This window comes from Asticcacaulis sp. AC402 (assembly GCF_000495835.1).
Classification (GTDB): Bacteria; Pseudomonadota; Alphaproteobacteria; order Caulobacterales; family Caulobacteraceae; genus Asticcacaulis.
On the sequence record NZ_AWGC01000020.1, the window covers coordinates 1 to 57671 of the forward strand.

At 59.9% G+C, this 57671-nt stretch carries 47 protein-coding genes (1 of these 47 running past the window's edge); 31 read left to right on the top strand and 16 right to left on the bottom strand.

Going from position 1 to position 57671, the window contains the following annotated elements:
- Nucleotides 1-92 precede the first annotated feature (92 nt).
- A complete protein-coding gene (locus ABAC402_RS40265; RefSeq protein WP_155847400.1) occupies nt 93-269 on the top strand; it encodes a hypothetical protein in 177 nt (58 codons plus the stop codon).
- On the opposite strand, the gene ABAC402_RS32640 is transcribed toward ABAC402_RS40265, so the two are convergent.
- Nucleotides 270-1394, bottom strand: coding sequence for an SGNH/GDSL hydrolase family protein (locus ABAC402_RS32640; protein WP_023450023.1), 1125 nt, complete (start codon nt 1392-1394; stop codon nt 270-272).
- A gap of 130 nt (nt 1395-1524) precedes the next feature.
- Between ABAC402_RS32640 and ABAC402_RS32645 the strand changes: the two genes are divergently transcribed.
- From ABAC402_RS32645 to ABAC402_RS32670, 7 genes are all read left to right on the top strand, one after another.
- A complete protein-coding gene (locus ABAC402_RS32645) occupies nt 1525-1767 on the top strand; it encodes a hypothetical protein (RefSeq protein WP_155847401.1) in 243 nt (80 codons plus the stop codon).
- Entirely contained in the window at nt 1764-2210 is a 447-nt protein-coding gene (locus ABAC402_RS32650; protein ID WP_023450025.1) for a lysozyme, read from the top strand. Before ABAC402_RS32645 ends, ABAC402_RS32650 begins: the two co-directional genes overlap by 4 nt.
- 331 nt (nt 2211-2541) lie before the next feature.
- Nucleotides 2542-3315 carry a trans-aconitate 2-methyltransferase gene (locus ABAC402_RS0120385; protein ID WP_162148525.1) on the top strand — a complete coding sequence of 258 codons (774 nt, stop codon included), beginning with the start codon at nt 2542-2544 and terminating at the stop codon, nt 3313-3315.
- On the top strand, nt 3315-4880 hold the full coding sequence (locus tag ABAC402_RS32655) for a class I SAM-dependent methyltransferase (RefSeq protein ID WP_023450028.1): 1566 nt from the start codon (nt 3315-3317) through the stop codon (nt 4878-4880). The genes ABAC402_RS0120385 and ABAC402_RS32655 overlap by 1 nt, the downstream gene beginning before the upstream one ends.
- Before the next feature lie 19 nt (nt 4881-4899).
- Nucleotides 4900-5628 carry a trans-aconitate 2-methyltransferase gene (locus ABAC402_RS32660; protein ID WP_082179979.1) on the top strand — a complete coding sequence of 243 codons (729 nt, stop codon included), beginning with the start codon at nt 4900-4902 and terminating at the stop codon, nt 5626-5628.
- 314 nt (nt 5629-5942) lie between these two features.
- Nucleotides 5943-6185: a hypothetical protein gene (locus ABAC402_RS32665; RefSeq protein ID WP_023450030.1), complete on the top strand. Its 243-nt coding sequence runs from the start codon at nt 5943-5945 to the stop codon at nt 6183-6185.
- Complete coding sequence (locus ABAC402_RS32670; protein WP_023450031.1) at nt 6178-6402, top strand: hypothetical protein; 225 nt, start codon at nt 6178-6180, stop codon at nt 6400-6402. The genes ABAC402_RS32665 and ABAC402_RS32670 overlap by 8 nt, the downstream gene beginning before the upstream one ends.
- Nucleotides 6403-6522: 120 nt before the next feature.
- Here the strand turns inward: ABAC402_RS32670 and ABAC402_RS32675 are convergent, their stop codons facing one another.
- Both ABAC402_RS32675 and ABAC402_RS32680 read right to left on the bottom strand, forming a co-directional pair.
- Nucleotides 6523-10773 carry a hypothetical protein gene (locus ABAC402_RS32675; RefSeq protein WP_023450032.1) on the bottom strand — a complete coding sequence of 1417 codons (4251 nt, stop codon included), beginning with the start codon at nt 10771-10773 and terminating at the stop codon, nt 6523-6525.
- Between the two features lie 17 nt (nt 10774-10790).
- Complete coding sequence (locus ABAC402_RS32680; protein ID WP_023450033.1) at nt 10791-14486, bottom strand: hypothetical protein; 3696 nt, start codon at nt 14484-14486, stop codon at nt 10791-10793.
- 224 nt (nt 14487-14710) lie between these two features.
- Here ABAC402_RS32680 and ABAC402_RS32685 point away from each other — a divergent pair, with 224 nt between their 5' ends.
- From ABAC402_RS32685 to ABAC402_RS32700, 4 genes are read left to right on the top strand one after another with little or no spacing between them, the layout of a single operon-like run.
- Nucleotides 14711-16639, top strand: coding sequence for a prolyl oligopeptidase family serine peptidase (locus ABAC402_RS32685; RefSeq protein ID WP_023450034.1), 1929 nt, complete (start codon nt 14711-14713; stop codon nt 16637-16639).
- 4 nt (nt 16640-16643) lie between these two features.
- The gene (locus ABAC402_RS32690; protein WP_023450035.1) at nt 16644-16991 is read left to right on the top strand and encodes a DUF1304 domain-containing protein; all 348 of its coding nucleotides are present in this window, start codon (nt 16644-16646) and stop codon (nt 16989-16991) included.
- Nucleotides 16988-17587, top strand: a complete 600-nt coding sequence (locus ABAC402_RS32695) for a class I SAM-dependent methyltransferase (protein ID WP_023450036.1) — start codon at nt 16988-16990, stop codon at nt 17585-17587. The genes ABAC402_RS32690 and ABAC402_RS32695 overlap by 4 nt, the downstream gene beginning before the upstream one ends.
- Nucleotides 17566-18186, top strand: a complete 621-nt coding sequence (locus ABAC402_RS32700) for a pseudouridine synthase (protein ID WP_023450037.1) — start codon at nt 17566-17568, stop codon at nt 18184-18186. The genes ABAC402_RS32695 and ABAC402_RS32700 overlap by 22 nt, the downstream gene beginning before the upstream one ends.
- Before the next feature lie 177 nt (nt 18187-18363).
- Here ABAC402_RS32700 and ABAC402_RS32705 read toward each other — a convergent pair whose 3' ends face one another.
- The 3 genes from ABAC402_RS32705 to rhmD all read right to left on the bottom strand — a co-directional run bounded on the left by ABAC402_RS32705 (nt 18364) and on the right by rhmD (nt 21338).
- Nucleotides 18364-19110 carry an SDR family NAD(P)-dependent oxidoreductase gene (locus tag ABAC402_RS32705; RefSeq protein ID WP_023450038.1) on the bottom strand — a complete coding sequence of 249 codons (747 nt, stop codon included), beginning with the start codon at nt 19108-19110 and terminating at the stop codon, nt 18364-18366.
- The gene (locus ABAC402_RS32710) at nt 19107-19979 is read right to left on the bottom strand and encodes a fumarylacetoacetate hydrolase family protein (RefSeq protein ID WP_023450039.1); all 873 of its coding nucleotides are present in this window, start codon (nt 19977-19979) and stop codon (nt 19107-19109) included. Before ABAC402_RS32710 ends, ABAC402_RS32705 begins: the two co-directional genes overlap by 4 nt.
- Before the next feature lie 159 nt (nt 19980-20138).
- On the bottom strand, nt 20139-21338 hold the full coding sequence (rhmD, locus tag ABAC402_RS32715) for an L-rhamnonate dehydratase (protein ID WP_031235706.1): 1200 nt from the start codon (nt 21336-21338) through the stop codon (nt 20139-20141).
- Nucleotides 21339-21413: 75 nt separating this feature from the next.
- Between rhmD and ABAC402_RS32720 the strand changes: the two genes are divergently transcribed.
- From ABAC402_RS32720 to lldD, 5 genes are all read left to right on the top strand, one after another.
- Nucleotides 21414-22235 (top strand): IclR family transcriptional regulator, encoded by an 822-nt coding sequence (locus ABAC402_RS32720; RefSeq protein WP_031235707.1) that lies wholly within the window; start codon nt 21414-21416, stop codon nt 22233-22235.
- A gap of 14 nt (nt 22236-22249) precedes the next feature.
- Nucleotides 22250-23011, top strand: a complete 762-nt coding sequence (locus ABAC402_RS32725; RefSeq protein ID WP_023450042.1) for an SDR family NAD(P)-dependent oxidoreductase — start codon at nt 22250-22252, stop codon at nt 23009-23011.
- A gap of 113 nt (nt 23012-23124) precedes the next feature.
- Nucleotides 23125-24093 (top strand): D-glycerate dehydrogenase, encoded by a 969-nt coding sequence (locus tag ABAC402_RS32730; RefSeq protein WP_023450043.1) that lies wholly within the window; start codon nt 23125-23127, stop codon nt 24091-24093.
- Complete coding sequence (locus tag ABAC402_RS32735; protein ID WP_023450044.1) at nt 24077-24865, top strand: kinase; 789 nt, start codon at nt 24077-24079, stop codon at nt 24863-24865. Before ABAC402_RS32730 ends, ABAC402_RS32735 begins: the two co-directional genes overlap by 17 nt.
- Complete coding sequence (lldD, locus tag ABAC402_RS32740; RefSeq protein ID WP_023450045.1) at nt 24862-26013, top strand: FMN-dependent L-lactate dehydrogenase LldD; 1152 nt, start codon at nt 24862-24864, stop codon at nt 26011-26013. Before ABAC402_RS32735 ends, lldD begins: the two co-directional genes overlap by 4 nt.
- A gap of 193 nt (nt 26014-26206) precedes the next feature.
- Here the strand turns inward: lldD and ABAC402_RS32745 are convergent, their stop codons facing one another.
- A complete protein-coding gene (locus tag ABAC402_RS32745; RefSeq protein ID WP_023450046.1) occupies nt 26207-27028 on the bottom strand; it encodes an NIPSNAP family protein in 822 nt (273 codons plus the stop codon).
- Between the two features lie 224 nt (nt 27029-27252).
- Entirely contained in the window at nt 27253-27435 is a 183-nt protein-coding gene (locus ABAC402_RS32750; RefSeq protein WP_023450047.1) for a LacI family DNA-binding transcriptional regulator, read from the bottom strand.
- A gap of 915 nt (nt 27436-28350) precedes the next feature.
- On the opposite strand from ABAC402_RS32750, the gene ABAC402_RS32760 reads away from it, so the two are divergent.
- The 6 genes from ABAC402_RS32760 (at nt 28351) to ABAC402_RS32780 (ending at nt 39263) form a co-directional block, all read left to right on the top strand.
- Nucleotides 28351-31719 carry a TonB-dependent receptor gene (locus ABAC402_RS32760; protein ID WP_023450049.1) on the top strand — a complete coding sequence of 1123 codons (3369 nt, stop codon included), beginning with the start codon at nt 28351-28353 and terminating at the stop codon, nt 31717-31719.
- Between the two features lie 224 nt (nt 31720-31943).
- Nucleotides 31944-32579: a hypothetical protein gene (locus ABAC402_RS0120390; RefSeq protein WP_031235709.1), complete on the top strand. Its 636-nt coding sequence runs from the start codon at nt 31944-31946 to the stop codon at nt 32577-32579.
- A gap of 558 nt (nt 32580-33137) precedes the next feature.
- Entirely contained in the window at nt 33138-34679 is a 1542-nt protein-coding gene (locus ABAC402_RS32765; protein ID WP_031235710.1) for a tryptophan halogenase family protein, read from the top strand.
- A 3-nt stretch (nt 34680-34682) separates the two neighbouring features.
- Complete coding sequence (locus ABAC402_RS32770; RefSeq protein ID WP_235079973.1) at nt 34683-36182, top strand: tryptophan 7-halogenase; 1500 nt, start codon at nt 34683-34685, stop codon at nt 36180-36182.
- A gap of 3 nt (nt 36183-36185) precedes the next feature.
- Nucleotides 36186-37691: a tryptophan halogenase family protein gene (locus ABAC402_RS32775; protein ID WP_023450053.1), complete on the top strand. Its 1506-nt coding sequence runs from the start codon at nt 36186-36188 to the stop codon at nt 37689-37691.
- A gap of 27 nt (nt 37692-37718) precedes the next feature.
- Nucleotides 37719-39263, top strand: a complete 1545-nt coding sequence (locus ABAC402_RS32780) for a tryptophan halogenase family protein (RefSeq protein ID WP_023450054.1) — start codon at nt 37719-37721, stop codon at nt 39261-39263.
- Nucleotides 39264-39777: 514 nt separating this feature from the next.
- Here ABAC402_RS32780 and ABAC402_RS32785 read toward each other — a convergent pair.
- Nucleotides 39778-41034 (bottom strand): hypothetical protein, encoded by a 1257-nt coding sequence (locus tag ABAC402_RS32785; RefSeq protein ID WP_023450055.1) that lies wholly within the window; start codon nt 41032-41034, stop codon nt 39778-39780.
- 517 nt (nt 41035-41551) lie between these two features.
- Between ABAC402_RS32785 and ABAC402_RS32790 the strand changes: the two genes are divergently transcribed.
- The 3 genes from ABAC402_RS32790 to ABAC402_RS32795 all read left to right on the top strand — a co-directional run bounded on the left by ABAC402_RS32790 (nt 41552) and on the right by ABAC402_RS32795 (nt 44150).
- The gene (locus tag ABAC402_RS32790) at nt 41552-41941 is read left to right on the top strand and encodes a thioredoxin family protein (protein ID WP_023450056.1); all 390 of its coding nucleotides are present in this window, start codon (nt 41552-41554) and stop codon (nt 41939-41941) included.
- Between the two features lie 3 nt (nt 41942-41944).
- Nucleotides 41945-42673 (top strand): cytochrome c biogenesis CcdA family protein, encoded by a 729-nt coding sequence (locus tag ABAC402_RS0120395; RefSeq protein WP_031235712.1) that lies wholly within the window; start codon nt 41945-41947, stop codon nt 42671-42673.
- Nucleotides 42674-43262: 589 nt separating this feature from the next.
- Nucleotides 43263-44150 (top strand): LysR family transcriptional regulator, encoded by an 888-nt coding sequence (locus ABAC402_RS32795; protein ID WP_023450058.1) that lies wholly within the window; start codon nt 43263-43265, stop codon nt 44148-44150.
- 200 nt (nt 44151-44350) lie between these two features.
- Here ABAC402_RS32795 and ABAC402_RS32800 read toward each other — a convergent pair whose 3' ends face one another.
- The 4 genes from ABAC402_RS32800 to ABAC402_RS32815 all read right to left on the bottom strand — a co-directional run bounded on the left by ABAC402_RS32800 (nt 44351) and on the right by ABAC402_RS32815 (nt 48185).
- The gene (locus tag ABAC402_RS32800; RefSeq protein WP_023450059.1) at nt 44351-45052 is read right to left on the bottom strand and encodes a peroxiredoxin-like family protein; all 702 of its coding nucleotides are present in this window, start codon (nt 45050-45052) and stop codon (nt 44351-44353) included.
- 3 nt (nt 45053-45055) lie between these two features.
- Nucleotides 45056-46438 (bottom strand): FAD-containing oxidoreductase, encoded by a 1383-nt coding sequence (locus tag ABAC402_RS32805; RefSeq protein ID WP_023450060.1) that lies wholly within the window; start codon nt 46436-46438, stop codon nt 45056-45058.
- Between the two features lie 6 nt (nt 46439-46444).
- Nucleotides 46445-47635, bottom strand: a complete 1191-nt coding sequence (locus ABAC402_RS32810; protein ID WP_023450061.1) for an MFS transporter — start codon at nt 47633-47635, stop codon at nt 46445-46447.
- A gap of 79 nt (nt 47636-47714) precedes the next feature.
- Entirely contained in the window at nt 47715-48185 is a 471-nt protein-coding gene (locus ABAC402_RS32815; RefSeq protein ID WP_023450062.1) for a cupin domain-containing protein, read from the bottom strand.
- A gap of 227 nt (nt 48186-48412) precedes the next feature.
- On the opposite strand from ABAC402_RS32815, the gene ABAC402_RS32820 reads away from it, so the two are divergent.
- From ABAC402_RS32820 to egtB, 5 genes are all read left to right on the top strand, one after another.
- Complete coding sequence (locus ABAC402_RS32820; RefSeq protein ID WP_023450063.1) at nt 48413-49261, top strand: 3-hydroxybutyrate dehydrogenase; 849 nt, start codon at nt 48413-48415, stop codon at nt 49259-49261.
- A 115-nt stretch (nt 49262-49376) separates the two neighbouring features.
- Nucleotides 49377-50543: a patatin-like phospholipase family protein gene (locus ABAC402_RS32825; protein WP_023450064.1), complete on the top strand. Its 1167-nt coding sequence runs from the start codon at nt 49377-49379 to the stop codon at nt 50541-50543.
- Between the two features lie 44 nt (nt 50544-50587).
- Complete coding sequence (locus ABAC402_RS32830) at nt 50588-51076, top strand: DUF302 domain-containing protein (RefSeq protein ID WP_031235716.1); 489 nt, start codon at nt 50588-50590, stop codon at nt 51074-51076.
- Between the two features lie 32 nt (nt 51077-51108).
- On the top strand, nt 51109-51519 hold the full coding sequence (locus ABAC402_RS32835) for a hypothetical protein (protein ID WP_023450066.1): 411 nt from the start codon (nt 51109-51111) through the stop codon (nt 51517-51519).
- A gap of 337 nt (nt 51520-51856) precedes the next feature.
- Nucleotides 51857-54028 (top strand): ergothioneine biosynthesis protein EgtB, encoded by a 2172-nt coding sequence (egtB, locus tag ABAC402_RS32840; RefSeq protein WP_023450067.1) that lies wholly within the window; start codon nt 51857-51859, stop codon nt 54026-54028.
- Between the two features lie 509 nt (nt 54029-54537).
- Here egtB and ABAC402_RS32845 read toward each other — a convergent pair.
- From ABAC402_RS32845 to ABAC402_RS32855, 3 genes are all read right to left on the bottom strand, one after another.
- Nucleotides 54538-55134 carry a 50S ribosomal protein L25/general stress protein Ctc gene (locus ABAC402_RS32845; protein WP_023450068.1) on the bottom strand — a complete coding sequence of 199 codons (597 nt, stop codon included), beginning with the start codon at nt 55132-55134 and terminating at the stop codon, nt 54538-54540.
- Between the two features lie 159 nt (nt 55135-55293).
- Entirely contained in the window at nt 55294-56610 is a 1317-nt protein-coding gene (locus tag ABAC402_RS32850; protein WP_023450069.1) for a hypothetical protein, read from the bottom strand.
- Nucleotides 56611-56928: 318 nt separating this feature from the next.
- A protein-coding gene (locus tag ABAC402_RS32855; RefSeq protein ID WP_023450070.1) for a ribose-phosphate pyrophosphokinase crosses the window boundary here: on the bottom strand, nt 56929-57671 show its 3' portion. 193 nt of this gene lie beyond the right edge of the window; only the last 743 of its 936 coding nucleotides appear in the window; its start codon lies off the right edge, out of view; the stop codon is at nt 56929-56931.

Here is a 57671-nt window from a genome sequence, read left to right on the forward strand (position 1 = left end):
AAAAAATCCGGATATGTTTCAACTTAAAGTCATAACGCTCTAACATGAAGCTAACCCTGAGAAAACTGGCCTCCGTCTTTCGGGGGTTCTCCGTGCAGGCTGCTACGGTCGGCGAAACTCTGGCCGCGGTGGCGCGTTACGAGTTTGGCGGCGGCGATGCCCAGCCTCTCGTCCTGCGCGGGGCAACCGACATGATTGCCATCAGTTTCAACGGCGTGACGCCTTTGTCGCCGCTGGTTTACATTAACGTCGAGTGGATTGAGGCGTAGTCACTCGGCGGCATGGGCCATCTGTCGCGGCACAAGGTCCAGGTGCGTCATTTTGCCGGTGTGCAGCAGACCGTAGAACGCCAAAGTCGGGGCATCCGTCGGCTGGTTGGCCACGTTGGCGGCAGGCCTGAACGGCTTCACGCCAATGCCTTGGGGTTCGACCGACAGGGTGTAGGCGCGGTCTTCTTCCTCGGCCATCAGGTTCTTGGGGTGCAGGAACTCGGTTGAGATCATGCCCATGAGCCAGGGGTAGGTTCCCGACCTGACACCGGGCTTGCGCATGTAGGCGGCGAAAGCTTCGCCATTGACGCTGAAGTGGCCAACGCCACTGGACATCTGGTCGACATAGAACAGGGCCAGGAGCTTGCCGCGTTCCAGCGTAAAGCGCAGGTCCTGGTTCGCCAGTTCAATCGTGTCGATGGTGAAGCGGCTGTTTGAAAACGGTGTCAGTTCTGTCTCGAAAACCTCGGTCCCGATGGCCTGCGCGGCTGAGAGGTTCATCGGATCCAGCGGGTCGGGCAGGGGCCGCGGCGCCGGGTAGTCACCGGTTAACTGTCGGGCAAGCTTTTTGGCAATGTCAAACACTACGGGCGGCTTGTAGTGGTTGGCGTCCTTGTAGAATTCCTTGGTCGCCGCGCGTTCCTGCCCCACCCTGCGCAGGAAGTCGGATGCAATGTCAATGATTTCAAGATTGTAGTAGTTCGTCAGATAGTGGATGCCGGCGTTGATCATGTTGAACCGGCGGGCCTCCGGCTTTGTCATCGACTCCAGCACAATCGAGATGATGCGGATGTTCGGATTGACCTCGCGGGCGTAGCGGATGACGCCTTCGTAAGCTCGAGCCCAATGGTTCGCCATGCCCTTGATGCGGGTGTCGTCGGAAAATGTCGGTGTGTCGTTCAAGGCGTATTCGATGATCAGGACATCTGCATCGGCCAACTTGTCGGAACGCTTCAGGCCATAGAGGCCGTTGAAGGTGGTGGTTCCGCCGACCGCGAGGTTTTCAATGATATCCAGTTCGAAGCGCAAGGCCTTCAAAGCCTTGAACGTTTGGAACAGATAGTTGTCTTTGATGATCGTGTTCGATCCGCCAATGACGATAGCCTTAATGGTGGGCTTTTGCATAGCAGCATATTAACCAGCAACTTCACGCTGAATCAATCATTTTTAGTGAAATCGCGTTTCGCAACCTCTTGAATATGCCCGCAACCGGGTTTGAATCTATCCATGACCATCCACTGTGGAGCATTGCACCATGAAAATCGCCTTGAGAATGCTGATTTCCGTTTTTCGACGTCTGTCTGTTCAAGCGGGCGTCGTTGGCCGCACGCTGACCACCACGGCGGCGGGTCTGGCTGCGGCCGGGGTTCCTGGCGCGGCCCAGGTCGCGGTGCCCGGTGCAATCCTGACGGCAGTCGGGACTGTCATTGGCGCGGCGATTCCGCAGCGCACCGTGGCAACCTATAACCCGATGACCGAGGACGTGATGCAGACATGAAGACCTCTGCCAACGGCCTCGATCTGATCGCGACGTTCGAAGGTTTTCGGGTTAACCCCTACATGCCGACGCCGCGTGACGTGCCGACGGTGGGCTATGGGACGACGGTCTATCCCAACGGCAAGGCGGTTAAGCTGTCGGATGGCCCCGTCACAAAAGCCCGGGCCATGGAGTACCTGGCTTCGGACGTGGCGCGGGTCGAAGATACGATTCACGAGCTGGTCGACGTCCCGCTTACCCAGGGCCAGTTCGATGCCCTGGTCAGTTTTGTGTACAATGTCGGCGAGCATGCGTTTGAGGAGTCGACCCTGCTGCGGCGTATCCTGGCCGGCAACTATGCGGCGGCCGCTGAGCAATTCGCGCGCTGGAATAAGCAAAAGGGCGTTGTCCTTAAAGGCCTGGTCCGGCGCCGCGAGGCCGAACGCACGCTCTTTTTGTCCTGAACACTCTGGGGATGCCCGTGACAGATCAAGATCTTATACGCCGCGTTGTCGCTGAGGCTGCTTAAAGGCCGTTAACGAAATCTTTCTGTGGCTGGGGCTGGATACCCACGACCCGCTTGCCGCGCAGAAAGACATGTCTTTGCTTCCGAACCTGCATGGCTGCGCTGGCCATGGCCGTAGTGCTCGGCATCGGCAAAGCGGTCCTCAATATCTGGCATTTTGTCGAGATGATGGCTGTTAAGGCCAGGTCAATGCCCGCCGCCAGTTGATTCTGGTTCGCTTTTCACGCATGGCTGTGGCCGCGTGTAACGAGATGGAATGGCTGGTTAGGGTGAGCAGCAAAGAGGAGAGGATCGGCCAGGTTCCTGGCACCGAGGCGCCGGGATTGACCGTTCCGCAGCATCAGCGTAACGCCCATACCGCGCGGGGTCGAAACCTCGCCTATATGGTTCAGGCGGGGAAGCGACTAGGGGTGGAAAGCGAGCTGCGCATTCTGTCGTTTGGATGCTCCAGTGGTGAGGAGTGCCTTGATTTCGCAGACGTTTTTCCTCGTGCGCGGATCGTCGGCGTCGACCTGAATGCAAAGGCCCTGCAAAAGGCCCAGGCTTTGGACCACCCCAGGGTTCACGTTATGAACTCGACCGAGGACAATATCGCCGCATCAGGACCCTATGACATCATCTTTGCCATGAACGTCCTTTGCCTTCACCCCCTTCCGCCCGGTACAGAGACCCTGGCCAGTGCTTATCCGTTTGCTCTGTTCGAAAGCGCCATACAGTTGCTTGACGCTCAACTGAAGCCGGGCGGCGTTCTGGGCATCTACAACAGCCACTATTTCCTTGACGACGCTGAGGTCTTTGCGCACTACGCCCCCATCGCGGACGACCACCTGAACAATGGCTGGCTGCCGAAGTATCGACCGGACGGCGAGTTGGCGACCCGGATCGTGTTTCAATTCGACGGCCAGTTGCGGTCGCGAGACGAATGGCTGGCGCTGATTGCCACCGATTATGCCCGACGCAAGGATGAAGCCTGGCATGAATGGATCGATCCAGATGTTTACAGTGGACGGTTCACCGATGTTACCCTGTGGGAGAAGTCTTGATGAACCTGCGTACACTGATCGGCGCAGCGTGGCGCGCGGGCGACAAGATCGATCTCAGCCACTGCCACTATGGTCCGGTACCCGTCAACAGCGGCTACTATGGAACCATGCCGTATTACCGGCTGTTGGCCGGCCTGGTGCGCGTGATATCGCCTGGAGTTGTTGTCGAAATTGGCACCTATTATGGCGGTTCGACCCTGGCCATGGCGGTCGGCGCGGAACTGGTTGATGAACCCGTTGCCATTGTCACCATGGACCCGGTACGTCACGACAATGAAAAGCTGGACGCGACCGATGTCGTGCGTATCACGGGCAATTTTCCGGATCCCGCGGCCGTGGACGCTCTCGCCCAGGTTCTGGGGGATCGCCGGATCGACATTGCGTATGTCGATGCCTTGAAAGATCGCGTTTTCATTGAGCAGACTCTGGCCAGCTTAGCGAGATGGCGGCCGCGCGTCATCGTGTTCGATGATATTGCCGCCAATGACAATATTGGCAAGGCATGGAGCAACATAGTCAGCACAAGCGGATGGGAATGCATCCGTCTCAACGATGTGCTGGAGGGCGTGCGCAACGTCACTTATGATTTCGGGTTCTGTATTGCAGACCCAACAGTCTATGAGGACTGCGCCTCGGCCATAAAGGACTGGACCGGTGATGATGCCTTCTCGGGCCTCCAGATGGGGCCGCCCTACAGTTTTGGCATACGCGACGTCTTTGAAACTGTACCCAGCATGATGAACAACCAGGAACTGGGCCTGCTCTATCAGTTGGCGCGGCGCCACGTGACAGGCATTGGCCAGGTGGTCGATGCGGGCGCCCTGTTGGGTTCCAGTTCGCTGGCTCTGGGGCTGGGTTTGAAAAATGCCCGAGTCGTCGAAACTGTCCGTGTCCATGCTTATGACCGGTTTATCAATTCCGACACCAATTACGACAGGTTGCTCAATCCACCGGTCGAACGCACCGGCAGCTTCCTGCCGCATTATCTTGGAAACATCGCGCCGGTTATCGACCGGGTCAATGTCAATGCCGGTGACTTTGCCGCTCAAAGGTGGTGCGGAAAGCCGATCGAACTGTTCTTCGCTGACATCGGCAAATCGCCGGCGCTCAATGCCCACCTCTATTCCGAATTCGCACCGCACTGGATACCCGGCAACACCCTCTATGTTCAGCAGGACTTCGTGCATCTGGAGGCGCCGTGGATTCAGTATGTCCTTGGCTATCTTCAGGACCATTTTGCCGTACTGAAGATCGAAGCACCGTCGCTGGTTCTGGGGGTCAAGAGCCTGATTCCCGACGACAAGGTGCGTCGCATCGTGGCGGACGATTTTACCTGGGATGAGAAGGTGACGTTTGTCCAATCCCTGGCGCGCCGCTTTACCGATCCGGAAACCGTGGCTGCGCTGCGGCTGATTGCTGCGCGACTGATGGGCGAGGGCGGCGACCTTACAGGTGCCGAGGCATTGCTGGAGGATATCCGTTCCGGTGCCGGGAAAACTGCCGACAAGAACACCCTGCGCCGTATCAAACGCACTCAGGTGTTGTTGACCGAGATGTGCCCGTGAAGGGCGGCGGAAATTGGGCATGACTTCACTGGTACCGCGTCACCAGATAAACACGCATACAAGCAGGGGGCAAAACACCGTCTATATGGCGGACGCTGCCGCTGTTCTGGGCCGGGATCGTCCGTTGCGAATCCTGTCGTTCGGCTGCTCGTCGGGCGAGGAGTGCCTGGATTTGGCTGACATCTTTCCCAATGCCGTCATCAAGGGCGTTGACCTGGACGACAAGGCGCTGGAGAGGGCGGCAGCCATATCCCATGACCGCATTTCCATTGAAAAGTCGACCTATGAAGCGATCTCGTCTGGCGGTCCTTATGACCTGATACTGGCGATGAGCGTGCTCTGCCGGTACCCGCTTCCGAAGGGAGTCGTGAACATCAAGGATGTCTACAAGTTCGGTGTGTTCATCGACACGATCAACCTGCTGCACGACTCATTGAAGCCGGGCGGGCTGATGTGCATCTACAATTCGATGTATTTCTTTGACGATTGTCCGGTGTCGCTGGACTACGTACCGTTGGTGTCTCGCAATGTGAACCTGGGATGGATGCCGAAGTACTATTCGGACGGTGATGCCGCCACCACAGTGGAGCATTACTGGGAAGGCCAGGTTTACGCTTTCCAAGACTGGGTTCGTACAGCGTCGGCTGACTTTGTCAGCAAGACGGAGGCCATAGGTCATGTCTGGATCAATCCAAGGTCCAGAGGGTCGCGGCGTGTCGATACGCCGTTCTGGCTTAAGCGCCGGTGACAGGTTCTATATCAACCCTCGATGACCTTGACACATCGACGTAAGGAGGCCCCCTCCGTCTCGACGCGTTTCGGCCGCCAGGGCCTCACTTGCTCGCCATGGCACGGGCCACCCCGCTCCCCATCGAAGGGATGGGGAGGAGAAGGAAGTCCTATCGATGAGTCAGAGCCGTCACTGGTTGGTATTGGTAAACCTTCGCCTTCCAAAATCCGTTAACCGGGACGCCCAAGCGGTGCTCACCACGTTTCAGGATGCACGCCAAAAGAAGTTTTGCAAACGCCGCCGTTGGGCGGCGTTTTTCACCGGGGAATTGCATGAAACTCGAAGTCCAGCATGTGCTGATCTTTGCCCTGATCGGCTTTGTCGCCTTTATCCTCGTGGTCCTGGCCTTTGTGCCAATTCCCGCCGGAAATCGCGATATGTTCATCCAGGCCGGCGCCGCCATCATCGGCATCCTCACCCTGGTGGCCGGATATTACTGGGGCAAGAGTCGCACGAGTGAACCCCCCAATCCCTTGCAACGCGACAGGTCGCAAAAAGAGCAGAGCCATGACTGAACACATCGCTGCCGAACGCGCCATGGAGGCTGCTATGAAAGCCCAGGCCGATATCTCAACCCATGAGCAGGTTTGCGCCGAACGCTATGCCCGGATCGACGACGGACTGATCACCGTGAAGTCGGAGGTGTCGAAGATAAGCGACCGGGTCAACCTGATGTTGCTCGCGACTATGGGCGGGCTGTTTGCGGTCGTGATGGCCCTGGTTTTCAAGTAGGGCGCGGCATGGTCGCAGATACGAGGGTATCACCAGCCCACTGGGACTTTGACATGCTTGTTGAAACAGGCCCATCCGTCCCGATCCTCGCCGACAGGCAGCGCTAACCCAGGGCTCAGCCTAAAACTCCAGGCCCTCGGCATAGACAATCCGGGGCGCCAGGGCGGGGGGTTCCTCGTGGTTCACGACCTTGTTCGGATAGAGTTCGGTCTCGGTGACCAGGATGCGGCGATAGCCCCCGGCCGGTGCGGCCGGGGCATCGATGAAGGTCTGCCAGATCAGGTTCTGCGGTATGCGCACACCCGCAATGCCACCCGGTGTTACCGCCGCGACATTTTGCGTAGCCAGGATGGCCTCGCGCTTGCCGCTGTTGCTGGTACCTGACAGGCTGGCGGTGCTGAGGCGGGCGGCTGCCAATTCGGCGGCGTCGCTGAGTTCCAGGCTTTCGCGGTTCGCGCTGAGCTTCGAGAAGGCGGCCGAACGGGACAGCCGGTCAGGCTGACCGATGTCGCGCCAGCCCAGGACCGGGTCGCTGTCGCCGTCACGGACCTGAATGCGCAGTTCGACATCGCCGATCCGCGCCATCTCGTCGCCCTTCACATCCTTGGGCTGGTCGCCGAACAGGAAGACGGCGTAGCCGCCGGCCTTGCCGACCGGCAGCATGACCAGGATGCGATCCGCCGACAGTTGCATGAAGTCGCACGTCACCGACGACGATACGTGGCAGTCGGGCTCCGAGGTCGGCTGATAGCGTGCCACCGACAGGCGTACAAAGGGGAAGTAGCTGCCCCTGGGGATGCGGATGGCGATGTCGGCGTACCACAGCTGGCGATCGCTGTCGAAACCGCAGGCATGGGGCATGAGGGTGTGCAGACCGTCCTGGCCGGGCACCTTGACATTGGTGCGGCTGGTCGGGGCGAAGGCGTCCGGGCTCAGGTCCTCGCCCTCGATCTTGGCAAAGCCGGTCCCGGGCGCCGGTACGGGGCCGCTGGTGCGGGCCAGCACGAAGCTGGACGACGGTGGGCTGGCGGCGTTGATGTCAGCGCTGATGCGGATCGGGTCGCGGCCCCATTGGGTGACCTGGGGCGTGTTGCCGGCATTGACACCCTCATTGGTCGCCGGCAGGATAACGGCCAGCATTTCGTTATAGCCCGTCGTCATCCACGGGCGGTCAAGATAGACGCGCAAACCTGCCGTGCGGCGTGTCGCCTTGACCAGCTTGTCCTCCAGCCAGCCAAACGTCGGGATCACATAGACGACCTGTGGTGGTGGTGGCGGGGCGGTGTTGTTGATCCACTGGACCTTGGCCGGCGAGGTTTCCGACATGGCCTTTTCATTGTCGCGCAGGGATTTCTCGAAGAATTCCTTGAAGCGCGACACGGCCGTCAGGGTGTAGCTGAGGCGGCGATAGCGCGTATCTGGCAGGGTATGGACCAGGCCCTCGCGGCTGTAGTCGCCGAAGAAGCCGTCGGCACGCGAGGTCGGCATCTGCAGCACATGCTGCTTGTGCAGGCGCTCGACCGGTTTCGACTTGGCGTCGATCTCCCCGGCATTGTCGTCCGGCTCGCTCCAGCTGGCGTCCAGGTCGAGGCGCACGGTCGACGGACCCGACAGCGGCGTGGCCAGGATGTCGATAGCGGCGTCGCGCTGGCCCCTGTCACGATGGATCTCGAGGGCGGTGAAAGCCGGCACCTTGAGCGGCTTCTGGGTGGCATGGACCAGTTCGATCTCGCGCCAGGGCGTGAACATCCAATGCTTGCCCTCGAGGATCAGCTTTTTGACCCGGTCGATGGATTTTCCGCTGGCTTCCTTGAGGATGAGCGGCCACACGGCCATCTTGTCGAGATTGTCGGGCGCCAGGACGCAGGAGAGCCGAACGCGCTGGCGACAGGCTTTGGGCATGGGGACTTGCAGCGTACGGGTGACGGCATTGTAGGTGAAGGCGGAAAAATCCTCGCGGCCTTCGATGGTGATCGGGTGCGACTTGTCCGGCCAGCCCTGGGGGAAGCCATTGTTGATGCCGTCATAGAGCGGAATAAAGACGTCCTGCCAGGTCTTGTTGCCCAGGCTGCGCAGGCGGGCGCGGATACCGATGGCATAGGGATCGGGCAGGTAGGGCAGGGCGAAGTTGGGCGGGCTGACGGCGTATTTGGTGGTTTGGCCGGCAAAGGGGGTGACGGTCTCCGGATCGGCGTTCAGCCAGTCGGCCGACGGCATGGCGGTTTCCGGGAAGCTGTGGTCCTGTTTACCCAACTGGTCGTAAAGACCGGGGTCGGGGCGCCAGTCCTTGTCGCAAACGCCGTGGGTTTCGGCGAACCTTTGCGTGACGCGGGGCGGCGCCAGGTTGCGCACCACCGACTTGGTGTTCCGGTCGGGCTTATCCCAATAGGTGCGCAGGGCCAGGCGGCCCATGCTCTCGCCCTGGATCGGCTTGGACTCGATATCGGTAAAGGGGACCGCGTCCGGGCCCAGGGTGATGCCTGGGGCCACCAGGGTCACCACCGGTGCCTCGATCGGCTCGAAACGGCGGTAGGTCACTTCCGGCGAGATGGCCACAGCCGGAGCCGCGGCCGATACCGGCTTCGACTGACCGGTGAGGTCAACGACGCGCAGGCGGGCGCGATAGGTGCGGCCAAAGCGCAGGGCGGGCAGGGAGGCCGGTGCCGGCGTAAAACGGGCGTCAAGCGGCAGGCCGGCCGGCACCTCGGCGCCTTCCATGGCCCCCATTTTTTCGTGCTGCTGCGCTTCGCTCAGGCCTGACAGGTCGCCTGGATCATTCACCAGCATCTTGAAGGGCTCGGGCGCGCTCAGCGACCAGCCACGCCAGATGAACAGGCCCTCGTGCAGCTTATAGACGTCGGGAACGCTGCTGTCGGGGCTGGAGATCAGGGAGGTGCCGGAAAACCCTTCGTGGGTGTCGTCCGACGTACCGACGACCTTGGTGGTGTCGCGCTGCCAGTGGAGTTGTGCCAGGGCCTGGTCCTTGAAGGCTGCGCCATTGCGAAAGACATAGTGCGACCGGCGGGCATGGAGCGAGCGCCAGGTCTGGCCCGGGCGGGTGACGTCGAGGATATCAACGCGGAAGCCGCGGGCCAGATCCGATGCGTCGAGGTCCGCCGGGGGCTGATTGCTGCGGACGGCGGCGTCCAGCGCGAAGGACTTGGTGGCCTTTTCGCTGATGTCGGCGTGCCGGCGCGACTTGGCCAGCATCAGACCCGCCGTCCGCAGCGAGGGCGCAGCGGCCTCGGGCTGCGGCGGCTGTTCGGCAAAGACGTCGTCATTGACCTGCGATGCGCGCATCGACGGCAGGGTGGCGCCCAGCGAAATCGCCTTGTGACCGGCGCCATCAACGTCGAGCTGGATCAGGTCCAGTCCGGCATTGGCCAGGGTGGCAAAGCCCGCCGTCATCTTTGCGGGATTGGCCTCGGCCAGGAAATCCTGCCCGGCCAGGACGCAACGCGTGACCGGGAAGACGTCGCGCGGATCCGCCTGGCCGTCATTGGCGCGCGAGACGAAGGCCGACAGCCGCACGACGCCGGCGGTCGGGATCTGGCCGGCCGGAATTTCGAAATCGACGATCAGCCCGCACCAGCGCGCCAGGTCGGGATAGTTGGTGACGGCGGCGGCGATGCGATGCAGGTCGGTATCGGCGGTCAGCCGGGTGGCGTTGGGTAGTTTCGGTGGCTTCTTGTGGCCGATCCAGCTGGCGTTCTCGAGTGGATCGTCCGGACCCTTCTTGGTGTAGCTGTGGACCTCTTCCTTCAGCAAAGGACGGTGATACAGCGAAAACACGTCCAGCAGACCTTCGGGTGTCTTGGACAGCTCTTCCGGGCCACGGACGCGGTAACGGCCCAGGGCCTGTTCGGTGGTCGGCCGCGGCTTACGGCCCAGGGCCGGGTCGGTATTGGGCCAGCGCGCGGCGATGAGGTCACCGGCCCCGGGCAGATCATCGCCGGCGGCGAAGCCCAGCTTGCCGTACAGGCGCTCGATGTGCTGCGCCAACCTGGCCGTCGGGTAACTGAGGATGGTCTTGCCTTTCAAATTCTTGAATTCGTAAGGCCGGACCGGCGTCGTTTCGGGGAACAGGGCGTTGAAAACGTCCGGGCGCGGTTGGGAGGTCACCTTGACCCCGGCGGTGAGGATCGGCCCGGTTTGACCGTTGCCGGTCTTGAGCTGGATACCAAAGCCGGCTTTCGCGACGATCTTGGCCCAGATGGCCCAGGAACTGGCGAGGTCGGACAGGCGCGGCTGCTGCCCCGCCGCGACCTCGATGCGCGGCGCCACGTGCAGGCTGACCTTCAGGTCGCCGGTTGGGGTGCGGCCCTGGGGGCAGAGGGTCCACAGGACCTGTTCTCTTATGATCATCGCCATGTCTTCGTTCCCCGACCTTATGCGAATGCCGAACAGTAGTCCGACCACATCTGCTTCTTCGGCACGAAGTCGAGGAAGAGCGGGTCGGCGCTGGAACCGGCGAACTGGCGTTCGACCGAAATGTCCTGGGATATGCTGAAAAACAGGATATCGATCTCGACGGTCAGGGTTGCCGTGCCGTAGAGCCGCGTATTGCCCGGGGTTTTTTCGTAGGTCAGGCCCAGATGGAAGGTCAGTGAGACGGTGATCAGCCCCAGGACCGAAAGGTGACCGCCCAACTCGATAAAGCCCTCAAAGGAGATCATCTGCTTGTCGACGGGCTCGCCGATCCAGTGGAAGTAGAAGCCTGCCTTGACATAGACGCCGCCCGAGGCGACGCCCAGATTGATCGCCACCTGGGCGCCAAACTCCAGGGAGGCTTCGAGTTCGCGCACGCCGCCCGAGCCAATGCAGATGGCGAAGAAACCGCCGCCCCCCAGCATCGAGACGGTGAGGTTGAACGGATTGTGCCGCTCGGCAAAGTTGAAGCGCGCCGTCGGTCCGTCGCCGTTGAATGGCAGATCGAAACCGGCGCCGAGATTGACATTCTGCAAGGTCAGGGCGCCAACAGCGATATCGGGCAGGCCCAGCGAATAGCTGGCCGAAATGCCACCCGGCCCAACATCCAGTCCGGGTGGATCGGAGAAGCCATCCATCGGGATCAGGCTGCGGAAACCGTTGAGGAATTCGAGCGGGCCGCCGAACATGACGCCGGTGCCGGGCTCAAAGATCGGATCGACCTCGGGCTTGCTGCCGGGCTTGACCGTCAGGCTCAACGACTTGAAGTTCAGGATGATAAAGCCGAAGAGGTTGATCTTGAACGCCTTCAGCGCGGCCTCGACGGTGGCCTGGGGCGCCTGGCCGGCCTTGGCAACGACCAGGGTCGAGCGGACGAGCAGCTGCGGCCCGCCACCCGTGTAGGCCTTGGCGACGAAGACGCCGCCGGCATCGGGCGTTTTGACCTTGGCCTGGGACAGCTCGTAGGTGGTGATGATGCTGGTGCCGCTGGTCACCGTCTTCATCTGCGGTACGCCGGTAGCGGCACCGCTCAGGCTCAAGGCATCCAGCAATATATCCTTGACATCGACCACGCCCAGCAGTTTCAGCCCGTCCAGGGCCCCCAGGGGCAGGGTGTCGCCCTGGGTGTAACTGGCGACATCGGTAAGCACGCCCAGCTTGCGCGACAGGCCGTCGGGCTTCAGGCCGGGTGACAGCAGCCCGCCGAACTTGTCGGTCGGTTCGTCCTTGACGGACGGCACGCTCAATTTCGGGAAGTCGAAGACGACATCGGCGGGATTGGCACCACCAAGGCCATTTTCGAGGAAGCTCTGGTGGTAGGAGATGGTCGGATTGGCGGCGTGGCCCAGCAGGTTTTTGAGCGCCGGGACTTCGATATTGGCGCTTTTGATGCCGGGATAGAAGAAGGCGCCGTCGGGTTTGGTCTCGGCGGGCTTTACATCGGCTGTCGAGGCCCGGAAGACCAGTTTCGACGTATGATAGTCGCTTTCGCCGGGCGCCAGGGGCGTTCCGTCGGCATCGATGGCCGGCGTCAGGCGGATCAATTGCCGGCCCAGGGCCAGTTCGCGGCGCGTACCGATCGAGGGGGCATCGTCGTTGTAATAGGCGACGACCGTGTTGACATCCACGGGTTTGGCGTTGCGCGTGCCGGACATGAAGATCAGCGGCATGTCGGCGACGGTCTGGCGGCCGGCGGCATCGCTGAAGATCATGTGGAACAGGATATCGCCGCCATTGTCCATGCGCTCTGGCCAGAAGGTCTGGAACGCCTTGTCCGGGGCGTAATAGCCTGCCCCGAGTTCGACGATCGCCACCGGCGCCTTCATGTCCACGGTCTGCTTGGTGGTGATCTCGACGCGCGTAAAGGGGAAGTCGCGGCCCATGTGCCTCTGGCGGTCGCCCGGGAAGGTGCGCAGGCGCTGGCGTACGATGATGTAGTATTTTTGCAGCAGGGCCGCGACGCGGCCGCCGTCCTTCTGGCCGGCGAACTTGCGCTCGGAGACCTTGATCAGGGAGGCGGCGTGGCCGAACGGAAAGAGGTAGCCGTCATAGACGACGCGGACGAACTGGTCGCGGCCGATCGAAGTGACGTGCTTCCAGGCGACCAGGTCGGAGTCGAGCTTGAGGCTGTCACTCCACAGGCCCTCGGCGTCCATTGAGCCGCCCAGCGCCGTAAGGCGCAGGTGGCGGGCGGTGGCCGGGAGCGGCGTGCGCTTGGTGCCGTCCAGCGCCTTGGGCGCCGACATCAAGGCGACAAGATCGCGCCGGTCACTGGAGGTGAGCGGCCATTCGGGGCAGGGCGATGTATCGGCGAGGCAGAAAGCGCCGGCGCCGGACTTGTCATCGGCATGGACGGCGCGCAAGGGCTGCGGCGTGTCGCTCAAAACCCAGTCACCGACCCGGGTACCCATGCGGGTATGCCACAGTTCGGTGAACGGCGAGCCGTGATTGACCTCAGCGCGGGCGTGGCTAAAGCCTGCCGTTGCCAGAGGTGTCATGTGCAGGCGGAAGGGAATTTCGATGTCGGTGGCGTTGGGATTGATGGCGCCGTTGTCGAGCGGTTTGCGGTCTTCGGTCTGGTCGACCAGGGCTATGGTGCCGGTCAGGACGTCCGTGTCGGTTCTCTGCCGCGTGGCGAGTTTACGCGTGGCCAGGGTGGCGACATAGAGCTTCATCGGTTTGCCGCTGCGCGACTTTGTCGGCTGCAGTTGTGCCGCTTCCAGGGGTGTCAGTTGCTTGGGATCCAGGGTCGCCTTGATTTCGAAATCGATCAGGGCGTCGATGACATCGTCAGGCAGGGCAACGCCAGAATCGGCGGACGTGGCGATGGCTTCGGCGACCTTATTGGCGGCGCGCTTCAACAGGGCTTCGACGCCGGGGCCATATTTCTGCAGGGCCAGTTTCTGCTGATCGGCGATGACGCTCAGGCGGTCGCGGATGGGATCGAAGGCGTGAAGCTCGGTCAGGGCGGCCGGCACACTGCCGGCGCGCAGGTCGAGATTGAGTGGCCAGGTGGCGCAGGCGTCAAGGACGGCCTTAGCCGTGAAGTCGATCGCATTGACGCCCGTCGGCATGATGTAGGCCAGGCGTGACGGACCGGCAATATAGGCGCGCGCGGTGTCGGCCTTGCTGACCGCGATGGTGGTTTCCGGGGCGGGGGTGGGGTCGACATTTTCGAACGTGTCGACCGCGGGCATGTTCTGGCCCAGGGTATCGGGCCAGGTGCTTTCCATGATCGCCTGGGGCTGGTGCTCGACCACCATGATGGCCGGGGTGCCGTTGCGGTGGATCTTGCGGTTCTTGCCCGAGCCCTTGATGTGGGCATTGACCAGGCGAATGTTCAGGACCACCAGGTCGCGCGGACGGATCAGGGTGAATTCGGTGATGTTGTCCGCGAGCTTAAAGGCTTCGGGCGAGATCACCTGCAGCCGCGACGTGTCCGGGACCTTGATGTTTTTTGCATTGACCGCTGTTCGCACGTCCTGGGCCAGGGCCGGGGCAGAGCCGGCGGCCAGGAGGAAGCTGACCAGCAGGCGCCGTGTCAGGCGCACCTCTTCAGCGGCTTTGCTGATGAGCGATCCAGGTTTTGCAGGCTTGCGTGCGGCCTTTGCCGACGCGGTTGAAGGCGTTGCCCCCGCGTCCTTTTTCCTGGACATGTCTGCACCTCGACCCTGAATTTTGACTGGACCATAACAGGGTTTTGAAGGCTGGCAACAGAATTTCCAATCGAGACCCTGTATCCTTTTGCGGCTAAAGGAATTGCCTTTTCGCGGCCGGCATGAGCGGTAACGGGATGAAGACAACGTAACAATGGCAACGAAACTGTTGCGCCTTCGGTAGCGGCGTGTAGAGTGTCGTAACAGCATTGGTGGAGTGTTTCATGCGCAAACTGGCAAGCCTTATCTCTCTGGCCGTGGCAGCAGCCTGGGTGCCGGTGACTCCGGTTTTGGCCGATGCCGAAAAGCCTGCAGCCCTGGTCGCCGACGGTATTCCCGCCGTACCGGACGCCATGGTCGCAATGACGCGGCCCTACATGGAATTTCGCACCGCATCGTTCACGTCGTGGAACCCGAACGACAAGTCGATGCTGATCACCACGCGCTTCGGCAATACGGCGCAACTGCATCAGGTGGCCGGCCCGATGATGGACCGCCGCCAGATCAGTTTCGAGGCTGAACCCGTGAGCGGTTCGTGGTCGCCCAAGGGCGATGTCATGCTCGCCCAGAAGGACACCGGCGGCAACGAATTCTTCCAGCTCTTTACGCTGAAAGACGGCAAGCTGACCTTGCTGACCGATGGCAAGAGCCGCAATAGCGGTAACGCCTGGAGCAAGGACGGGCAGTATTTCGCCTATACGTCGACGCGTCGCAACGGCGCAGACAACGACATCTACATCATCGATCCGCGCGATCCGGCCTCCAATCGACTCGTTGCCCAGGTCAAGGGCGGCGGCTGGCGGGTCAGCGACTTCGCGCCGGACGGCAAGTCGGCTGTCGTGGCCGAGTATCTCTCGGTCGCCAAGTCGAACCTCTATGTGCTCGACATCGCCTCGGGCGTCCTGACGCCCATCGGTGATCCGAAGATGAACATCGCCTACGGCGGCGCAGCCTTCGCACCGGACGGCCAGCTATGGGTGACCTCGGACGAGGGCTCGGACTTCAAGCGGCTGGGCATTCTCGATACAAAAACCGGCAAGTTCACGCAGAAGTCGCCCGATCCGAAGTGGGATGTTCAGAGCTTCGACATCGCCGACGACGGTAGCTTCCTCGTCTATAGCCTCAGCGAAGCCGGCGCCGAACGGGTCAAGGTCATGGACCTCAGGACCGGTGCGGTGCGCGTGGTCGAAGGGCTGCCAGCCGGCAATATCGGCGGCATCGACATCGCGCCGTGGGGTACGATCGGCCTGACCTTCACCTCGGCCCGCAGCGCCGCCGACGCTTACAGCATCGACCCGAAGACCCTGGCGGTTACCCGCTGGACCCAATCTGAAACCGGCGGACTGGATGTCACCCAAAACGTCGAGCCGGAATTTGTCGAGGTCAAGTCCTTCGACGGAGAATCCGTGTCGGGCTTCCTGTACCGGCCCGATCCGGCCAGGTTCCCGGGCAAGCGGCCGTTGATCGTCAATGTCCACGGCGGGCCGGAAGCGCAATACACGCCGGGGTTCCTCGGGCGCACCAACTATCTGCTCAATGCGTTGGGCATCGCCGTCTTCTATCCTAATATCCGCGGTTCGACCGGCTTTGGCAAACGCTTCGTCAGCCTCGATAACGGGCCTTTCCTGCGCGAGGATTCGGTCAAGGACATTGGCGCCTTCCTCGATGTGTTCGACAAGGATGCGCGCCTGGACAAAAACCGTTTTGCCGTCACCGGCGGATCCTATGGCGGCTATGTCTGCTATGCCGCGGCCATTCGCTACGGCACGCGCCTGAAAGGCGCAAACTGTGTCGTCGCCATCTCCAACTTCGTCACCTTCCTGGAAAACACCCAAAGCTACCGCCGCGACCTGCGCCGCGTCGAGTACGGCGATGAGCGCGATCCCAAGCAGCGCGCTAAATTGCTGGAAATCTCGCCCCTGACCTCGATCGACCGGTTCAATATCCCGCTTCTGGTCGTAACCGGCGCCAACGACCCGCGCGTACCGGCGTCGGAAGCCGACCAGATCATCGCCGCCGTCCGCGCCAGGGGCGGTATGGCCTGGCACCTCCTGGGCCAGGACGAGGGGCACGGTTTTGCCAAGAAGGTGAATCAGGACTATCAGTTCTGGGTGGGTCTCATGTTTTGGGAGCAGACCCTGCTGAAGGAGTAGGGCTATGACTATCGCCGATATCGCCGTCCTGATCGTGGCGGCGTTGCACGCCGTCTTCCTGGTGCTGGAGATGTTCCTGTGGAACACACCGTTCGGCCGCAAGACCTTCGGCCTGACGCCGGAGTTTGCGACCCAGTCGGCCAAGCTGGCCGCCAACCAGGGGCTCTATAATGGCTTCCTGGCGGTCGGCCTGGTGCTGGCCGTGGTAACGCATGACTTTCATGCCAAGATCTTCCTGCTGGGCTGTGTCATCGTCGCCGGCCTCTACGGCGGGTTTACGGTCAAGAAGTCGATCCTGGTCATCCAGGCCCTGCCGGCGCTGATCGCCCTGGTGCTGCTTCACTTTCCGTGAGCGCCGCCGATGCCATCATAGACCTGTACGACCGGCGCGCCTGTGACTGGGACGCCGACCGTGGTCGCGACCTGTTTGAGCGGCCGTGGCTGGAGCGATTTGCCGCCTTGTTGCCACCGGGCGGTACCGTGCTCGATATCGGCTGCGGGGCAGGGGATCCGATCGCGCGACATTTCCTGAACGCGGGATATGAGATTACGGGTGTGGATTCGGGCGCCGGTATGATCGCCATTTGCCGTGAGAAGTTTCCCACCGCTGCATGGATCGTAAGCGACATGCGTGAACTCGATCTCGGCAAGGCTTTTGATGGTATCCTGGCGTGGCACAGTCTTTTCCACCTGACGCCGGAAGACCAGGTGCGCATGTTTCCCATATTTCGGAAGCACGCCCGGCCGGGCACCGCGCTGATGTTCACCTCTGGTATTTTGCACGGCGATCATGTCGGCGAATGGCGTGGTGAACCGCTGTATCACGGCAGCCTGGACGAGGACGTGTACCGTCGTCTGCTGGATGAAAACGGCTTTGATCTGGTCCACCATATTGCTGGTGATGCCGACTGCGGCAATGCCAATATATGGCTTTGTCGCGCCAGATGATCGTTTATGCCGACGAAGCCGTGGTGGTCGCCGACAAGCCGGCGGGCCTCCTCAGTGTGCCGGGCCGGGGTCCGGATAAACAGGATTGCCTGGTCTCTCGGGTGCGGGAGATCTACCCGGATGCGCTGACGGTCCACCGCCTCGATATGGCCACATCTGGCCTGATCGTGCTGGGCCGTGGGCCCGATGCCCAGCGCGCCCTGTCAAAGGCCTTCGAAAACCGCCGGACAGAAAAACTCTATGTTGCTGTCGTTCATGGCAGCGCGCCCGATGAAGGCGAAGTCGACTTGCCGCTGATCACCGACTGGCCCAACCGCCCGCGCCAGAAGGTCGACTACGACATCGGCAAGCCGTCGCTTACCCGCTATCGTACCTTAAGCCGCGACGACACGACCTCCCGCGTTGAACTGGAACCGGTGACGGGCCGTTCGCATCAGTTGCGCGTGCATATGCTGGCCATCGGCCATCCGATTGTCGGCGATGAATTCTATTGCCAGGATATCCCCGCGCCACGCCTGCTGCTGCATGCCGAACATCTGGCCGTGCCGCATCCGCTGACCGGCGAGATGACCTACTGCCATAGCCCGGCACCGTTTTAAATTACCTCTCCCCGTTGTCTTCTACGGGGAGAGGACGAAAGCCGAGCGAAGCGTGGGCGATCGGGTGAGGGGCCTTCGGAAGACGTCAAAGCACCAGCCGGTACAACAGACCCTCATCAAAAACAACCCGGCGACTCGCCCCGCCGGGTCAGTTTTCAAGGACCTGGGAGCCGATCCTCAGAAGGTCGTGCGGCCGCCCGAGGTGTCGAACGTCGACGCCGTCGTGAACGAGCACTCTTCGGAGGCCATGAAACACACGGTCGCAGCGCTCTCATCGACGATACCCAGACGGCCCATCGGAATTTTCGAGCGCATGTAGTCTACCTGGCTCGGCGGCAGTTGCGCCAGGATCGGCGATTCAAACGTCGCCGGGGTCAGGGCATTGACGATGACGCCCTTGGTCGCCAGTTCCTTGCCCAGCGACTTGGTAAGGCCGATCACGCCGGCCTTTGATGCTGAATAGGCCGAAGCGTTCGGATTGCCTTCCTTGCCGGCCACCGAGGCGACATTGACGATACGGCCGTAGCCGTTATCGAGCAGGAACGGAATGACTTCGCGGCAGCAATAGAACAGGCCGTTCAGATTGATGTCCATGACTTTTTGCCACGAGTCGAGCGGGAACTCCCACAGCGGCACGGTGGCGCCAGTGATGCCGGCCGAATTGATCAGGATGTCGATCTTGCCCAGGATCTCGTGACTGGCCTTGGCAGCGGCCGCCACCGAAGCATGGTCCGATACGTCCACGGCAACGACACCGACGGCCCCGGTCTCGACCCTCGCGGTTTCCAGCGCGTCAGGATTCAGGTCCCACAACACGACCTTGCCGCCTTCGGCCGTGATACGCGCGGCCGCGGCCTTGCCCAGGCCCGAACCGCCGCCGGTGATGATAGCGCCGCGGCCCGCAAAACGTCCGGCGTAAATCATGCCAGGATCTCCAGGCCTGCCAGCGAAAACGGCACCACAGTCTGGCGCTGCTCTCCCAGTTTCGAGATCCCCAGATGCATGGTGTCGCCGGCGTTGAGATAGATGGGCGTGGGCTTCTTGCCTTCGCCGACGCCAGGTGGTGTGCCGGTGATGACCAGGTCGCCCGGTTGAAGGGTGATAAAGCGCGAGATGTACGAGATGCAGTGGGCGACATTGAAGATCAGAGTCTTCGTGTTGCCCGTTTGCATGCGGCTACCGTTGACGTTCAGGAACATGTCGAGGTTATGGACGTCGCCGACTTCATCGGGTGTTACCAGCCACGGGCCTGTTGGCGCAAAGGTGTCGCAGCCCTTGCCTTTGACCCACTGGGTGCCACGTTCCTTCTGGAAGGCACGTTCCGACACGTCGTTGACCAGGACGTAGCCGGCGACGTGCGACAGGGCCTCGGACTCTTCGACATAGCGGCAGGTCTTGCCGATGATCAGGCCCAGTTCGACTTCCCAGTCCAGCTTGGTGGCGTCGCGCGGCTTCATGACGTCGTCATTGGGGCCAGTCAGCGAGGTGATCGCCTTGGTGAAGAAGATCGGTTCGGGCGGGACGGGCAGGTTGGATTCGGCAGCGTGGTCGGCATAGTTCAGCCCGACGGCGATGATCTTGCCGATATTGTTGACCGGCACGCCGTAGCGCGGCGCACCCGAAACGACGGGCAGGGCGGCGATATCGAGCGCTGTGAGTTTCGCCAGTTGTGACAGGCGCACGGTGTCCGGGGTCAGGTCGGAGATCACGCCCGACAGGTCGCGGATGTGGCCGTCGGAATCGACGAGGCCGGGTTTTTCGGAGCCCTTGGGGCCATAGCGGCAGAGTTTCATGGAAGTCGTCCTTAGGAAAGATGTTTGAACCACGAACCGCACGAACGGACACGAACAAGAAGGAAAGTTCGCGCGAAGCGCCTTCATGTGTCGAATTCCCTGCGGGCGGTAGGCGCGTGCCTTCGTTCGTGTCTGTTCGTGTGGTTCGTGGTTGAATCCTTAATGCATATACGGGCGGTACAGCTTGACGTCCGGATTGAGCTCAACGCCGAAGCCGGGCTTGTCCAGTGCCGAAACATTGAGGCGGCCATTGACCGGTACAGGTTCACCAAGCAACTGCGGATGGAACATCGGCGCGACGTGGTCGGCCTTGGGCGCCATCATCAGGAACTCGGCGAACGGCGAGTTGTGGCGCGTAATGACGAAGTGATACGAGTAAACCGACGAACCATGCGGTACGACCATGATGCCGCGCGCATCGGCCATCGCCGAAATCTTGAGCAATTCGGTCACGCCGCCGCACCAGCCGACATCGGGCTGGATCAGGTCGCAGCAGTCCATCTCCATCAGCATGCGGAAGCCCCAGCGGGTGGCCTCGTGCTCGCCGGTGGTGACCAGCATGCCGGCTGGGACATTCTTCTTGAGCTGGGCATAGCCCCAGTAATCATCCGGTGAAATGGCTTCTTCGATCCACTTCAGGCCATGCGGCGCGCAGGCGTGGGCCAGCCGGGTGGCGTAGTTCACGTCCAGCGCCATCCAGCAGTCGTACATCAGCCAGAAGTCGTCGCCGCATTTCGCCCGCATGTCGGCAAGAAGCTCGACATTCTTCTTCAGGCCTTCATCGCCTTCCACAGGTCCGTGTAACAGCGGGAGTTTGCCGCCGATAAAGCCCATCTGCCTGGCGAGATCCGGCCGGGCGCCCGTTGCGTAAAACTGAAGTTCGTCGCGTACGGCGCCGCCCAGCATGTGATAGACGGGTTCGCCGCGCAGGCGCCCCATCAGGTCCCATAGCGCCAGGTCAACGCCGGAGATGGCGTTGACCACAATCCCTTTGCGGCCGTAATATTGCGACGCGAAATACATCTGGTCCCAGATGGTCTCATAGTCGAACGGGCATCTTCCTTCCAGGAAACGGGCAAAGTGCTTTTCGACCATATAGGCGGCCGGCTCACCGCCGGTTGTCACGGCAAAACCGGTGGTGCCGTCTTCGCATTCGATCTCGACCACCAGCGTGCCGAGGACGTTGATGCCAAAGGACTTGCGGCTCTGGCGGTATTGCGGATAACGGCCCATGGAGGTGGCGATGTGGTTGTCTATCCAGTGCCCTTCGCCCTGGTCGTGATAGTCGGCTCCGCCACCGCCTTCACCACCTTTGATCACAGATGCGCGAATTTGCTTGATTTTAGAATATTTTGACATAGTCTCACCATTTGGGACATTTTTTGGGGATTCGGCCTTCTTTTCGTCCCACAATTTACATTTGAGTTCTAAAGAATGAAACCAGCAGCGTCAACGGCGATTTTGCCCGAAGGAGGCGACGAGGGCAGCGGTCCGAAGACCCTGGCCGGTGCGCAAACGCTTGTCCGCGGCCTGGACGTACTGATGGCGGTTGCCGACAGCGGCAAGACCTTGCCGGAGCTCTCCGAAGCCCTGGGCCTGACCCGCTCGACCACGCACCGCCTGGCCACCACCTTGGTCGAGCAGCGCTTTTTGAACTTCACACCGCGCGTGGGTTATAGTCTCGGGCCGCGTCTGCTGGAACTGGGTTATCTGGCTTCGCGCCAGATGAACCTGGCCCGTGTCGCCCATGACGACCTGGTCAACCTGGCCAAGCAGACCGGCGATACGGTGCACCTCGGCATTCTCGATAACGGCCGGGCGCTCTATCTCGACAAGGTGCTGGGCACGCGACGGATCGAGATCAGTTCGCGCATCGGCGAACGCCAGCCCTTGCGTTCGACGGGTATCGGCAAGGCGCTTTTGCTCGACGAGCCGGAAAGTGCCTTACGCGCTCTCTACGCCCGCGAAGCCCGCGACTATCCCGGTTATGGTGTGGCGGAAGGCGAATGGCTGGACCGCATGCGCAGCTACTCCCAGGGCGGTTATGCTCTCGATCTGGAAGAAAACGAAGACCGGATCCGCTGCGTCGCAGCCCCTATCCGCGACGCCGCCAACCGCATCATCGGGTCGATAAGCGTGTCTTCGGCGGCGCAATATATGAACGACGTCCGCATGAAGGCCCTGACACAGGATGTCCTGACCGCCGTGCGCGCCATCTCCGCCGAGTTCGGCTGGAACGAGAAACATTTAAAGTAAGCGGGGAAGCAAAAATGCTTTTGGAAGGACAAAAAGTTCTGATCACGGGAGCGTCGCGCGGTATCGGGCGGGCGACAGCGGTCATGTGCGCGCGCCATGGTGCCGATATCGGTCTCAACGTCTATCGGGACCCGGACGCCACCGCCGAAGTGGTAGCCGAGATCGAGGCCCTGGGGCGCAAGGCGTTCGTCTATGACGGCGATGTTGCCGATGCCGATTCGGCGCCGGCGTTTGTTAAGGGCGCGGCCAAGGCGCTGGGTGGGGTTACGGCTTTCGTGTCCAATGCCGGCATCTGCCCGTTCCACAGCTTCCTCGACATGCCGCAGGACGTCTTTCTGCGCACGCTGAACGTCAACTACAGCGGCGCCTATTACATGTGCCAGGCAGCGGCCAACCAGATGGTCGCACAGGGGCAGGGTGGCTCCATCATCGCCGTCTCATCGATCTCGGCCCTGGTCGGCGGCGAGATGCAAACGCACTACACCCCGACCAAGGCCGGGGTGCATTCGCTGATGCAGTCCACTGCGATCGCCCTGGGCCGCTATGGCATTCGCTGCAACTCGGTCATGCCGGGCACTGTGGCCACCGACATCAACAAGGACGACCTGGCCGACCCCGCCAAGCGCGAATACATGGAAAAGCGCATCCCGCTCGGGCGCCTGGGCCATCCGGATGACATCGCCAAGGTGGTGGTGTTTCTGGCATCCGACCTCAGCGGCTATGTCACCGGCGCCTCGGTGCTGACCGACGGCGGGCTGTTCGTGAACCTGCAATAGGCTTGGCTGTTACGCTCAAAGCCTTCGGGCGAAACCCTTCGTAGGTCTATAGCCAGACCGCTGACGGATCACTACAGAGGAAAGGCGTGCCCCCCTCTTCAAGAGACGCCTTAATGCCCAAGCCGAAGATCCTGATCACCCGTCCCTGGCCTTCCGGCGCACAAGCCTATTTGCAGGCGCGCTACGACGTCACCGTCAATGATGCCGCCCCCTTGACGCCGGCCCAGCTCGGCGAAGCGATGACGCAGTATGATGCTCTGTGTCCGACCGTCACCGACAAGCTGACGGCCGAAGTCTTCGCCACGCCTGATGCCCGGGTGAAGATGATCGGCAATTTCGGTGCTGGCTATGAACATATCGACATCGCTGCCGCCACGTCCGCCGGCATCACCGTCTCCAACACACCGGACGTCCTGACCGAGGCCACGGCCGACATCGCTTTGATGCTGATGCTGATGGCGTCGCGCCGCGCCTCCGAGGCCGAACGGCAGCTGCGCGGCGGCGGCTGGAAGGGCTGGGGTGCCACTGCCCTGATGGGCCAGTCGCTGCAGGGCAAGACCCTGGGCCTGGTCGGGTTCGGCCGCATCGCCCAGGCGACGGCCTGCAAGGCGCACACGGCGCTCAATATGAAGATCGCCTATTTCAGTCGCCGCCGGGCCGCGCCGGAAACAGAAGCCACCTACAACGCCCGCTATGTCGCGTCCCTGGACGAACTGGCGGCGCAGGCGGACGTGCTGTCGCTGCACACGCCAGGCGGGCCGGACACCCACCATATGGTGAACCACCGCCTGCTCAATCTGATGAAGCCTTCGGCCATACTGATCAATACGGCGCGCGGGTCAGTGGTCAAGGAAGACGACCTGGCCCAGGCCCTGGCTGCCGGCACCATCTGGGCGGCCGGCCTCGACGTCTACGAACGCGAGCCGGTGGTCAACGCGGCACTGCTGCCGCTGAATAATGCCGTCCTGCTGCCGCACCTGGGCTCGGCGACAGTGGAAACGCGTGAGGCCATGGGCATGCGCGCGGCGCGCAATGTCGATCAGTTTTTTGCCGGAGAGACGGTCGGTGACCGGGTCGCTTGAGCGTGTCCATGCCTCAGTCGTCCTGTGGAGCACGCCGGGACGGCCGTTCGTCCTGGGACTTTGCGGCGCCCAGGGTTCGGGGAAATCGACCCTGTCCGTCGCCCTCAAGCAAAGATTGGAAGGCGAGGGGGCCAAGGTTGCTCTGATCTCGCTTGATGATCTGTACCTGGCACCGCAAGATCGGCCGGTCGCTATCCATCCCCTGTTTGCCACCCGCGGCGTGCCGGGCACGCATGATGTGGCCCTGGGAGTGCAGGTGTTCGACGATCTGATCGCCGGGCGTGAAACCGCTCTGCCGCGCTTCGACAAGGCCAGTGACAGTCCGTTTGCGCGCGAAGTCTGGCCTGTGGTGACGGCGCCGGACGTGATCATCTTTGAGGGCTGGTGTGTCGGAGCACAATCCCAGTTCGACGGCGAACTGAGCGCTGCGGTCAATGCGCTGGAACGCGATGAAGACCCCGACGGAGTGTGGCGGCGCCACGTCAAGGCTCAGTTGGACGGGCCTTACCGCGACCTGTTCCGTCGAATCGACCGCCTGGTGCTGCTGGCGGCCCCCGGTTTCGAGGTCGTCCAGTCGTGGCGGACGCAGCAGGAACACGACCTGTCCCGCATGTTGGAAAACGAAGGCCGAAGCGGCAGAAAAGTCATGGCCGACGCTGAGATTGCGCGTTTTATCCAACACTATGAACGGCTTACACGCTATATCCTGCGCGAGATGCCGGGACGGGCCGATCTGACCCTGCATCTGGATGCCGACAGGGGTTTGCTATGATTATTTCCGCCGCCACCGATTACCGCGAAGCCGCTCGTCGCAAGTTACCGCGCTTCCTGTTCGATTATCTCGATGGTGGCTCCTATGCAGAAATGACCCTGCTCGCGAACGTCGACGACCTTTCGCGCCTGGCCCTGCGCCAGCGCATCCTGAAAAACGTCGCCGACGTGTCGCTGGAAACCGAATTGTTCGGCGAGAAACTGGCCATGCCGGTGGCGCTTGCGCCGGTGGGCTTAGGGGGCATGTATGCCCGCCGCGGCGAGGTCCAGGTCGCCAGGGCTGCCAAAAACGCCAACATCCCCTATATCATCTCGACGGTCTCGCTGTGCCCGCTGAAGGAGATCGTCGAAAAATCCGGCCACAATGTCTGGTTCCAGCTCTATGTCCTGAAGGACCGTGGTTTCATGAAGCACGCCCTGGAGCGCGCCCAGAGCCTGGGCGTGTCCAAACTGGTTTTTACGGTCGACATGCCGGTGCCGGGCGCGCGCTATCGTGACAAACATTCGGGGATGAGCGGCGACTTCGGCCCGATCCGCCGCATGGTCCAGGCGATGTTCAAGCCGCAATGGGCGTGGGATGTCGGTGTGCGTGGCACGCCGCATGATCTCGGCAATGTTTCGGACTATCTCGGCAAGGCGACAGGCCTGGAAGACTATATAGGCTGGCTGGGGGCCAATTTCGATCCGTCGATCTCATGGCAGGACCTGGAATGGATTCGCGATATCTGGAAGGGTCCGATGATCATCAAGGGTATACTCGATCCGGAAGATGCGCGCGATGCCGTGCGGTTTGGGGCCGACGGCATTGTGGTGTCGAACCACGGCGGCCGTCAGTTGGACGGCGCTTTGTCGACGACGCGCGCCCTGCCGGCGATTGCTGATGCGGTGGGTGACGACCTGACCATCCTGGCCGATTCCGGCGTGCGGACAGGGCTGGACGTGGTGCGGATGCTGGCCCTGGGCGCCAGGGGCGTGCTTTTGGGCCGGGCCTATATTTATGCTTTGGCGACGGGCGGCGAGGCGGCGGTGAGCAACCTTTTGGGTCTGATCGACAAGGAAATGCGCACAGCCATGGCCCTGACCGGCGTGACGCGTGTGGATCAGATCAATGAGGGCCTGCTGGCCGAGCGGGTGAACCGGAATTTGTAGGATGCGGCGGCCGTCTGTTCGTCCGTCACGCCGATGACGCCCTTAACCCTGAGGCCCTTACTTTCTGCCAGAGCGTGATGGCTTTAGGCAGAATCGCCATCCCGCTATAAATTTCTGTTTTATAAAGCAATTTTTCCGAAAACGGGAGCGCCCGTGCGGGTGCGTCACACTTTATCGGATTGCGCTCTCGTATTTATTTCAGCGGCGAGTAGTCTGTGGGTTTCATCTGAACCGAGACAACACCGCCGGTGGCGGCGAGGATCGGGCCGTCCTTCTCGCTGTCGGCGGCGACCTTCTTCCAGGCCTCGTCAGCACCGAAGGCGGCCCAGGCGGCGTTGCGCGCGTCCTTGTCGGGGTAGGCCATCAGGTAGACCATCTTGTTATCCATCCCCGGCTGGTCGCCGGTGGGGCGCCAGTAGAGCATGTTGGTCATTTCGTGCTTCCTGAATATGCCCAGCGTATGGTCGCGGAAGCGGGTGTGGAGATTTTCCAGCTTGCCTGGAAGGGTGGTGTAGGTACGGAGCTCGAAGTAGCGCGGCGGCGTTGCCGGCGTGAGGTCCAGCGCCGGGGCGTAATCGGTCGGCACCAGAAACAGGCTCTCGACCTTGGCGGTGAGAGCGCCATTGGCCTGGCTGGCGCTGTAGACCCTGGTCCATTCCGGGTCGCTGTCGAAAGCAGTCCACGCGGTGTCGCGTGCGGCGCGGTCCTTGTAGCCCATGATATACATAAGGCGGTGATCGTCGGGATTTTCCGGATGGAAGAAGGCGATCGGCATCATGCCGTGCTTGCGGAAAAGGCCGATCGTGTGATCGCGGAAGCGGGCATCGAGTTCGGGCATCTTGCCGTCGGCTGCCGTGTAGACGCGCAACTCGTAGAGGCCGACAGGCGGCGGCGGGAGACTTTCGCTGCGGGTTGCCCAGGCGCAGAGAAGGGCCATTGCGGCGACGGCGATGGCGACGATCGCGGCGGCGCGGCGGGAAACTGAAACGTAACCTGTTTTGGCAAGGGTCGTCATGTTTCCCACCTGTCTTCGCGCCGGTAGATCGACCTGTAGTGGCCTGGACCGTAAAGTAGCTGATCTAACCGATAATCTATGCGCCGCATACTGTCTTTAGATCTCTACCATTTCTCCATTGTGTCGCGTGGTAGGGACTCTACGGAAGAACGATACGCATTTGCCTCGTCGCGGCAAAGTCCTGACGTGAACACGATGGCGCGCATCAAAAGTTAACTCTTCATTTAAATTTGACGTTCCCAAAACCAGTTTCCTGCCTGGACGTTGGGGCGATATTCGAGCTTCAGGGCGGCCCCCAATACACCCTCGCGCGTGATGGGCTTGACGGCCTTGTCGTCATTCAGCACGCGCGACACGGTCTTCGCCGAAATGCCGGCCAGGTTGGCTATGTCGTCTATAGTCGCCATATCTTGAGAGCTGGAAGTGTTTTGACGGAATCAAAGATACGCTCTAACTTTTTGTTTCGTCGCGCAACTTTTTCCAAAAACGGGAGCGCCCGTGCGGGTGCGTCACACTTTATAGAATTGCGCTCCAACGCATCGATCCCAAAATTCAAAGAGCTTTGAAGGCGTCTATCCACTGGGGCATGCAGGATTGTCACACGCGGACACAAAACAGGACACAACATCGGGCCAATTTTTGACATCGATGCCAAATTTCTTGACATAGGTGCGGCAATTTGTAACACCCAATGTCGGAACGTATCGACTCGTTACCGTTCAATATGAAGTTGTGTGGCGGCATCGTCAAGTTAGTTAGTTAGATATAACAAAGGGTTGACCCATTTGTTGCATTCGTTGGTTTTTGTCTTTTTGGGCGAACATTCAGCGATCAGTCAATGGCGGACCCAGGACCCACAAGACATCCGGAAATCGACAGTCCCGGATTCAGACGGCAAAAATCATCACGGGCACGAACCACATGGCTTCGGGCTTAGGCAGTAAGGAGTTCCTAAAGCTGGCATTGCGTGGAGTGCTGTCGGGCGTGCCGTTGACAGCGCTGTCAATGGCGGCCTTCGCTCAGGATGCAGCGCCTGAGGCGGCAGTCGCACCGGCCGAGAAAATGGCCAATGTGAACTACGTGTGTCACAATCGCGCCACGGTTGGAACACAATCCAAAATGTCCGACTTTTATGCTTGAAAGTATGTGACCGCTATCATAACCTCGTTTCGTCACATCGCGTGGGCGTCACAAAAAGTGCTGATGTTGGGAAGACAGGGCGCCGGTGCGTGATCGATAAAAAAAATCTACAGGGCGTCTCCCGCTTGCGGGAGGCTTAATGATCCTCAGGCCAAAGAAGCCGAGGCAGGGAGACTTAAAATATGAAAAACACAAGGGACAAATCCGTTCAAAATTGGGGCGGAACGTCGTCGCGATCTCGCCTGGGCAGAATTCTGCTGGGAACCACGGCCATCGCGGCTGCACTGCTTTCGAGTGCCGCTTATGCGCAAGATGCGGCGCCCGCTCCCGCCGGTGAAGCCGCCGCGCCACAAGATGAAACGACCGTTATTGTCGTCACCGGCATTCGTGGCTCTCTCCAAACCGCTGCGTCGATCAAGCGTAAAGCGTCGACCTTTGTCGATTCCATTACCGCGTCGGACGTTTCGTCTCTGCCGGATCTGTCGGTCGCCGAAGCCCTGCAGCGTGTTCCCGGCGTGACCGTCACGCGCTTCACAACGGGCGGCAGCCCTGACTTCCCGTCGCCCGAAGGTCGCGGTAACCTGGTCCGCGGTCTGGGTTTCGTGCGTTCGGAATTCAACGGCCGTGACGCTTTCACGGCCAATGCGGGTCGTGCTCTGGACTGGTCCAGCATCCCACCCCAACTCGTCGGCGCCGTTGACGTTTTCAAGAACTCGTCGGCCGACCTGATCGAAGGCGGTATCGGTGGCACGATTAACCTGCGTACGCTGGAACCCTTCGACCGCAGGGGTTACTTCGCCTCGGTCTCGGCGGATTTCAACTATGGTGACCTGGCCAAGAAGTGGTCGCCCTCCTACAACGCCATGATCGGCAATCGCTGGCAGACGGATATCGGTGAATTCGGCCTGATGGGCTCCTATTCGACCTCGAAGCTGCTGTCGCGGATCGAAGGCTGGCAGCAGCCTGCGCCGATTCCGCGCGTTGTTGGCGCCAATGGCAACAGCACGGGTGAGCGTCTCACCTCCCTGCCTCGGACGACCACTGACCCGATCGCCGGCGCCATGCTGGGCTTCCAAATGCGGACCAACGACGTCGATCGTAATCGTGACAGCTTCTACATCGCCGGGCAATGGAAGAATGACAATTCCCGCCTGACCGCTAAGTACGTCCGGGTCGACAACGAGACCCAGGGCATCGAGCGTACGCTCGAATCCTTCCCAGGCGGTGGTAACAATCAGAATTACGCTATTACCGGTGCCAAGTACAATACCGGTTGGTCTACCCCGGCCCTGAACCTCTGTAATGACCCGAACGCTGACGGCGGCGCAAATCCACCACGCGGTCAGGACTACTGCGAAAACACCTTTGCAACGACAGCCGGCCTGATGGAGTCGGGAATTATCTCCCATATGGACGACTCATGGTTTGGTGCCTATGGCCTCCATGTTGACGTCCTGTCGATTGGTAAGACCGAGAAGTCAACGACAGAGGACCTGAGCCTGAACTACAAGTGGCGTCCGACAGACCGTCTGTTTGTCGAACTCGACGCCCAGCAGACCAAGGCGACAGCCTCTGTTGACGAACTGTGGGGTGGTACCACCACTGCTGCTATCGCATATCTGGAACCTGGTCTGGACGACCCGCGCGTTCGTTTGACCGTTGATCCGCGGACACAGTTCAGCACTGCCTTCAACGGCAACGGCGGTTACGTCTCTGCGCCGATTACCGGCACGGACGATCCCGGCAATACATACTGGAAGTTCAACTCGCAGGGCCATCAGCGCGGTACGGGGGAATTGACGGCCTTCCGCGCCGATGTCCAATACGACTTCGAGGATAATGACTGGTTCAAGTCGGTGAAGTTTGGTGTCCGTACGTCCGAACGTAGTCAGGTCAACAAGCAGGCAGACCTGAACTGGGGTGGCATCGGACCGCGTTGGGGCAATGTCGGTCTCGGCACACTGGCGGCGATGGATTCCAAGCTGTATGAGACCATTGACTTCGCTGACTTTTATCGTGACTCCGGCGTACTCATGACGGATCAGGGCGGCCAGACCAAGTTTTCGGTCATCAGTTCTGACCTGTTGCTCAGTCCAGAGGCCATGCTGCGCTTCATGCAGTCCGATAGCCGTCTGTCAAACCCCGATGGTACGCTGAAGACCAACTGGGCCACGCAACTGGATGCGAATTATCAGCCCATCTTTAACGATGCCAACGTCTCGAGCATCACCGAGACGACCAATAACGTCTATCTGATGGCCAACTTCGGTCATGAGTTCGATAATGGCATGTCGATTGATGGTAACTTTGGCGTACGCTACAGCAAAACCAATCTGGATTCGGCTGGCTTCCTCAGCTACCGCTCGTTCGATGCCGATCCGCAAACGGCTTCGACGGTGCAAAATCCCCGTACGCCGGATGCCGAAAGCCGCGACTCCGTGCAGGACTTCTTGCCCGAAACGACAAGGTTTCTGTGCCCTGGCCTGGGTACTGACATTCGCGTGGCATGCCCGCAAGGCCAGATCGGAAAGTATGAAGCGCAAACCGTCGCCGTCGAAGACGAACACTGGCTGCCTTCTTTTAACCTGAAGTGGAACCTGAACGAGGAGATGCTGATTCGTTTCGGCGCCAGCAAAAACATCAGCCGTCCGAATATCCAGGACATGCGTGCCGGCCAGCAACTGCGTGCTGTCGTCAGCCGTGCAGCTTTCCCGGTCATCCCGAGATGTACCCCGGAGCCCTGCGTTCAGGATCCGTTGTTCGGTGTTGACCGCGGTGCATCGTCCTTCTCGCTGGAACAGATCCGCATCACGGGTGGTAACCCCAACCTGTTGCCGACGACCTCAGTCAACTACGACCTGTCATGGGAGTGGTACTTCCAGGGTGGTACGGTTTCGACAGCCTTCTTCAAGAAGGAACTGAAGAACATCATCCAAAGCGGCGACGAGACTGTGGGTTCCATGACCCTCGATGGCAAGACGGTCAGCGTGGTGTATGGTGGCCTGGTCAACCAGGACACGGCCGACATTCAAGGTTTCGAACTGTCCTATCAGCAGTTCTATGACTTCTTGCCTGGCTGGTTGTCACACCTGGGTATGCAGGCCAACTTCAGCTACATCGACGCAAGTGCCGCGCCACCGCCGCCCTTCGTCGACGCTGATGGTGATGGCGCGGCCGACGCTTTCGGCACCATCTATCGCTTCGGTGTCAACAACCTGCTGGGTCAATCCAAGTACATTGTGAACCTTGTCGGTATCTATCAGGACGACAAATGGGAAGGTCGCCTGGCTTACAACTGGCGTGATGAGAACCTGACCACCTACCGTGACTACATCACCGGTGGTCCGATCTTTAACTCGGCAGTTGGTTTCCTTGACGGCTCGATCAAGTATGACGTGAACGATAAGCTTCAGGTTGCCTTGAACGCGTCGAACCTGCTCGACACCAAGAACAAGGCCGAAGCGCAAATCAGCGCTGATGGTCAACGCGTTGATCGCTTCAGCTTCCTGAACGACCGCCGCTTCGTGTTCAGCGTTCGCTACCAGTACTAAGGTGCACAACGCATGATGTCCGGCAAGGGGTGGGAAATACACCCACCCCTTGTTTGGTCATAGTCCGTACATATTTACGTTGAGTAGACGCGGGTAAGCGCCGCTCCAGAGGGCCTTTTTCCTGGGGGCCTTTTGGATCAGGCCGTCTGATCGGGCGCTTTATTCGGTGATCTGTTGCGTCGTGGTCAAAGCCGCGTTGTCAACCGGCAAGAAGGAGTTCCACAATGAAGAAATTTCTGACCATCGTGGCTTCGGCCATAGCCATAAGCGCAGTTGGTAACCTTCCATCTGGTGTTATGGCGCAAACGTCTATCTACCAGCCTGCCGACGCAACGGGTGGTGCGGGTTACACCTCAGCCCCTATGGGCGATAATCGTTATGTTGTCGTCTTCACCGGCGAAGCACGTACAAAAAAGGCACTTGCTGCGAACTATGCCTTGCTGCGCGCGGCGGAATTGACGGCAGAATCCGGCTTTGAGTGGTTCGCCGTTCTCAGTTCCACGGTCAAAAGCATCGAGCGAGGCGGCGAAGATGATATTGCGTCGCGTACAGGCTCCTTTATTGGTAACACCATGTCTGCGACGGGCAGCGTCGGCGGTTCGGGCTCAGGTCCGGCGGGTGGCAACAGTGCCGGGGGCGGTGACGGCAATGTGCAAATGGGCCCTTCCACAGGCGGGTTCGGCGGCGGTGATGTTCCCCCTTCGGTTCTCGAACGTTGGAAGCCCAAGAAGGTTGTTCAGGCAGCTCTGATTATCCAGATGGGCAATGGTGATGAAGCCAAGTTCGAAGGCGTCAAGAAACAGCCGGATATCTTCGATGCCAAATCTACAATCGAAGAACTCCGCGCGTCGGTACAATAAAGCGGCAAAAAGGTTTGTTGCGCCAGGTCATTTCAATGGCTTGGCGCACAGCAGCTCACAAATAGTGTGGCGGATATTGTGAGTATTACGTGTAATTGGGATTCGATTGGGTGCAGTCCGCACATCTTTCGATTGGCGCTTTATGCGTTTGAATACTTTAAATACGCGCTTCTCAATGTCGCAATGCAGTAGTTAACGATTTCAGATATACATTATACTTGTTGACTTTGAGTTTATATGAGTTATAATGACTGAGGCTTCAATTCTTCTCCCGAAAAATTGTGCCAGAACGACCTGGGGCGTCGCGCCCGAGAAACGCGGCGCCCTTATCACGTTTTCACCGGTCACATCCAAGCTACGAACCGGTCGCCGTGAGCTATATCCGGCGCACTATGTTTATGAGTCTGCTCCAGCGCCGACGGCAAGGCGACGCGTCGGTACACTGCACGGCCCCCGGCAGGTGGGTTCAATCCCTCATGAGTTTGGTCGTTATGGCGCAAATCATTGTATAGCTATATTCCAGGCCAGGCCGACACTGTGGCAGAGAGGACCCCGAGCATGAGCGATAATCCCCAGGCAATTAAAAGCATATGCATTGTGGGCGGTGGTACGGCGGGCTGGATGGCGGCATCCGCCCTGGCGCACGAATTCAAGAGGCTGCCGATTGCCATTACTCTGGTGGAATCCGAAGAAATCGGCACGGTTGGTGTTGGTGAAGCTACCCTGCCTCACATCCGTAATTTCAATACGGCCCTTAACATAGACGAAGTCACCTTCATGAAGGCGACCGAAGCGACCTTCAAACTCGGCATCGAGTTCTGCAACTGGGGCCGCATCGGCGACCGTTATATTCATCCGTTTGGCGACTACGGCGAGAAGATCGACGGCATTCCCTTCTATCAGCATTGGCTGCGCCTGCAGAAAAGCGGCCTGGCGTCTCGTCTTGACGACTATGCCTTTCCGACTTCTATCGCTGAAGCCAACCGTTTTCGCCACCCCTCGACCGACGCGACCCGGATCGAATCGACCTATGGCTATGCGTATCAATTCGACGCGACACGCTACGCCGCCTTTCTGCGTCAGTTCGCCGAGGCACGGGGCGTCGTCAGACGACAGGGCAAGGTCGTTGATACGCGACTGGACGCCGAAACCGGCCATGTCGCTTCGCTGACCCTGGACAGTGGCGAGGTTGTTGCGGCCGACCTATACGTAGATTGTTCCGGTTTTCGCGGCCTTCTCATCGAGCAGGCGCTGAAAACGGGCTATGAGGATTGGAGCCAGTGGCTGCCGTGCAATCGGGCCTTGGCCGTGCCGTGCGAATCGCGGGGCACATTGACACCGTACACGCGCGCGACAGCCCTCGAAGCCGGCTGGCAATGGCGGATCCCCTTGCAGCATCGAACGGGCAATGGCTACGTCTATTGCAGCAGCTTCATCAGCGATGAGGACGCCAGTCGCCGCTTGCTCGGCAATCTGGATGCGCCGGCCCTGGCCGACCCGCGTCAGCTTTATTTTACGACTGGCCGACGCAAGAAGCTCTGGAATCACAATGTCGTGGCCATCGGACTTGCGGCAGGCTTCCTGGAGCCGCTCGAATCGACCTCGATCCATCTGATTCAGGAAGGCATCAGTGAATTGCTGCATATCTTCCCTGACAAGAGATTTCTCCAATCCGACATCGACGAATACAACCGGCGTATGGGGGTGAATTTCGAACGGGTGCGTGACTTCCTCTTATTGCACTATGCGGCGACCCAGCGTGACGACACTGAGATGTGGCGGCATTTTCGCAACCTGAAACTTCCCGACAGTCTGGACGAAAAAATCCAGATATGGCTTACACGGGGGCAACTCATCCGCTACGAGTTCGGCGTTTTCTTGCCACCAAGCTGGGTTGCCGTCATGTTGGGGCAGAACCTGCTACCGCGTCATTATGATCCGCGTGTCGACCGGATGCCGCACGACAGATTGGTCCAGAGTGCCGAAGGCTTAAGGCGGAGGGTGAACGCCGCAGCTTCGGCGACACCCGACCATAAGGACTATATCCGCCAAATGGGGGCGGCGTCCGACACTGGCCCGCTGGTCGCGCAGGCAGGTTAACCCATGGCAACATCTGATACATCGCCTGCGCATTCTGCAGGCCGTCACATTGTGGTCTGCGGCAGTGGTTTGGCGGCTCAGCAGGTTTGCGCCGCCCTGGCGCCTTATCTTTGCGACTCGCTCGGCGTGACCTGGATTGCGGGTATATCGAGCGCGGATAGCGACTTTCTTTATGGCAACCTGGCACCGCCCACGGCCTACGATTTCAATCTGTCGCTGGGGGTCTCCGAGCCGGAGCTGATCCTGAACAGCGATACGACCTTTTCATACGGAACGCATGTCACGAACTGGGGCGCGCTTAAGCTGAACTGGGTTCAGGCTTTTCATCAGCCTTTGCCGGTACTGGAAGGCGCGACGTTCCAACACTACCTGACGCAACAAGGTCAGGCGGCACTGGAGCCATTTCTGGTATCGGCTGTGGCGGCACGACGCGGCGTCTTTGCCCACCCGCCTGAAGACCCTGCCCACCCGTTGTCGCGGGCGGAATACGGCTATCACTTTGACGCCACGGCTTACGGAGCCTTGTTCGAACTTGCTGCCGCAAATGGCGGCGTGCGAAAGGTCGCGGCAGATGTTTCCGCGATTGATGCCGTCGATGGCGCCATTAAAGCCATTCATCTGAGCAATGGCCAGACCCTGACGGCCGATTTGTGGATCGACGCTACGGGGCCTCAGGCAACACTTCTGTCGCAGATCGGCGGGGTGCGTCACAGCGCCGATCTGCGACAGAAGCGTCGCCTTTGCGTCTCTCTGACACGCATGGAAGCGGAAACGCCTGGCCCGGCTGTTACGACTGTCAACGGTACGTCTTATGGCTGGCAGGCAAAGACCGCCTTACGCACCTCCACCCTCATGCTGACGACCAGCGATCCGGACTCGGACCTGGAGGCACAGGCTGTGCCTGAGACGGCTCCGGTACGGTCGGCGACCGTCGACATCGGCTTTCGCGACATCGCCTGGGTCGGTAACTGCGTCGGCATAGGGCACGCGGCCTGTGTGGCGGAACCCCTGACCATCGCGCCCATACTCCTGCTTCAGCGTGATATCGAACGCCTGCTACCCCTGTTGCCGGTTTCTGACGACCTGTCGGTTGAGCGCCGTGAGTACAATCGCCAGGCCCTGGCAGATTATGTCCATGCCGACCTGTTCATGCGCGCCCTGTTCGAGACGCAACCCGTGGAGGGGTCTCTCTACTGGCGTGACGCCACCCGTACACCTGCCGATGAACGCCTCGCACGCAAGATCGAACAGTTTGAAAGCCGCGGTCTGCATGTCGCTTACGATCTTGAACCGTTCGGTCCGGAAGACTGGCTCATTCTTCATTACGGAATGGGCCGCAGGCCGTTACGGTATGATCGCATTGTTGATGGCGCGGACAATGCCAGGATCAGGCAATATTTTGAGTCACTTCGCAGCAACATCGACAGTGTGATCCGATCCATGCCACCGCACGGAACCTATCTGAACGGTCTGACCAACTATCTTCGACAAACTCAAGGGTGAGGCATGACCTCGTATATAAAGAAGATCGTCATTCTGGGCGGGGGATCCGCAGGTTGGATGACAGCGGCGGCACTGTCCAGCCAACTCGACCCGAAATTCGTATCGATCACCCTGGTCGAGTCTGACCAGATTGGGACGATCGGTGTCGGCGAGGCGACCATCCCTGAGATCATCAATTTCAACCGTCACCTCGGCATTCGCGAAGACGAGTTCATGAAGGCGACCCACGCCACCTTCAAGCTGGGCATCGAGTTCGTCGACTGGGGGCGCAAGGGCGATGCCTATATCCATCCGTTCGGCGGCCATGGCGTCGATATGAATGGTTACGAGTTCCACCAGTACTGGCTGCGCAGCCGCGCCGACGGCAACGCGTATCCCATCGACGCCTACAGCATGTCCGCGGTGGCTTCCCGCCAAAACCGGTTTGACCTGCCGGGAACGACAAATTCTCCGCGCAGTCATATTCGCTACGCCTATCATTTCGACGCCACCCTGTATGCGCGCTACCTGCGCACCTATGCGGAGGCGAGGGGCGTGCGCCGTGTCGAAGGCAAGGTCGAGGAGGTTCTGCAGGCGCCGGAATCGGGAGACATCACCGCGCTGCGGCTCGACACGGGCGAGACGATCAACGGGGAACTGTTCTTCGACTGCACAGGGTTCAGCGCGCTACTTATCGGCAAAACCCTGGGCGTTGGTTATCATGACTGGAGCCACTGGCTGCCCTGCGACTCGGCACAGGCCGTGCCTTGCGCCCATGCCGGTCCGCTTTTGCCGTACACGCGCTCGACGGCCCGGACTGCGGGCTGGCAGTGGAGGATCCCGACCCAGACGCGCACCGGCAACGGCCATATCTACAGCAGCGCCTTCATGGAGGACGACGAAGCCACCGCGATACTGCTCACCAATCTTGACGGCGAGGCCATGGCATCACCTCGTCAAATTCGCTTCAAGGCCGGGCACCGCCACGCCTTCTGGAAGAACAATTGCGTCGCCATCGGCCTGTCGGCGGGTTTTCTTGAGCCACTGGAATCGACCTCGATCTATCTGATCCAGGAAGGCATCAGCCGCTTCATCGCCCTTTTCCCGGACGCTTCGCTGCCCGAGGTGGTGCGCAAGGAATATAACCAGCACATGCGGACCGAGTTCGAGCAGGTGCGTGACTTCATTATCCTGCATTACAGTGCGACCGAACGCGACGACACGCCGTTCTGGAACTACTGCCGCACCATGAGCATCCCCGATAGCCTGAGTCACAAGATCGAGTTGTTCCGGACGGCAGGTCGGACCTACGCCTATAGGGAGGAACTGTTCGGACGCCCGAGCTGGATTGCCGTGTTCCTGGGCCAGGGCATCATGCCGCGAAGCTTCGACCCTGTGATCGCCATGCTGCCATCTGATACAGTCATGGACAGCCTGGACTCCATGCGTCGGGCCATGCACGCCGAGGCGGGCCGCATGCCGACCCACGCTGCCTTTCTGCAAAGCTACTGTCCCGCTGCGCGGGCCTGATTTTTACCCCAACCGCAAAGCCACATCATGCAAGATATGAGAATTCGCAAAGTTGTTATTGTCGGCGGTGGGACCGCCGGATGGATGGCGGCCGCCGGTATGTCGAAACTGCTGCCAGCCAACCAGGTTGCCTTCCAGGTCGTCGAATCCGAAGCCATCGGCACGGTCGGCGTCGGTGAAGCGACCATCCCGCATATTCTTTACTTTAATCGCCTCTTGGGGCTCGACGAAAACGAATTCGTCAGAAAGACCAATGCTACCTTCAAGACTGGCATCGAATTCGTCAACTGGGGACGGCTTGGGCAGAGCTATATCCACCCCTTCGGCCCCTACGGCGCCCCTATGGACGGCATCCACTTCCACCATTTCTGGCTGCGTTATGCGGCCATGGGCAAGGCGCCGCCGCTGGAGCGGTACAGCCTGATGATACAGGCCGCACGGGCCGCCAAGTTTCAGCGGCCGGACCTGTCCAAGGCCAATTCCGCGCTAAGCCTGATTGCCTATGCGTTCCATTTCGATGCCAGCCTTTATGCACGTTTGATGCGCGAGTGCGCTGAGGCCCGGGGGGTGACCCGGACGGAAGGCCGTATCACGAATGTGGTCCAGGATCCGCACTCCGGTAACGTTCAAAGCGTCGTCCTGGAAACCGGCGAGGTCATCGAAGGCGATCTGTTCATCGATTGCTCCGGATTTCGCGGGCTGCTGATCGAGCAGACTCTCAAGGCGGGGTATGACGATTGGAGCCACTACCTGCCGTGCGACCGTGCCGTTGCACGGGCATGTGAGCGGGTCGCGGATCCGATCCCCTATACGCGCGCCACAGCCAAGTCATCGGGCTGGCAATGGCGCATCCCTCTCCAGTCGCGAACGGGTAACGGCCATGTCTATTCCAGTGCCTACATATCCGACGAAGCCGCGCTGGACAGCCTCAATGCCGATCTGGATGGCGCCCCCCTCACGGAGCCGAATTTTCTGAGGTTTACAGCTGGCATACGCAGGACCCCCTGGAAGAACAATGTCGTGTCCTTGGGACTGGCGTCGGGTTTCCTGGAGCCGCTGGAATCGACGTCGATCCACCTGATCCAGACGGCCATCGCCCGCCTGATGACCAACTTTCCAGACAAGACCTTCAACCAGCCGGACATCGATTATTACAACCGTCGAACCCGGCTGGAATATGAACAGGTCCGCGACTTTATCATTCTGCATTATAATGCCACCGCGCGCGACGATAGTCCGTTCTGGAACTATTGCCGGACCATGGCGATACCACAGACGCTTGCAGACCGTTTGGCCATATTCCGGGAGAATGCGCGGCAATACCGTCACGACAACGAACTGTTCAATGAAGTCAGTTGGCTGGCCGTCATGCATGGCCAGAATATCGAGCCGAAGCGATACCACCCGATCGCAGACATGATCTCGGAGGAGGAACTCGTGCGCCGCATGACACATTTTGAGGACGACGTTACGCGGTCGCTCGCGATGATGCCCGGCCATCAGGCCTATATCAACAGGCATTGCAGTAGTTCGTCGGCAATCAACCATGACAAACACCCGCTTAAACTGTAACAGCATGGGAAAAAGCATGCGGGGTCGAAAACACAGGGACAGGCGAAGCACCGGGACAGGCGCAATATTCCCCAAACGTTTCAGACGTGTAGGGAATAGTGGGGCTCCTCACGTATTTCGATTCACGCCTGCCTTGTCACGGCAATCTCCTGACGTGAACACGATGGCGCGCATCAAAAGTTAACTCCGTAATTAAAGCGCATCCCAAAATGTGTGACGCACTTTTTGGATTAAGATGCGCGTAAAAACAAAAACTTAGAGCGCCGATCCGATTCTACCAGATTGAAACGCGCTCGAATACCAAGCCTCATAAAGAATGACGCTTGGTATTCGCATTTTTTCAGCTCAAACGCCGGACTAGGCGCCCCCCATGGCTCCTCGCATAAGCTCGGGCGCCCCAGAAACGTACGCAGTCGCGCTTGCCAACCCACGATGAGTCAAGATTTTCGCGGGTTGATATAAGTTAAACGTTCTCAAAACGAATCTCCTGCCCGTGCGCTGGGCGGACATAGCGTCAGGGCCTGATCTTGACCGACACCTGGATCAGGGTCTGGTGCTGGCGTTCGGCCACAGACTGAGTCTGTCGTGACGGCCGCCGGCTGTCAATGTGGACCGCCTCCACGCCCAGGGACAAGTGATCATTAAGGGGTTTGATCCAGGCCACGGTTACGCTGCGTCCCTTTTCGTTGTTGTTGTCGATCTGCATCCACGAACGGTCTGTCACTTTGAAAGAGTCGGCACGCAGCGACAGCGTTGAGGCGTTGTCAAAGGCGTGGCTGAGCATGATATAGGCTGCGTCAAAGCGAATATCGACGGCCTCGCGGTCGGCGTTCACCAGGCCTCCCATCTGGGTTGTGCCGGTCAGCGCCTGGCCCAGAAGCGTGTTGCCAGGGCTCAGCTGCGCCTGAAACCCGCCTTCGACCAGTCGGGTTGCCCAACCGTACTGTCCGTTCTCTACAAGGGTGGTTTTTCCAGGATTATGCAGGTAGCTCAGGTGGAAGGCGATGAGGGACGGCGGACGCCAGTCCAGACGTACATAGTGTCCGAGGCGACCGTCGACTTCGACAGCGGGGCGACTGATCGTTGCCTGCTGCGTAAAGACGGTGTTGAAGCCACTGACGTTGCCGAGCGGCAAGGGCAGTTTGGAATGCCCCGTCGATATCAGGTCGTGCTGCGCCCAGCCACGGAAAGCCAGCAGGGTTCCCGCCGTGTCGCTGGAGCCATAGAGTCCAAGGGTCGCACCCAGGCCGTGCTGGCGCCAACGGCTCTGGACATTGGCTTCGACACCATCGACCAACAGTTCTTCGCCGACCCAACTGTTTATAACTGACGGTGTCAGTGTGCGCGTCAAAGTCCAGCCCGGTCCGTCATGTTCCTGCGAGAGGGGGGCGAACATCCGGCCCACGCGCAGACTAAAGCGCGTGGCTGATGTCGGCACGGGTTTCCATTTGATATAGGCTTCGCTGATATCGATGGACGGGTTGGCGTCCGGTGCGCCCTGAACAAAGACGTTGGCGATGATCGTGTCGGAGAAACGCGGGGTCCACAACAAGACCGCCTGGGCGATGGCGATGTCCGATGTATCTCCCCCCGTTCGCAGCTTGCCGAAACCGCCGTCGAGCCAACTGCGTTCACCATCAACCGATCTCGCCCGGATATCGACCCAGGTCGAATAGGTCTGCGGGCCGAACAGGTCCATCGACTGGCCGTGGGCGGTACCGGCAGCGGCGGTGGCGAGGATCGCGGTAATCAAAAAAGGGAGCTTCGACATCGGCAAAACCTTACCGCCCGGAGGCAAATATAAGGTTAAAACCCTCTGGATCGTGGAATCTGCCGACGTTCGTAAGGCAAATTGCAGTTCAGATGTCGGGACCGTTCTTATACCAACCCGCGGAAATCTTGACTCATCGTGGGTTGGCAAGCGCGCCAAAGAACGTTCTGGGGCGCCCGAGCTTATGCGAGGAGCCATGCGGCGCTTGAGCTGAAAAAAAGGGAATACCAAGCGTCATTCTTTATGAGGCTTGGTATTACATTGGCGCGAACACATCTGCGATGTGCATCTTGTCTGCCGAAAAACGACACCGCCCTGATGTCCGCAAGGTCAGTTCGTCCAATGCCGAGAGGTTTGCCGAGCGATGAATGACGAGCCCACCTGATGGACACATTAAGGCGACTTTCTGCCTCGCCGATGTAACTTCCGTGCGGCGCCCATCGTATAGCCTGACAACACCCCATTTCTCTCATTACGTCAGGAAACCATGATGTCTCTCAATATCTCGAAGCGGGCGATGCTCAACGCCATAGGGGCCAGCGTCTTTGGGCTGGCCGTCATGACTGCGACGCTGGCCCACGCGGGTGAGGCGCGCCCTTTTACGCAACAGGCGTTTTCGGAATCGCAGGCCCAGGGCAAGCATATTGTAATCGATGTTTATGCCAGCTGGTGCCCGACCTGTCGCAAGCAGCAACCTGTTCTCACCGCATTGCAGAAAGACCCGGCCTTCAAAGACCTGGTTGTTTATCAACTGAAATTTGACTCACAAAAGGCAGAGCTGCGCAGTTTGGGTGCGCAAAAGCAAAGCACCCTGATTGTCTTTCGTGGCAAAAAGGAAACGGCACGTTCCGTCGGCGACACCAACCCGGCCTCGATCCGCGCGCTGATCAGCACGCCGGCCCAGTGAGTCATGACCCTCGAACTTTCGAGCGTGGGCCTTAGCTTTGCCGCTGGTGTCCTGTCTACGCTATCGCCATGCGTCCTTCCTATCCTGCCACTCGTGGTGGCTCCCGCCGCTTCGAGCCACAGGTTCGGGCTTTATGCCATTACCGCAGGATTGGTGACCTCTTTTGTGGCCGTGGGCCTGTTTGTCGCCACCATCGGTTTTGCCATCGGACTGGATGGCGACCTTTTTCGCAAGGTGTCCGCTGTCATATTGGGTGTCTTTGGCTTGGTCCTGTTAAGCCGGCATCTGCAAGACCTTATCGCCTCAGCCACCAGTGCCGTCAGCCAGCGCGGTAACGCCGTCATCAACCGTATCTCCACCGACGGACTTGCCGGGCAATTCCTGCTCGGCCTTTTGCTGGGTGCCGTCTGGAGCCCGTGCGTCGGGCCAACGCTTGGTGCCGCCTCCGTCCTCGCCGCGCAGGGCCGTGACCTGCCGATGGTTGCTGTCATCATGGTGTTTTTCGGGCTGGGCGCCGCGATTCCGGTTCTCTTCGTGGGGCTTGTCTCGCGGTCGGCGCTGTCACGCGTTCGGACAGGACTCGTCAAGACGGCGACGTGGGGCAAATACCTTTTGGGCGGTCTGATGTTGCTGATGGCAGCGCTTATCCTCACGGGTCTCGATCATAACCTCGAAGCCTGGCTGCTGTCCGTTCTGCCTGTTGGCCTGACGGACTTGACAACGCGCTTTTGAGACCAACGCGACAAGGTCAAACCTGAGGGACACAGTTCGCATCTTCGCTTGCAACTGACTTCAGGTCTTCGTGGTGATCGTACCCAGCGTTTGACGGTGACGATTTTTTCGGGGCGTTTAGGGCGCAACGGCGCAAATTGGTTCGCGCGCTTTGGTATTCAGGGGAGGCCTGCGCTGCGTGACCGCTTCGTGCCAATGCGGGCCTTCAGATCGGACAAAGATGTCGCATGTGCGTAAGGCTTTGAAAATGGGTCGTGACTCAGGCGGCGCTTTTAGGCTAACTGGCGCAAGCGTCTAATGCCAGGCTACAAAGAGACTGCCACGTGTAGTGCAGGTGGGTCTTGCCTTTTTCAGTTAATTGCCGAATGGCGCCTCGCAGGAGTTCGTGAGCGCAGTTGCGCTTGCCAGTCCGCAATGTGCCGAGAGTTTTGCGGGTCGGTACAGGTTCGTGTATTTCCTGGAGCGGGATGCGTTTTAGAGGCACCAAAACCCCGCTCTAAGCTTTTGTTTTGTCGCGCAATTTATCCGAAAAGTGCTGCACACTTTATCGGATTGCGCTCTGGGATTCGGGGATCAATTCGCCTTGGAAATGCAACAGGTCCGCTATTTTTTAGCCCTTGCCGGCACGCTTAACTTCACGCGTGCGGCAGAGCAATGCAACATCACCCAACCGGTTCTGACCCGCGCCATCAAGGGGCTGGAAATCGAGTTCGGCGGCGAACTCATCCGTCGCGAAGGCAAGATGACGCATCTGACCGACCTGGGCAGACATATGTTGCCGCTGATGAAGCAATGCTACGAAAGCGCGCAGTCGGCAAAGTCGGTCGCAAAATCTGTCGTTTCCGGCGAATCGCGCTCGCTGGAGCTGGGATTGTCACGCACCGTCGACCTCGACCTCTTGCGTGAAGCTCTGGCCGAGCTTTTTCGCACTTTTCCCAATCTCCGCCTGAAGCTGCGTCGTGGCACCGGCAAGGACGTCGTGGAACTTCTCAAGGCCGGCGACATTGAACTGGGCGTCGCCGGGCCGGTCGCGGCGCAGTGGGATCGGCTCGATGAATGGCCAATGTTCAGCGAATCGTTCGAAGTTCTGGTTGGCAGCGGTCACCCACTCGCGAGCCACAATAGCCCCGTAATTGCCCTTGAGGTCCTGCGCGAGCAGATGTTTCTGGTTCAGGCTGGAAGTGAAATCGCCGATGAGGAGCACCGCAGCTTGAACGCCTGCGGCATTTCGCTTGAAAAGGCGCATCAAATTGATTCCGAGCGCGATATGGCCGACCTGGTCGAGGCCAATATGGGAGTCGCGCTGGTACCGTTGAGTATGTTGCGGTCGACTCGGCTGGCGCGCTACTCGCTCCAGGACGTAGACCTGCGACGCACGGTAGCGATTTACAGTGTGTCAGGTCGGCCGCGCTCACCGGAAGCGTCAGCTTTTCTCAATCTTATGCGCACCACCGACTGGGCGGAACAGCTTCATTAGAGCGGGATGAGTTTTGATGGAATCAAAACCCCGCTCTAAGTTTTTGTTTTGTCGCGCAATTTTTCCGAAAAGTGGCTGCCATTTCATCGGATTGCGCTTCATGGGTTTCTCCGCTGCGGTCCTCAAACCGTCATACGTTCGTCGGCCGGGGGGCAAAGACAAGGTTTGGAACGTGGCGCTCATCCTGACAGATCGACACCCTACGTCGCTGACCGGTAGGCCTCGATCAGATCCTCGACCTCCATCCGCTGACGATAATCCGGATCGACATGCCGCCTGACGACGATGCCATGGGAATCGATAACAAAGGTCGCGGGTATTGGTAAGACGCAACCGGCGCCGGCCTGATAGGCGCCAAGGTCGCGTCCGATACTGATGAGCATGTCGTTGAACGCCGCATCAAGCCAAAAAGCCAGATTGAGCGAAAGCGTATAGCCGCAGTCGATGTCTGTTAACACAGGGTAGGTCATGCCGGCCCCAAAAGCCAGTTGTGCATTGAACTTGCGCTTTTCAGGTGTAATGGCCACCATATGTTCGGCACCGACACTGGCGTCAAGGTTTGCGTAAGTCGTTGCAGCCAATTGGCAATATGGGCACCAATGGCCGCGATAAAAGGAGATGACGGCGGGGCCTCGCTTAAGAATTTCCGCCAGGCTCACCAGACGTTGCGAGGTATCGGGCAGCAGGAAGTTGGGCATGGGGTCACCGGCGTCCGGCGCATGTTGCCCGGCGCCCGAAGCTCTGAGCCGCAGGATCAGATTGTCCACCAGTGGCGTGAACTGCGGGCTGCCTTCGCGGATGGCTTCGGCAAAGGCGTTCAGGCGCTCGTTGAGAGGTGCGGTACTCATCCGCATTGCGTCAAACATTTCGCCAATGACCTCATAGGGGCTTTTTCCGGTCAAGGCTCAGGTCCTTTCCAGGGGTGATAGCTGGCTTAACAAGGTTGGGATAAGCTCGCTCACAGTCGGATGGACTGGCACAATCCATTGCAGTTGCGAGTAGGGCACTTTCAACGCCATCGCCTGGATGAAGATATGAATGACTTCATCGGCTTCAATGCCAAACAGGGTGGCTCCCAGTATCACTTCGCTGTCGGCATCGACGAGGACCTCCATAAACCCGATCGTCTCGCCGCGCTCACGGGCACGACCGACGCGGCTCATCGGCAGGTGCGCCTTGAGTATTCTTCGACCTGACGCCAGCGCTGCGGCGTCTGACATGCCCGCCCGTGCCAGAGGCGGGTCCGTATAAAGCGCATAGGCTGTGAAGCGGTCGCTGAGCCTGCGGCGCGCACCGTCCAGAAGGTTGGCCGCCAATATCTCATAGTCATTATAGCTCGTGTGGGTAAAAGCACCGCGGCCATTGACATCGCCCAGTGCATAAATACCGTCAACATTTGTCTGCAACAGGTCATCGACGATTATAAACCCGCGGGAATCGAAGGCTATCTCGGCGGCCTCAAGCTTGAGGTCGTTCGTGTTGGGAAGCCGGCCGAGCGCCAGGAGCAGATCGCTGCCCTCGATAACAACAGGTGCCCCCTCAGACGTCAGGCTGAGCCGGACACCCGCGGTTACCGGCTCGACGGTAAAATCGCGCGCGCCAAAACAGAAGTCGATGCCTTCTGCCGCCAAAGCGGATTCAACCGCCTTGCTGACGGCTTCATCCTCCCGGGCGATCAACCGGTCAGCATACTCAATGACAGTGACTTTGGCGCCGAAACGCCGAAAGATCTGCGCGAATTCCAGGCCGATATAGCTGCCACCCGCGACAATAAGGTGGTCCGGAACGGTATTGATATCCATCATGCTTACGTTTGTAAGGTACCTTGTCCCAGCAAGTCCCGGCCAGTCTGGCACCACCGGCCGACCGCCGGTATTGATGACAATGAGGGGGGCGCTGAGTTCACGGGGTCCAACCCGGACGGTCTTCTGCGCGACAAAGCACGCCTCGCCGGCAATGAGTTCAAGACCAGGCGTTTCACCAACCCAGCGCGCCAGGCTATCTCTTGAGGCCTGGACCACCGCGTCCTTGCGCGCCTTGACGGCCTTCATGTCAACCGTCGGGAGCGACGTCAGAACACCGAAATCCGCAGCCTGACGCACGATGTGGGCGGCGCGCGCGCTGGATACCAGGGTCTTGGTTGGTATGCAGCCGCTATTAACGCAGGTGCCGCCAAGTCTCTCGCGCTCTATCAGCGCAACCTTGCGGCCTTCGCCGGCCATGCGTACGGCCAGGGCGGGACCCGCCTGGCCCGCACCAATAACAATCACATCGAAGCGTTCGACCATCGGAATCTATTCCTTCAGGACAAATTGACTGCCCAGCGCTGCTGCGAGAACGAGGGCAAGACCAACGCCCGCCACGCAGGCGTTCCAGCCCCAGCGATCGAAGACCTGCCCTAAAACCGCAGCCCCCGCCAGCCCTCCGGCGAAATAACTGGTCAGGTAGATGCCGGTGGCCGCGCCCCGGTTTTGTCCGGCCGCGCGACTGATGAAGCCAGTCGCCGTCGCTTGCGCAAAAAAGGTGCCAGCGCCGACGAGAACCAGACCGGACAGAATCATGGGAAGGGTCAAGGTCAGGCAAAGGATCAAGCCCAGTCCCGCAACGGCAAGGCCGCCCCATAGGGTTGCGCGCGTGCCGAGCCAGGCGGCAGCTTTGCCTGCCAGGGGTGTCAGAATAATCGAGGGCACAAAGACAAAATAGACAAGCCCGAGGGTCATCATGCCAAGCCCGAGAGGGGGTTCCATCAGCACAAAATTGACGTAGGAAAAGATACCGATAAAGGCGAACAGAATGCAGAAGCCGACGCCGAAACCGGCCAGGACCGGTGGTGTGGCGAGCGCCGAGACCTGACTCAGGCGCTGGCTAAAGGACATACTCTGTCTGTTCTTCAGGCTTGGCCTGATGCAGAGAAAGGCAAGCGCGGCGCCCATCAGATTGAGTGCCGCAAAGACATAGAAATTGGCGCTCAATCCATACATGTCGGATGTCGAAGCCGCGAGCAGACGGCCAAAAAGGTTGGAAGCGACATTGCCTGTTATATACGCCGCAAACGCACTCGCCTGCGCCTGTGGTGAACAAACCTCACCGAGATAGCTCAGGGTCAGGGTAAAGGCCGTCGCCATGCACAGGCCCTGGATGATACGCAGGGCGGAAAAAGCAGTCAGATCGGGGGCAACAGCCAGCAGGGCTGTTGGCACGGTCAGGATCATAAGGCTGATGACGATGCCCCAGCGGCGGTCAAGGGAGGTGCCGAACACGGCCGTAAGGAGAGCCCCTATGGCCATGCCAAAGGTTGAGGCATTGACGGCGACGCCCATAGCGGCCGGTCTGACATCGTAGGCATGAGCCAGCAAGGGCAAGATGGCCTGGGTGGCAAACAGGTCAACCAGGGTGAAGAAGGCGATAAGAGCGATGGCGACACTGCCCAGTGAACCTGGGGTTCGCGACGCCGGGGCCGGGTCAGTGTGTACGCGCGATTGCATGGCAGGTCCTTCGTTGGAAGATGCCTCCCGGAGGTTCGGGGACCTCTGGGAGGCAGGTTCAGTACGTAAGGTTTCGACCTTACATTGTGTCAGGGTCGGTGGCGTCGACGGGCAGGAGGTCGGCAGAAATCAGAATCGCCGGAGTCTTGCCGGTATTTTTCCACCAGTGCGACGTGACGCTCAGTTCCGATGTGGCATCACCCGCCTTGTGGACCAGCGGCACGGAGCAGCTTGAGGCATATTCCGTGACTTCGCCCTGTACGACATAGATGATAGCCGGGCGATTGGCATGGCTGTGCCAGGGGACGACGCCGCCGGGCTGGATCGTCAGCTGGCGCATGCGGAAATGCCGGCCCATGATGGCGGCCGGCTCCTTGGCGACGTCGATCGACGCGATAACGTTATCGGTGACGTCCTTGGCGGGCGTTGCGTTCATCGGACGAACATCGGCTCCGACCTTGTCGGCCGGGCAGGTCGCGGCAAAAGCGGCAGCAGGCAGAAAGGCGGCTGCAGCGACGATGGCTGTGAATACGCGCTGAAATCCGGTCATCTTTAATCTCCTTGGTGTGGGTTGCAGTCTTCTAAAAGGTCAAACGTGGCGCCCCCACGCATCATCTCGGGACGAGGGCTCGCCGCAGTTGATTAGCCCGTGAGGCAACGTCCCCGCCAATGGCTTTACGGTATCGTTTCTATGCCTTTTAGGCATTGGCCAGGTGATCGCGATTGCGTCAGTCTCGAGGTGCCAACCGACGCACCCGGGACCAAAGGACTGGACCAATGACGACTGAAGCTACTAAGCGTAATGAGGATCTGGACGTGTATCCCAAGGGCGGCGAGATCCGGAATCTGACAGGTCGGGTCGCGCTCGTGACAGGCTCGACCAGTGGCATCGGTCTTGGGATTGCCCGGAAACTGGCTGAGCAAGGCGCGCGTGTCGTTCTGAACGGTTTCGGTCCTGCCGACGCCATCGCCCGCGAACAAAACGCCATCTTTGAGGCGTTTGGCGTTCCGGCCGCTTATTCCGCGGCGGATATGTCAAAGCCAGAAGCGATCGCCGGCATGATCGCGGAAATTGTCGACCGCGAAGGTCGCCTGGACATCGTGGTTAACAATGCGGGTGTGCAGCATGTTGCACCGATCAATGCGTTTCCGCCCGAAAAGTGGGACCTGATACTTGCCATCAACCTGACGGCCGCCTTCCACACGATCCGGCTGTCCTTACCATCCATGTACGCCAATGGCTTTGGGCGAATTGTCAATATTGCGTCCGCGCATGGCCTCGTCGCTTCACCGTTCAAGTCGGCCTATGTTGCCGCCAAGCATGGCTTGCTGGGCCTGACCAAGACCGTGGCCCTCGAAGGGGCTGAGAAGAACGTCACCTGTAACGCGATTTGCCCTGGCTACGTGTTTACACCCCTGGTCGAAGCTCAGATCGATGACCAGGCCCGGGCCCACAACATCTCCCGCGAGGCCGTCATCCGGGACGTCTTGCTGGCACAACAGCCCAACAAACGCTTCGCAACCGTCGAAGAAATCGGTGAACTGACGGCATTTCTGTGCGGTCCCAATGCCGCTTCGATCACGGGCGCGGCCTTGCCGGTCGATGGCGGCTGGACAGCACATTAAAGCGGGATGAGTTTTGAAGGAATCAAAACCCCGCTCTAAGTTTTTGTTTTTTCGCGCAATTTATCCGAAAAGTGCGTCACACTTTATCGGATTGCGCTCTTAAGGGATCACGACTATGGCAGTCAAACATGAGACCAGCGCGCCGAAGCCCGATCCTGTTGATCGCGCGCTTTATGGCCAGGTTGTTCTGGTATTTCAGGGCGGCGGTGCGCTCGGAGCCTACCAGGCGGGCGTCTACGAGGCGTTGCACGAAGCCGGTATCGAGCCAGACTGGGTTATAGGCACTTCGATTGGCGCCTTTAACGCGGCGCTTATCGCTGGAAACCGCCCGGAAGCCCGTGTCGATCGGCTTCGCGACTTTTGGGATCGCATGCGCCACAGCCAGGCCGTTCAGGCCTTCGCCGGCGCACCTTACATCGGCGCCCAGATGGCGCACAGTCTGACGATGCTGTCTGGCGTGCAGAATTTCTTTCAACCCAATCCAATGGCCTGGCTGGGGCAGCAGGTTGCGCTCGGCCCGGAGGCGGCCGCATATTATCACACTCGGCCGCTGGAAAAGACGCTTGGCGAACTGATAGACCTCGATTTGCTCAATGCCGGCGCGCCACGACTTACCGTGGGTACCGCCCATGTCCAGACGGGCGAAATGCGGTACTTTGACAGCCGCGACACGTCGTTGAACCTGAAACATATCGTGGCGTCCGGCGCCTTGCCGCCGGCCTTCCCGGCGGTTCGCATCGACGGCGAACTCTACTGGGACGGCGGCATATTATCCAATACGCCGGTTGAGGCGGTATTTGACGACAGACCGCGTCGCAATGGCCTCGTCTTTGCCGTACATATCTGGAACCCGACCGGCCCAGAGCCCGACAGCATCTGGCAGGTGATGAACCGCCAGAAGGACCTGCAATACACGAGTCGCGCCGCCAGCCATATCAAACGCCAGAAACAAATTCACAAGCTGCGTCACGTGATCGCTGAACTGGCGCGCAAGATTCCCGAAGCCGATCGAAGCGATCCCAAGATCCGGGAGATGGCCAGTTACGGCTGCCTGACCCAGATGCACGTCGTACGGTTGCTCGCCCAACCGCTCAAGGGCGAGGATCATCTGAAGGATATCGACTTCAGCCCCTCAGGTATTCGGTCGCGCTGGGAAGCGGGGTACGCCGATACCGCCCGTGTCCTTGAACAGGCCCCCTGGAAGGCCCCTCACCACGACCCACTCGAAGGCTTTATTCTGCATGAAGCCCATGCAGGTAAAATGATGCCGGAAGACAACTGAAACCCCTCAAGAACTGTAACCCCTGAAGACAGGAGACCCGATCTATGCAACGTCTAAAACTCATGGTGCTTGCCGCCGTCCTCGCTACCGCCGCCATCCAAACGCCGGCGATGGCCGAACCCTTGGCTGCGCCGGCCACCGACAGCGGCGTCATCCGCATTCAAAGCGCCTATAGCGTCGATGAAACCGTCGCCCGTATCAAGGCCGATGTGGCCGCGAAAGGCATCAAGTTCTTTTCAGAGATCGACCAGTCTGCTCTGGCGAAGGGGGCTGGCATCGCCTTGCCACGTTCGACCCTGGTGCAGTTTGGCAATCCGCCGCTCGGCATCCAGTTTCTGACAGCCAGTCCCTATTCAGGTCTGGACTGGCCTGTACGCATGCTGGTGCTGCAAGACAACGACGGCAATGTGTGGGTCGCGTGGACCGACTTTGACTACATCGCCCATCGTCATCACATCACCGATCGCGACGCGCAATTCAAGATGGCTTCCGAAGTCGCCGCCTCCATCGCCAGTAGTGCCAGGGCAAAATAGTGACCGGGCCCGTCGGTCCGACAGAAAGGAACATGACCATGTCGACAAACGACACCCTCAGATCCGCGCCAGGCGAACCCTTGTCCGCAAACCCGTTCTTGCAGACCCTTATGGACCAAACCCACGCGGCGTTGACACAGGCGAGCCTGCACACCGAGAGCACGGCAAGCTTTCTCCTGTCCGCCAACGAAACCATGGCGGAGACCTTGAGACTTATGGGCAGAGAGTCCCTGAGTTTTTCGGTGGCTCAGTTGCGGCAGCGCATTGATGACACTCAGGCTCTGATGAAGACCAGCAATCTTGGGGAGGCCGCGTCTCTGTCAGCGAGCCAGACCACGGCCGTTTTGCAGGATTGGGCGGAAGCATCGCGGCGACTGGCCAGCCATTGGACCGCGGCCGCCAGCGCCTATATGAGCCTGACCAAGAGGTCAACAGATCACTGATACCAACCCACGATGATCTTGACACATCGTGGGTTGGCAAGGCCGACTGGCGGCCTCACCTTATGCGAGGTTCCCCGTTTGTGTGTGGGGGGTGGGGCGCTTCGTCCGGCGCTTGTGCCGGAAAGACGCATATCAAAGGAAACGGTTCTAAACTGCGCACGTTCGTATGAGACGAACTGCCTCGCTTCTGGTATCAAGCACGCGGTACGGCGGATGGAACTTCGACCCGCAGAACTGATACCGTCGACCGCGCGTAACAGGTATGTCGTTGCGTCCAATCTCAAGGCTATGGCTTCGCCTCGATGGCCCCACCCACGAAAGCCGGAAAGGTTTGTCCATGGAAAGCGTTTGTGACTTGACCAAGGGGCGCGTCGCGAACAGGGCCGACGACAGCGATTTGGCGTGTGCCTATCGCACGCTCAGGAAGCATACGCTGAGCCTGATCGCGCCACTAACGCCTGAGGATATGGTGGTGCAATCCATGACGGATGCAAGTCCTGTCAAATGGCACCTGGCCCATACGTCGTGGTTTTTCGAGACCTTTCTTCTGCGGGAGAAGGCCGACTATATCCCTTTCGATGCCAGCTTTGCCTACCTGTTTAACTCCTATTATGAGGCTCTGGGCCCGCGCCAACCCAGAGCCAGGCGTGGATTACTGACCCGTCCGTCGCTCGATGATGTCCTTGCCTATCGAACCCACGTCGACACGCATATGCTGCGCCTGCTTAACGCGACACCTTCAGATGCGACGCAGGCGCTTGTTCGCCTTGGTATCGCGCACGAAGAACAGCATCAGGAACTTATCCTGATGGACGTATTGCATCTTCTGGATCAGTCGCCGCTCAAGCCAGCCTATCACCCGAATGCGCCAGCTGAGGCGTTGGGGGCGAGGGGCCGATTCCAGTTGCGTCCCGGCGGGCTTGTCGACATCGGTGTCAGCCACACAGATTTTGCCTTCGACAATGAACGTCCGCGTCATCGTGTCTGGTTGCAGCCTTTTGAAGTCAGTGACCGACTGGTGACCAATGCCGAATGGCTGGCCTTTATGAGCGACAGAGGCTACAGCCGTCCTGAGTTTTGGCTGTCCGATGGCTGGTCACAGGTGCAGGCGCAAGGCTGGCAGGCCCCGCTATACTGGCAACGAGATGGCGAGACCTGGCTGGAAATGAGCCTGCGTGGCGTCAATACGATCGTGCCGGAGCGACCCGTAACGCATATCAGCTTTTTTGAAGCCGATGCGTTCGCCCGTTGGGCCGGGGCGCGCCTTCCTACGGAAGCCGAATGGGAAGCGGCGGCCACGGATGGTGTTCTGGCGCAGATGGATGACGTGGGATGGCAGTGGACGAACAGTGCATACTTGCCCTATCCGGGCTATGCGCCAGGCGTCGGAGCTGTTGGCGAATACAATGGCAAATTCATGAGTGGCCAGATGGTGTTGCGTGGCGGCTCTTGTTTTTCGCCAGCGGGACATGCCAGGCCAACCTACCGTAATTTCTTCAAACCCGAACAACGATGGATGCGCTCGGCCGTACGCCTCGCACGCAACATCTCCAGCGACGCTCACAACGGCCACGGCAACCACGCCGGCTTTGCCGCTGACGTCGTCCGGGGGTTGTCCGCACGCCAGAAATCCCTGTCGCCAAAATATTTTTATGATGCGCCGGGTTCGGATCTTTTCGAAGCCATTTGTGAGCTTGATGAATACTATCCGACCCGCACGGAGACGGCTTTGCTGTCCGTCGCGGCGGCCGACCTGGCGCGTCAGTTCCCGGAAAATGCCGTCCTGATTGAGTTCGGTAGCGGTGCATCGGACAAGACGCGGCTGCTTCTTGACGCCGCACCGCAAATTACCACCTATGTGCCGATCGACATAAGTGAAGATGCCCTGCGCAACGCCACGCTTCGCTTGGGTTCAGCTTATCCAAGCCTAGCGGTTACACCTATTGCGGCCGATTTTTCGACAGAAATTGTGTTGCCGAACGCTTTGAATGGGCGACCCCTGATCGGGTTTTTCCCGGGATCGACCATCGGCAATTTTTCCCAAGCTGAAGCTGTAGCCTTCCTTCGCGGTGTCCGCAAGGCGCTGAAAATGGACGCGAACAGGGACGCACAACTCATCCTGGGGGTGGATATGGTCAAGGATGAGGGAACGCTCGTCAACGCCTACAATGATGCCGAGGGGGTGACGGCGTGTTTCAACAAAAACCTGCTTACCCGCATCAACCGCGAACTGGGTGGTAATTTCGATCTGGATGCTTTTCAGCATCTGGCGATTTGGAATCCCGACCTTAACCGCATCGAGATGCATCTTGTGTCGCTGAGCGACCAGATCGTCACGGCGGCGGGGCACGCTTTTGCCTTCAAGTCTGGCGAGCGCTTTCACACGGAAAGCTCGCATAAGTTCACGCCCGCTTCACTAACGCGCCTGGCAGAGGAATCGGGCTGGCGGATTGACGCCCACTGGATGAGTTCGGCGCCCGAATTTGGCCTATTCAGTCTCGTTGCCTGACTTTGCAACTCGGGCGACGACGTTGTTCACTTAAGCGCAATCCGATAAAGTGTGCAGCACCCTGCGGGCGCTCCCGTTTTCGGATAAATTGCGCGACAAAACAAAAACTTATACCAATCCACGATGACCTTGACTCATCGTGGATTGGCAAGGGCGACTGCCCGCCCGAGCCTACGCGAGGAGCCATAAGGCGCTTGAGCTGAAAAAATGCGAATACCAAGCGTCATTCTTTATGAGGCTTGGTGTTATACCAACCCGCGAAATTCTTGACTCATCGCGGGTTGGCAAGGCCGACTGGCCGCCCGAGCTTTTGCGAGGAGCCAGGCGTCATTCTTTATGAGGCTTGGTTTTAGAGCGGGGTCTTGAGTCCATCACTACGCATCCCGCCCTAAGGCAATATCGACAGGCCGTTGCTCTCGTGCGTACGCCGCACGAAGAGGCCACGGCGACAAATAAAAAACCCCGCGTCGGCGACGCGGGGTTTTTTATATATAACTGACCGGAGAAGTTTAGGCTTCGGCGCCTTCGGCGTCGCTGCTCTTGCTGGCGCCCGAAGCGGTGACCGAGGCCACAACCGTCAGGCCCTTGGCGACCGGGGTGACGTCGGACGGCAGATTCAGATCGGAAATGTGCACCGACTGGCCGATTTCCAGGCCCGTCAGGTCGACGATGATGTCTTCGGGGATGTGGTCGGCCGGAACCTGGATTTCCAGTTCATGGAAAGCCACGTTCAGGGCTCCGCCCTTCTTCATGCCTGGCGACAGGTCGTGGTTCTTGAAGTGCACCGGGACCGAGATACGGATCCTGGCATGCTCATCGACGCGGAACAGGTCGAAGTGCACAGGCACGTCCGTGACCGGGTGGAAGTCGATCGACTTGGCGATCACCTTTTGAGTCTCATCGCCGTACTTCAGGGTCACCAGGTGACCGTTCAGCTTGCCGGTCGACAGCGACTTGCGGAAGGCGTTCAGATTGACGGCAATGGGGACCGGGCCCTTGTCGCCACCATACAGAACACCCGGCAGCTTGCCTGCGTTGCGGGTCGCGCGCGCGCCGCCCGTACCGGTGCGATCACGCACTTCGACATCCAGAACAATCTCGGCCATCAGCCTCTTCCTCGAACATAAGAAGGCCGCGCGCCAACCTGGGCACGGCGGGGAAACTTTAAGAGCGCGGGTGATACACGAAGCCGCGACGGTATGCAACCCGCCTAAACCGGGAAAATGCATACCGTTTTACGTTGATGACCTTGGGATACCTCTGGCCTATCTGCGCTTCTTTCGCTTCCCGCTCGATGCCTTCTTTTTCCCAGTTTTTTTGACCGAAGCCTTCTTGACCGCAGCTGGCTTGAAATAGGGCTCGGCATCGGCATAGAGGGAGGCGACCTTGGCCGGCTCAAAGCTGAGCGCGTTGCTTGACATCTTGCCAAGGCACTGGCCGGTATCCATCAACACGTGCTGACCCAGGCAGAAGACGTCCTCGAAATGCGGGGTCGACACAGCCAGGCACTGATAGAGGTTCAGCTTGCTCATATCCAGGCAGCGCTCGCCGTCGGCTTCGTTCATGAGTTCGCTCATGTAGTTGGCGCGATTGTCGCCACCTTCACCCAGGATGGCCAGGGCGGCAATGGTCAGGGCGCGGTTGACCGTGCCGGTATAGGGCTGATTGAAGAGGTCGGCCCGGTCGAAGAGATCAGTTGTCGAGGCAAAGGTTGAGGCCGGTATGGCAGCGTCGCCGGCCGCCGGCGCCGCGGCCAGCCTGGTCGCCGGGGCAGTGGCCAGGGCGCTTTGATCATCTGAGGTCGGCGACGCCGTATCGGGCGAGAGGGTCACTCCGTCGCCCTGGATGACGTACCCGCCGGTCGACTGGCCTGTTGTTGCCTGGGTGGTCAGGCCCGAGCCGTTGAGGGCGGCGGCCAGCAGTCGGGCACTTTCGTCGCTCTGGACGCTGCGCAGGGCGACCGAATTCTGTTTGGCCTGGATCAGGCGGCCATCGCGGTCGGCTATCTTTTCCCGGGACCACTTCTGACGCTGGACATCGTACGCCGCACGTTTAACACCGGCGCCGGAATTATAGACCGACTGGCCGTCCGAACTCAGCGCCAGGATGACGCGTCGGGCCGCGATGTCGGCCGACGGCAGGGTGGAGGCATAGGTAACGTCATTGGTGAGGCGATGGACCAGTTCGGCGCGGGCTGTGTCGTCGGCGGCGTAGGCGCGCAACGCAGCACGAAAGCTGGTTTCCTGCATGGCAACAATGGCGGCATAGGCCACAACGCCGCGCGACAGCTGATCTGGCTGGAAGGACGCGCCTTCCTGCAGTTTGACCTGAACGGCCTCGGCATCGGCGAAGCTGGCATTCATGGTGCGCGCGGTGGTGACATAGTCGACATAGACGGCGGCCGCGTCGGACACGTTCGAAGACAAGGCAACCGGCGGGCCGGCGGGGGCGGGCGGTGGCGGAGGTGGCAGCGGTGCTCGCTCAGTGACGCAACCCGACAGCAGCAAGGCAAACCCCAACATCAAGACAGACGTGCTGGTGACCCGGCTAAGGCTCGAGCCCTTCTTGATGGCCATTTTCATACGCTACTCCCTCTTTTACCCTAGGTGCCGAAATCGCGCTTACGGAAGGTCGCGTCTTCGGAGAATATGCTGATTTTATTGTGAAACGTGTCGCCGCCGACCGTCATCGTCTTTACATCACAAGGCGGGCGCCTTGGCCATAAGAGATCGGTAAAAACTTTGCCCAAATTGTGACCTCCAGGCGGAGGATTCTCGGTCTGGCGCCCCTGTCGAGCGTATAAAAAATATTTAAAAACAGTGCGTTACGGCATCTGAGGTGCTCACGGCTTCTTTATTGCCGTCCAATCAAAAAGTTTTGATACCGATTCGATCACTTTTTCAATCGAACAGCTTCGATACCGACTCTTCGTTGGCAATCCGGCGTATGGCCTCGCCTATTAGCGGCGCGACCCCGACAATACGGACCTTCGGGTGGCTGCGGATAAGGTCAGTGGCCTCAATTGAGTCGGTAATAACCAGTTCTTTCAGCACCGATTTATCCACCCGGTTCATGGCTTCGCCGGACAGGACGCCGTGCGAGACATAGGCCGAAACGGCAGCCGCACCACGGTCCATCAACGCCCTGGCGGCATTGCAAAGGGTGCCGGCTGAATCAACGATATCGTCGAACAGGATACAGCTGCGGCCGGAAACATCGCCGATGATGTTCATCACTTCAGACTCGCCGGCGCGCGGACGGCGCTTGTCGACAATGGCCAGATCGGCACCGAGGCGATCAGCGAGGGCGCGGGCGCGGACCACGCCGCCGACGTCCGGCGACACGATCATCAACTCGTGCGGATCGCGATAATTGGCCTGGATGTCCTTGGCCATGAACGGGATGGCGACCAGATTGTCGGTAGGTATGTCGAAGAAGCCCTGAATCTGGCCGGCATGCAGGTCCATGGTAAGGACCCGGTGGGCGCCGGCCCGGGTGATGATATTGGCCACCAGCTTGGCCGAGATCGGCGTCCGACCGCCGGTTTTGCGATCCTGGCGGGCATAGCCGAAATAGGGAATGACGGCGGTGATGCGCCGTGCAGAGGCGCGCGTCAGGGCGTCAATGCAGATCAGCAACTCCA

Bases quoted from the DNA above. Each gene is read 5' to 3' on its own strand.
- rhmD (WP_031235706.1), bottom strand. From the start codon at position 21,338: ATGTCAAAATATTCTAAAATCAAGCAAATTCGCGCATCTGTGATCAAA.
- ABAC402_RS32670 (WP_023450031.1), top strand. From the start codon at position 6,178: ATGACTGAACACATCGCTGCCGAACGCGCCATGGAGGCTGCTATGAAA.
- ABAC402_RS32765 (WP_031235710.1), top strand. From the start codon at position 33,138: ATGAGCGATAATCCCCAGGCAATTAAAAGCATATGCATTGTGGGCGGT.
- ABAC402_RS32795 (WP_023450058.1), top strand. From the start codon at position 43,263: ATGCAACAGGTCCGCTATTTTTTAGCCCTTGCCGGCACGCTTAACTTC.
- ABAC402_RS32640 (WP_023450023.1), bottom strand. From the start codon at position 1,394: ATGCAAAAGCCCACCATTAAGGCTATCGTCATTGGCGGATCGAACACG.
- ABAC402_RS32850 (WP_023450069.1), bottom strand. From the start codon at position 56,610: ATGAAAATGGCCATCAAGAAGGGCTCGAGCCTTAGCCGGGTCACCAGC.
- ABAC402_RS32760 (WP_023450049.1), top strand. From the start codon at position 28,351: ATGAAAAACACAAGGGACAAATCCGTTCAAAATTGGGGCGGAACGTCG.
- ABAC402_RS32805 (WP_023450060.1), bottom strand. From the start codon at position 46,438: ATGGTCGAACGCTTCGATGTGATTGTTATTGGTGCGGGCCAGGCGGGT.
- ABAC402_RS32820 (WP_023450063.1), top strand. From the start codon at position 48,413: ATGACGACTGAAGCTACTAAGCGTAATGAGGATCTGGACGTGTATCCC.
- ABAC402_RS32825 (WP_023450064.1), top strand. From the start codon at position 49,377: ATGGCAGTCAAACATGAGACCAGCGCGCCGAAGCCCGATCCTGTTGAT.
- lldD (WP_023450045.1), top strand. From the start codon at position 24,862: ATGATTATTTCCGCCGCCACCGATTACCGCGAAGCCGCTCGTCGCAAG.
- ABAC402_RS32810 (WP_023450061.1), bottom strand. From the start codon at position 47,635: ATGCAATCGCGCGTACACACTGACCCGGCCCCGGCGTCGCGAACCCCA.
- ABAC402_RS32650 (WP_023450025.1), top strand. From the start codon at position 1,764: ATGAAGACCTCTGCCAACGGCCTCGATCTGATCGCGACGTTCGAAGGT.
- ABAC402_RS32780 (WP_023450054.1), top strand. From the start codon at position 37,719: ATGCAAGATATGAGAATTCGCAAAGTTGTTATTGTCGGCGGTGGGACC.
- ABAC402_RS32685 (WP_023450034.1), top strand. From the start codon at position 14,711: ATGCGCAAACTGGCAAGCCTTATCTCTCTGGCCGTGGCAGCAGCCTGG.
- ABAC402_RS32790 (WP_023450056.1), top strand. From the start codon at position 41,552: ATGCTCAACGCCATAGGGGCCAGCGTCTTTGGGCTGGCCGTCATGACT.
- ABAC402_RS32660 (WP_082179979.1), top strand. From the start codon at position 4,900: ATGACTTCACTGGTACCGCGTCACCAGATAAACACGCATACAAGCAGG.
- ABAC402_RS32750 (WP_023450047.1), bottom strand. From the start codon at position 27,435: ATGGCGACTATAGACGACATAGCCAACCTGGCCGGCATTTCGGCGAAG.
- ABAC402_RS32845 (WP_023450068.1), bottom strand. From the start codon at position 55,134: ATGGCCGAGATTGTTCTGGATGTCGAAGTGCGTGATCGCACCGGTACG.
- ABAC402_RS32770 (WP_235079973.1), top strand. From the start codon at position 34,683: ATGGCAACATCTGATACATCGCCTGCGCATTCTGCAGGCCGTCACATT.
- ABAC402_RS32705 (WP_023450038.1), bottom strand. From the start codon at position 19,110: ATGATTTACGCCGGACGTTTTGCGGGCCGCGGCGCTATCATCACCGGC.
- ABAC402_RS32680 (WP_023450033.1), bottom strand. From the start codon at position 14,486: ATGTCCAGGAAAAAGGACGCGGGGGCAACGCCTTCAACCGCGTCGGCA.
- ABAC402_RS32725 (WP_023450042.1), top strand. From the start codon at position 22,250: ATGCTTTTGGAAGGACAAAAAGTTCTGATCACGGGAGCGTCGCGCGGT.
- ABAC402_RS32665 (WP_023450030.1), top strand. From the start codon at position 5,943: ATGAAACTCGAAGTCCAGCATGTGCTGATCTTTGCCCTGATCGGCTTT.
- ABAC402_RS32785 (WP_023450055.1), bottom strand. From the start codon at position 41,034: ATGTCGAAGCTCCCTTTTTTGATTACCGCGATCCTCGCCACCGCCGCT.
- ABAC402_RS32720 (WP_031235707.1), top strand. From the start codon at position 21,414: ATGAAACCAGCAGCGTCAACGGCGATTTTGCCCGAAGGAGGCGACGAG.
- ABAC402_RS0120390 (WP_031235709.1), top strand. From the start codon at position 31,944: ATGAAGAAATTTCTGACCATCGTGGCTTCGGCCATAGCCATAAGCGCA.
- egtB (WP_023450067.1), top strand. From the start codon at position 51,857: ATGGAAAGCGTTTGTGACTTGACCAAGGGGCGCGTCGCGAACAGGGCC.
- ABAC402_RS32710 (WP_023450039.1), bottom strand. From the start codon at position 19,979: ATGAAACTCTGCCGCTATGGCCCCAAGGGCTCCGAAAAACCCGGCCTC.
- ABAC402_RS32675 (WP_023450032.1), bottom strand. From the start codon at position 10,773: ATGGCGATGATCATAAGAGAACAGGTCCTGTGGACCCTCTGCCCCCAG.
- ABAC402_RS32690 (WP_023450035.1), top strand. From the start codon at position 16,644: ATGACTATCGCCGATATCGCCGTCCTGATCGTGGCGGCGTTGCACGCC.
- ABAC402_RS0120395 (WP_031235712.1), top strand. From the start codon at position 41,945: ATGACCCTCGAACTTTCGAGCGTGGGCCTTAGCTTTGCCGCTGGTGTC.
- ABAC402_RS32815 (WP_023450062.1), bottom strand. From the start codon at position 48,185: ATGACCGGATTTCAGCGCGTATTCACAGCCATCGTCGCTGCAGCCGCC.
- ABAC402_RS32830 (WP_031235716.1), top strand. From the start codon at position 50,588: ATGCAACGTCTAAAACTCATGGTGCTTGCCGCCGTCCTCGCTACCGCC.
- ABAC402_RS32645 (WP_155847401.1), top strand. From the start codon at position 1,525: ATGAAAATCGCCTTGAGAATGCTGATTTCCGTTTTTCGACGTCTGTCT.
- ABAC402_RS32745 (WP_023450046.1), bottom strand. From the start codon at position 27,028: ATGACGACCCTTGCCAAAACAGGTTACGTTTCAGTTTCCCGCCGCGCC.
- ABAC402_RS32835 (WP_023450066.1), top strand. From the start codon at position 51,109: ATGACCATGTCGACAAACGACACCCTCAGATCCGCGCCAGGCGAACCC.
- ABAC402_RS32655 (WP_023450028.1), top strand. From the start codon at position 3,315: ATGAACCTGCGTACACTGATCGGCGCAGCGTGGCGCGCGGGCGACAAG.
- ABAC402_RS32730 (WP_023450043.1), top strand. From the start codon at position 23,125: ATGCCCAAGCCGAAGATCCTGATCACCCGTCCCTGGCCTTCCGGCGCA.
- ABAC402_RS32775 (WP_023450053.1), top strand. From the start codon at position 36,186: ATGACCTCGTATATAAAGAAGATCGTCATTCTGGGCGGGGGATCCGCA.
- ABAC402_RS32700 (WP_023450037.1), top strand. From the start codon at position 17,566: ATGGCTTTGTCGCGCCAGATGATCGTTTATGCCGACGAAGCCGTGGTG.